The organism is Avibacterium volantium (assembly GCF_049366555.1).
GTDB lineage: Bacteria > Pseudomonadota > Gammaproteobacteria > Enterobacterales > Pasteurellaceae > Avibacterium > Avibacterium volantium_A.
In genome coordinates, this window is sequence record NZ_JBMMGT010000001.1 from 1 (window position 1) to 57,671 (window position 57,671).

General features: G+C 42.0%; 50 protein-coding genes, 3 tRNA genes and 1 riboswitch (1 of these 54 running past the window's edge). Of the genes, 20 read left to right on the plus strand and 33 right to left on the minus strand.

The genetic code is table 11. The features are described 5' to 3' along the window. Positions 1 to 39 precede the first annotated feature (39 nt). Positions 40 to 1,011 carry a calcium/sodium antiporter gene (locus ACLS0A_RS00005; protein ID WP_416081907.1) on the minus strand — a complete coding sequence of 324 codons (972 nt, stop codon included), beginning with the start codon at positions 1,009 to 1,011 and terminating at the stop codon, positions 40 to 42. Positions 1,012 to 1,174: 163 nt separating this feature from the next. Further along, a tRNA-Asn gene (locus ACLS0A_RS00010) sits at positions 1,175 to 1,250 on the minus strand. A gap of 392 nt (positions 1,251 to 1,642) precedes the next feature. Here ACLS0A_RS00010 and uvrB point away from each other — a divergent pair. Beyond that, positions 1,643 to 3,676 carry an excinuclease ABC subunit UvrB gene (uvrB, locus tag ACLS0A_RS00015; protein ID WP_416081908.1) on the plus strand — a complete coding sequence of 678 codons (2,034 nt, stop codon included), beginning with the start codon at positions 1,643 to 1,645 and terminating at the stop codon, positions 3,674 to 3,676. Positions 3,677 to 3,807: 131 nt separating this feature from the next. Here the strand turns inward: uvrB and ACLS0A_RS00020 are convergent, their stop codons facing one another. The 5 genes from ACLS0A_RS00020 to potA form a co-directional block, all read right to left on the minus strand. Further along, positions 3,808 to 4,212, minus strand: coding sequence for an OsmC family protein (locus tag ACLS0A_RS00020; protein ID WP_416081909.1), 405 nt, complete (start codon positions 4,210 to 4,212; stop codon positions 3,808 to 3,810). Positions 4,213 to 4,574: 362 nt separating this feature from the next. Next, complete coding sequence (locus ACLS0A_RS00025) at positions 4,575 to 5,651, minus strand: extracellular solute-binding protein (RefSeq protein WP_416081910.1); 1,077 nt, start codon at positions 5,649 to 5,651, stop codon at positions 4,575 to 4,577. Between the two features lie 137 nt (positions 5,652 to 5,788). After that, positions 5,789 to 6,556 carry a spermidine/putrescine ABC transporter permease PotC gene (gene potC, locus ACLS0A_RS00030; RefSeq protein WP_103852687.1) on the minus strand — a complete coding sequence of 256 codons (768 nt, stop codon included), beginning with the start codon at positions 6,554 to 6,556 and terminating at the stop codon, positions 5,789 to 5,791. After that, positions 6,556 to 7,416, minus strand: coding sequence for a spermidine/putrescine ABC transporter permease PotB (gene potB / locus ACLS0A_RS00035; protein ID WP_103855555.1), 861 nt, complete (start codon positions 7,414 to 7,416; stop codon positions 6,556 to 6,558). The genes potC and potB overlap by 1 nt, the downstream gene beginning before the upstream one ends. Then, entirely contained in the window at positions 7,403 to 8,518 is a 1,116-nt protein-coding gene (potA, locus tag ACLS0A_RS00040) for a spermidine/putrescine ABC transporter ATP-binding protein PotA (RefSeq protein WP_103852693.1), read from the minus strand. The genes potB and potA overlap by 14 nt, the downstream gene beginning before the upstream one ends. A 208-nt stretch (positions 8,519 to 8,726) precedes the next feature. Between potA and pepT the strand changes: the two genes are divergently transcribed. Continuing rightward, positions 8,727 to 9,977, plus strand: coding sequence for a peptidase T (gene pepT / locus ACLS0A_RS00045; RefSeq protein WP_416081911.1), 1,251 nt, complete (start codon positions 8,727 to 8,729; stop codon positions 9,975 to 9,977). On the opposite strand, the gene glnE is transcribed toward pepT, so the two are convergent. Further along, the gene (gene glnE, locus ACLS0A_RS00050) at positions 9,974 to 12,979 is read right to left on the minus strand and encodes a bifunctional [glutamate--ammonia ligase]-adenylyl-L-tyrosine phosphorylase/[glutamate--ammonia-ligase] adenylyltransferase (protein WP_416081912.1); all 3,006 of its coding nucleotides are present in this window, start codon (positions 12,977 to 12,979) and stop codon (positions 9,974 to 9,976) included. The two genes, pepT and glnE, sit on opposite strands and share 4 nt — an antisense overlap. A gap of 117 nt (positions 12,980 to 13,096) precedes the next feature. Then, positions 13,097 to 13,185: riboswitch (TPP riboswitch) on the plus strand. Between the two features lie 42 nt (positions 13,186 to 13,227). Here glnE and thiB point away from each other — a divergent pair. The 4 genes from thiB to bioB all read left to right on the plus strand — a co-directional run bounded on the left by thiB (position 13,228) and on the right by bioB (position 17,643). After that, on the plus strand, positions 13,228 to 14,232 hold the full coding sequence (thiB, locus tag ACLS0A_RS00055; protein ID WP_416081913.1) for a thiamine ABC transporter substrate binding subunit: 1,005 nt from the start codon (positions 13,228 to 13,230) through the stop codon (positions 14,230 to 14,232). 35 nt (positions 14,233 to 14,267) lie between these two features. Continuing rightward, positions 14,268 to 15,839 (plus strand): thiamine/thiamine pyrophosphate ABC transporter permease ThiP, encoded by a 1,572-nt coding sequence (thiP, locus tag ACLS0A_RS00060; protein ID WP_416081988.1) that lies wholly within the window; start codon positions 14,268 to 14,270, stop codon positions 15,837 to 15,839. A gap of 76 nt (positions 15,840 to 15,915) precedes the next feature. Next, on the plus strand, positions 15,916 to 16,569 hold the full coding sequence (thiQ, locus tag ACLS0A_RS00065) for a thiamine ABC transporter ATP-binding protein (RefSeq protein ID WP_416081914.1): 654 nt from the start codon (positions 15,916 to 15,918) through the stop codon (positions 16,567 to 16,569). A gap of 39 nt (positions 16,570 to 16,608) precedes the next feature. Then, positions 16,609 to 17,643: a biotin synthase BioB gene (bioB, locus tag ACLS0A_RS00070; RefSeq protein WP_416081915.1), complete on the plus strand. Its 1,035-nt coding sequence runs from the start codon at positions 16,609 to 16,611 to the stop codon at positions 17,641 to 17,643. Between the two features lie 54 nt (positions 17,644 to 17,697). Here the strand turns inward: bioB and ACLS0A_RS00075 are convergent, their stop codons facing one another. Continuing rightward, positions 17,698 to 18,252 (minus strand): Crp/Fnr family transcriptional regulator, encoded by a 555-nt coding sequence (locus ACLS0A_RS00075; protein ID WP_103852681.1) that lies wholly within the window; start codon positions 18,250 to 18,252, stop codon positions 17,698 to 17,700. 12 nt (positions 18,253 to 18,264) lie between these two features. Next, positions 18,265 to 19,068, minus strand: a complete 804-nt coding sequence (locus tag ACLS0A_RS00080; protein ID WP_416081916.1) for a sulfite exporter TauE/SafE family protein — start codon at positions 19,066 to 19,068, stop codon at positions 18,265 to 18,267. A 290-nt stretch (positions 19,069 to 19,358) separates the two neighbouring features. Here ACLS0A_RS00080 and ACLS0A_RS00085 point away from each other — a divergent pair, with 290 nt between their 5' ends. Further along, a complete protein-coding gene (locus ACLS0A_RS00085; protein ID WP_416081917.1) occupies positions 19,359 to 20,423 on the plus strand; it encodes a porin in 1,065 nt (354 codons plus the stop codon). Positions 20,424 to 20,433: 10 nt separating this feature from the next. Beyond that, a complete protein-coding gene (locus tag ACLS0A_RS00090) occupies positions 20,434 to 23,451 on the plus strand; it encodes a chondroitinase family polysaccharide lyase (RefSeq protein ID WP_416081918.1) in 3,018 nt (1,005 codons plus the stop codon). Positions 23,452 to 23,516: 65 nt separating this feature from the next. Here ACLS0A_RS00090 and ACLS0A_RS00095 read toward each other — a convergent pair whose 3' ends face one another. From ACLS0A_RS00095 to can, 3 genes are all read right to left on the minus strand, one after another. Continuing rightward, entirely contained in the window at positions 23,517 to 24,707 is a 1,191-nt protein-coding gene (locus ACLS0A_RS00095) for an amino acid aminotransferase (protein WP_115249833.1), read from the minus strand. A gap of 171 nt (positions 24,708 to 24,878) precedes the next feature. Next, entirely contained in the window at positions 24,879 to 25,976 is a 1,098-nt protein-coding gene (gene purK, locus ACLS0A_RS00100; protein WP_416081919.1) for a 5-(carboxyamino)imidazole ribonucleotide synthase, read from the minus strand. Positions 25,977 to 26,041: 65 nt separating this feature from the next. Then, a complete protein-coding gene (gene can / locus ACLS0A_RS00105) occupies positions 26,042 to 26,740 on the minus strand; it encodes a carbonate dehydratase (protein WP_416081920.1) in 699 nt (232 codons plus the stop codon). Between the two features lie 360 nt (positions 26,741 to 27,100). On the opposite strand from can, the gene ACLS0A_RS00110 reads away from it, so the two are divergent. After that, the gene (locus ACLS0A_RS00110; protein WP_416081921.1) at positions 27,101 to 27,238 is read left to right on the plus strand and encodes a type II toxin-antitoxin system RelE family toxin; all 138 of its coding nucleotides are present in this window, start codon (positions 27,101 to 27,103) and stop codon (positions 27,236 to 27,238) included. After that, entirely contained in the window at positions 27,222 to 27,569 is a 348-nt protein-coding gene (locus ACLS0A_RS00115) for a helix-turn-helix domain-containing protein (protein WP_416081922.1), read from the plus strand. The genes ACLS0A_RS00110 and ACLS0A_RS00115 overlap by 17 nt, the downstream gene beginning before the upstream one ends. An 83-nt stretch (positions 27,570 to 27,652) precedes the next feature. Here the strand turns inward: ACLS0A_RS00115 and trpA are convergent, their stop codons facing one another. From trpA to fumC, 8 genes are all read right to left on the minus strand, one after another. Continuing rightward, positions 27,653 to 28,459: a tryptophan synthase subunit alpha gene (trpA, locus tag ACLS0A_RS00120; RefSeq protein WP_416081923.1), complete on the minus strand. Its 807-nt coding sequence runs from the start codon at positions 28,457 to 28,459 to the stop codon at positions 27,653 to 27,655. Continuing rightward, positions 28,459 to 29,655 (minus strand): tryptophan synthase subunit beta, encoded by a 1,197-nt coding sequence (gene trpB, locus ACLS0A_RS00125; protein WP_416081924.1) that lies wholly within the window; start codon positions 29,653 to 29,655, stop codon positions 28,459 to 28,461. The genes trpA and trpB overlap by 1 nt, the downstream gene beginning before the upstream one ends. Positions 29,656 to 29,676: 21 nt before the next feature. After that, positions 29,677 to 31,086 carry a bifunctional indole-3-glycerol-phosphate synthase TrpC/phosphoribosylanthranilate isomerase TrpF gene (gene trpCF, locus ACLS0A_RS00130; RefSeq protein WP_416081925.1) on the minus strand — a complete coding sequence of 470 codons (1,410 nt, stop codon included), beginning with the start codon at positions 31,084 to 31,086 and terminating at the stop codon, positions 29,677 to 29,679. Positions 31,087 to 31,101: 15 nt separating this feature from the next. Further along, positions 31,102 to 32,106 (minus strand): anthranilate phosphoribosyltransferase, encoded by a 1,005-nt coding sequence (trpD, locus tag ACLS0A_RS00135; RefSeq protein ID WP_416081926.1) that lies wholly within the window; start codon positions 32,104 to 32,106, stop codon positions 31,102 to 31,104. A 54-nt stretch (positions 32,107 to 32,160) separates the two neighbouring features. Continuing rightward, on the minus strand, positions 32,161 to 32,547 hold the full coding sequence (locus ACLS0A_RS00140) for a tautomerase family protein (protein WP_194750121.1): 387 nt from the start codon (positions 32,545 to 32,547) through the stop codon (positions 32,161 to 32,163). 10 nt (positions 32,548 to 32,557) lie between these two features. Continuing rightward, positions 32,558 to 33,139 carry an aminodeoxychorismate/anthranilate synthase component II gene (locus tag ACLS0A_RS00145; protein WP_416081927.1) on the minus strand — a complete coding sequence of 194 codons (582 nt, stop codon included), beginning with the start codon at positions 33,137 to 33,139 and terminating at the stop codon, positions 32,558 to 32,560. A gap of 9 nt (positions 33,140 to 33,148) precedes the next feature. Further along, complete coding sequence (gene trpE, locus ACLS0A_RS00150) at positions 33,149 to 34,693, minus strand: anthranilate synthase component I (protein WP_416081928.1); 1,545 nt, start codon at positions 34,691 to 34,693, stop codon at positions 33,149 to 33,151. Between the two features lie 201 nt (positions 34,694 to 34,894). After that, the gene (fumC, locus tag ACLS0A_RS00155; RefSeq protein WP_416081929.1) at positions 34,895 to 36,289 is read right to left on the minus strand and encodes a class II fumarate hydratase; all 1,395 of its coding nucleotides are present in this window, start codon (positions 36,287 to 36,289) and stop codon (positions 34,895 to 34,897) included. Between the two features lie 242 nt (positions 36,290 to 36,531). Here fumC and ACLS0A_RS00160 point away from each other — a divergent pair, with 242 nt between their 5' ends. From ACLS0A_RS00160 to ACLS0A_RS00205, 10 genes are all read left to right on the plus strand, one after another. Continuing rightward, a complete protein-coding gene (locus tag ACLS0A_RS00160; protein ID WP_416081930.1) occupies positions 36,532 to 36,975 on the plus strand; it encodes a DNA polymerase III subunit chi in 444 nt (147 codons plus the stop codon). Further along, complete coding sequence (locus ACLS0A_RS00165) at positions 36,975 to 37,415, plus strand: GNAT family N-acetyltransferase (protein ID WP_416081080.1); 441 nt, start codon at positions 36,975 to 36,977, stop codon at positions 37,413 to 37,415. Before ACLS0A_RS00160 ends, ACLS0A_RS00165 begins: the two co-directional genes overlap by 1 nt. Continuing rightward, positions 37,415 to 37,597 carry a hypothetical protein gene (locus ACLS0A_RS00170; protein ID WP_416081110.1) on the plus strand — a complete coding sequence of 61 codons (183 nt, stop codon included), beginning with the start codon at positions 37,415 to 37,417 and terminating at the stop codon, positions 37,595 to 37,597. Before ACLS0A_RS00165 ends, ACLS0A_RS00170 begins: the two co-directional genes overlap by 1 nt. Then, positions 37,581 to 38,183, plus strand: a complete 603-nt coding sequence (locus ACLS0A_RS00175; protein WP_416081081.1) for a zeta toxin family protein — start codon at positions 37,581 to 37,583, stop codon at positions 38,181 to 38,183. Before ACLS0A_RS00170 ends, ACLS0A_RS00175 begins: the two co-directional genes overlap by 17 nt. A gap of 150 nt (positions 38,184 to 38,333) precedes the next feature. Next, on the plus strand, positions 38,334 to 38,975 hold the full coding sequence (locus ACLS0A_RS00180; RefSeq protein WP_416081082.1) for a hypothetical protein: 642 nt from the start codon (positions 38,334 to 38,336) through the stop codon (positions 38,973 to 38,975). Between the two features lie 19 nt (positions 38,976 to 38,994). Beyond that, the gene (locus ACLS0A_RS00185; protein ID WP_416081931.1) at positions 38,995 to 41,859 is read left to right on the plus strand and encodes a valine--tRNA ligase; all 2,865 of its coding nucleotides are present in this window, start codon (positions 38,995 to 38,997) and stop codon (positions 41,857 to 41,859) included. Between the two features lie 117 nt (positions 41,860 to 41,976). Next, the gene (gene pgsA, locus ACLS0A_RS00190; protein ID WP_103853160.1) at positions 41,977 to 42,525 is read left to right on the plus strand and encodes a CDP-diacylglycerol--glycerol-3-phosphate 3-phosphatidyltransferase; all 549 of its coding nucleotides are present in this window, start codon (positions 41,977 to 41,979) and stop codon (positions 42,523 to 42,525) included. Between the two features lie 263 nt (positions 42,526 to 42,788). Next, positions 42,789 to 42,864 (plus strand) — tRNA-Gly (locus ACLS0A_RS00195). A 2-nt stretch (positions 42,865 to 42,866) separates the two neighbouring features. Next, positions 42,867 to 42,953, plus strand: a tRNA-Leu gene (locus ACLS0A_RS00200). A gap of 83 nt (positions 42,954 to 43,036) precedes the next feature. Then, positions 43,037 to 44,200 carry a 3-phenylpropionate MFS transporter gene (locus ACLS0A_RS00205; protein WP_416081932.1) on the plus strand — a complete coding sequence of 388 codons (1,164 nt, stop codon included), beginning with the start codon at positions 43,037 to 43,039 and terminating at the stop codon, positions 44,198 to 44,200. A gap of 54 nt (positions 44,201 to 44,254) precedes the next feature. On the opposite strand, the gene ACLS0A_RS00210 is transcribed toward ACLS0A_RS00205, so the two are convergent. The 12 genes from ACLS0A_RS00210 to putA form a co-directional block, all read right to left on the minus strand. Next, positions 44,255 to 45,007 (minus strand): SDR family oxidoreductase, encoded by a 753-nt coding sequence (locus tag ACLS0A_RS00210; RefSeq protein ID WP_416081933.1) that lies wholly within the window; start codon positions 45,005 to 45,007, stop codon positions 44,255 to 44,257. A 12-nt stretch (positions 45,008 to 45,019) separates the two neighbouring features. Next, entirely contained in the window at positions 45,020 to 45,739 is a 720-nt protein-coding gene (mtgA, locus tag ACLS0A_RS00215; protein WP_103855536.1) for a monofunctional biosynthetic peptidoglycan transglycosylase, read from the minus strand. Next, a complete protein-coding gene (gene trpR / locus ACLS0A_RS00220; protein ID WP_103852641.1) occupies positions 45,723 to 46,025 on the minus strand; it encodes a trp operon repressor in 303 nt (100 codons plus the stop codon). The genes mtgA and trpR overlap by 17 nt, the downstream gene beginning before the upstream one ends. A 49-nt stretch (positions 46,026 to 46,074) precedes the next feature. After that, complete coding sequence (locus ACLS0A_RS00225) at positions 46,075 to 48,276, minus strand: transglycosylase SLT domain-containing protein (RefSeq protein WP_416081934.1); 2,202 nt, start codon at positions 48,274 to 48,276, stop codon at positions 46,075 to 46,077. A gap of 189 nt (positions 48,277 to 48,465) precedes the next feature. Then, positions 48,466 to 49,434, minus strand: coding sequence for a protein translocase subunit SecF (secF, locus tag ACLS0A_RS00230; RefSeq protein WP_115249361.1), 969 nt, complete (start codon positions 49,432 to 49,434; stop codon positions 48,466 to 48,468). Between the two features lie 10 nt (positions 49,435 to 49,444). Then, positions 49,445 to 51,295: a protein translocase subunit SecD gene (gene secD / locus ACLS0A_RS00235; protein WP_416081935.1), complete on the minus strand. Its 1,851-nt coding sequence runs from the start codon at positions 51,293 to 51,295 to the stop codon at positions 49,445 to 49,447. A 34-nt stretch (positions 51,296 to 51,329) separates the two neighbouring features. After that, entirely contained in the window at positions 51,330 to 51,629 is a 300-nt protein-coding gene (yajC, locus tag ACLS0A_RS00240; protein ID WP_103852637.1) for a preprotein translocase subunit YajC, read from the minus strand. Between the two features lie 201 nt (positions 51,630 to 51,830). After that, on the minus strand, positions 51,831 to 52,343 hold the full coding sequence (locus tag ACLS0A_RS00245) for a hemerythrin domain-containing protein (RefSeq protein ID WP_416081936.1): 513 nt from the start codon (positions 52,341 to 52,343) through the stop codon (positions 51,831 to 51,833). Beyond that, entirely contained in the window at positions 52,336 to 53,538 is a 1,203-nt protein-coding gene (tgt, locus tag ACLS0A_RS00250; RefSeq protein ID WP_416081989.1) for a tRNA guanosine(34) transglycosylase Tgt, read from the minus strand. Before tgt ends, ACLS0A_RS00245 begins: the two co-directional genes overlap by 8 nt. 59 nt (positions 53,539 to 53,597) lie before the next feature. Continuing rightward, positions 53,598 to 54,689: a tRNA preQ1(34) S-adenosylmethionine ribosyltransferase-isomerase QueA gene (gene queA, locus ACLS0A_RS00255; protein ID WP_416081937.1), complete on the minus strand. Its 1,092-nt coding sequence runs from the start codon at positions 54,687 to 54,689 to the stop codon at positions 53,598 to 53,600. A gap of 144 nt (positions 54,690 to 54,833) precedes the next feature. Continuing rightward, positions 54,834 to 56,333, minus strand: a complete 1,500-nt coding sequence (gene putP / locus ACLS0A_RS00260; RefSeq protein WP_416081938.1) for a sodium/proline symporter PutP — start codon at positions 56,331 to 56,333, stop codon at positions 54,834 to 54,836. Positions 56,334 to 56,350: 17 nt separating this feature from the next. Next, positions 56,351 to 57,671: the final stretch of a bifunctional proline dehydrogenase/L-glutamate gamma-semialdehyde dehydrogenase PutA gene (gene putA / locus ACLS0A_RS00265; RefSeq protein ID WP_416081939.1), read on the minus strand. The gene runs 2,120 nt beyond the window's last position; only the last 1,321 of its 3,441 coding nucleotides appear in the window; its start codon lies off the right edge, out of view; it ends in the stop codon at positions 56,351 to 56,353.

The window sequence follows — 57,671 nt, forward strand, 5'->3', positions numbered from 1 at the left end:
TCTCACCCCTTTTTCTTTTCATCGTATCACTCGTTCAGCTTAAAGTGCGGTGTAAATTAACAAAGAATTATAAGCTACATAGCACAGAAATAGCGCTAACCCTTCAACTCGGTTAATTCGCCCACTTTTTCTTTTGAAACCATAGCCAAATAAAAACAGCAAGCCTGTTAATGCAATCATAACAAGCATATCTCGGCTAAACACTTCGGGCGTAGCTTGAATTGGGCTGATTGCGCCAGCAATGCCGACCACAGCAAGGGCGTTAAACAGGTTCGAGCCAATAATATTGCCCACGGCGAGATCTAATTCATTTTTTCTTGCTGCTATAATGGAAGCAGCCAATTCTGGCAATGACGTGCCAATGGCAACAATGGTTAAACCGATAATTAAATCGCTCACGCCCAAATAAGTGGCGATATTCACCGCGCCCCACACTAATAATTGTGAACTAGCCATTAATAGCGCCAAGCCAATCACTAACCACAACACTGCAGTTTTCAACGGCATTTGTGATTTTTCTTTGAGTTCATCGCTAATGTCTTGTTCAAGGCTATCACCTGAATGTCTTGTGCCTTGCCAAATTGTCCAGCCCATATAGAGGGTGAACACTGCCAATAAAATCATCGCATCAAGGCGAGAAATGGTGGCGTCATAAATTAAAAAGGCAGAAAGGAGGGTAACTAGCATTAACACGGGCAATTCTTTTTTTAGCACCTGCGAATTGACCATAATCGGCTTAATCATTGCGGTTACCCCTAAAATCAAGGCAATATTGGTGATGTTTGAGCCATAAGCATTTCCCAGCGCAATCCCCGGACTGTGGTTTAATGCAGAAAGCGCTGAAACAATAATTTCAGGCGCTGAAGTACCAAAACCAATAATTACAATGCCGATCAACAAGGGCGACATACCTAAATAACTGGCGAGAGAAGCCGCACCGTCAATAAAACGATCTGCACTCCAGACTAAAATCGCCAATCCGACCAGTATAGCGAGAAAAGATAAAAACATTTGTGTGTCCTATAAATGATGAAAAGTAACGAATATTATCATTATTATGAAAGGCTGATGAGAAAAAAATAAAAGCCCATAAGGAGGATATGGGCTTTAAGCTCTTTTGGAACGAAATAGCTTTTATAAAAGGAGACAAATAAAAACTGCCAAAAGAGAAAATTGGCTCCTCCTGCTGGACTTGAACCAGCGACATACGGATTAACAGTCCGCCGTTCTACCGACTGAACTAAGGAGGAATAATTCTGTATCACAAGGAATTGGTCGCAGATGATAATGATCTGTCTTTCCTTTGTCAACAGTGAAATTAAAAAAATTTTGAAAAATTATGTTCTTTTTTTATATCCACAGCGCCTGTGGATAAGTCTGTGAGTTTTAATTTGAAAAAATCGCCGATCCCTTGAAAAAACTAGGGTTTTGCGAATTGGTAATAAAATTGATTGTAAAATAGCATTTCTTTATTTATCAATAAGTTAATAAAAATCTAGAAATTTTTTTAAAATTTTTTTTGATTTTGTGAGATTTCAATCTTGACAAATATAAGTCTGTGTAAAACTTAAAATTTTGCTCAAGCCGAATGTAAAAAATTATGCTAAAATTGACCGCACTTTTCGGATAGGCAGTTTTTTTTATGAGTAACAAAATTCACAGCAAACCTTTTATTCTTCATTCTGATTTTTCGCCTTCTGGCGACCAACCGCAGGCGATAGAAAAGCTGAGTGAAAATCTCAATGATGGTTTAGCGCACCAAACCCTACTTGGGGTAACGGGATCGGGCAAAACCTTTACCATTGCCAATGTGATTGCCAAGCTCAATCGCCCTGCAATGTTGCTTGCGCCAAATAAAACCCTTGCCGCTCAGCTTTATGCGGAAATGAAAGCCTTTTTCCCTGAAAATGCGGTGGAATATTTTGTTTCTTACTATGACTATTATCAGCCAGAAGCCTATGTGCCGAGCAGCGACACCTTTATTGAAAAAGATGCGTCTATTAACGATCAAATCGAACAAATGCGTTTGTCTGCCACTAAATCTTTTTTAGAGCGCCGCGACACCATCGTTGTAGCGTCTGTTTCTGCTATTTATGGTTTGGGTGATCCTGATAGCTATCTCAAAATGATGTTGCACTTGCAAACAGGGGCGATCATCAACCAGCGAGAAATTTTGACGAAATTGGCTGAGCTACAATATACACGCAACGATCAAGCATTTCAGCGCGGTACATTCAGAGTGCGGGGCGAAATTATTGATATTTTTCCTGCCGAATCCGATGATCAAGCCATTCGCATTGAATTATTTGATGACGAAATTGAACGCCTGAGCCTTTTTGATCCGCTGACCGGCACGAATTTTGGCGCGGTGCCGCGTTATACCATTTATCCGAAAACCCACTATGTTACGCCACGCGAACGGATTTTAGAAGCCATCGATCAAATCAAAACGGAATTGGCACAACGGCGAGAATACTTCATCAAAGAAAATAAATTGCTGGAAGAACAACGCATTACCCAACGCACACAGTTTGACATTGAAATGATGAATGAATTGGGCTATTGCTCGGGTATTGAAAATTATTCACGCTATTTATCGGGGCGTAAAGAAGGCGAGCCGCCACCGACATTATTTGATTATATTCCTGCAGACGGTTTGCTGATTATTGATGAATCTCACGTTACTGTGCCACAAATTGGTGGAATGTATCGCGGCGATCGCTCGCGCAAAGAAACCTTGGTGGAATATGGATTCCGCCTGCCTTCGGCGCTAGATAACCGTCCATTAAAATTTGAAGAATTTGAACGCCTCGCACCGCAAACCATTTATGTTTCCGCTACCCCAGGCCCTTACGAATTAGAAAAATCGGGCAATGAAATTATCGATCAAGTGGTGCGCCCAACGGGCTTGCTTGACCCAGAAATTGAAATTCGCCCTGTGGCAATTCAGGTGGACGATTTGCTTTCCGAAGCCCGCCAAAGAGCGGATAAAAATGAGCGTGTTTTAGTAACCACATTAACCAAACGAATGGCGGAAGATCTGACCGATTATTTAGAAGAACACGGCGTGCGCGTGCGTTATCTGCACTCCGACATTGACACCGTAGAACGGGTGGAAATTATCCGCGATCTCCGTTTAGGCGAGTTTGATGTGTTGGTGGGAATCAACTTATTGCGCGAAGGCTTGGATATTCCCGAAGTGTCTTTAGTCGCGATTTTAGATGCGGATAAAGAAGGCTTTTTGCGTTCCGAACGCTCATTGATCCAAACCATTGGACGAGCCGCACGAAACTTAAATGGTAAAGCCATTTTATACGCGGACAGCATCACCAAATCAATGGAAAAAGCCATCAACGAAACCAACCGCCGCCGTGAAAAACAAATGAAATACAACGAAGAACACGGCATTGTACCGCAGGCATTAAACAAAAAAGTGGGCGAATTGCTTGATATTGGCCAAGGCGCAACCAACAACAAAGCAAAAAGCAAACAAAAACAAAAATCCGTGGGAGAACCCACCGCACTTTATCAACCAACCAGCAGCAAAGAACTCCAGCAACAAATCAAAAAACTGGAACAGCAAATGTACAAACACGCCCAAGACTTGGAATTTGAAAAAGCCGCCGCTGTGCGTGATCAGTTGCATCAGTTACGGGAAAGGTTTTTGGAGAATTAAATCTTATTTTTTTACAGAAACTATTAATGAAATTTTTCCAGAATAGTTGTTGGAAGAATGGATTAAGAATAGATATATAAAATTCTGCTAAGGCCTTATTTCCATTAGGAAATAAGGCTTTTTGTGGATTATTAGTAATGAAAATGAAATTCTTGCACTAAATCTGCACTGAGGCTTTTGGCGACTGGGCAGGAGTGAGCAGCGGCTTCTAAGGTAGCTCGTGTGCGTTCATCGAGATCTTTGCTAAGATAAAAATCTAATACAACGCGAGCCACTCTGCGTGGGTTAAGTGCCATTTCTTTTTGAACTTCAATGCGTGTTCCTTGTAAATCTACGCCAAGATCTCTTGCTCGAATTCCCATAATTGTCATTGCACAAGCAGCGAGTGAGGCGGCAAGTAAATCTGTTGGTGAGAACGCTTCCCCTTTGCCGTTATTGTCCACAGGGGCATCGGTGGAAATTTTGTCGCCACTTTGTAAGTGAATTAAATCGTTGTGTAGATCTCCAGTGTAATGAATGGTTGAAATATGTGCCATAGGAACTCCTTGTTGAGGTTATTTGTAGTTTAGTTAGAGTAAAAGGAAAGCAGATTGACTGCAAGGTAAAATTATTTTTTTATTTGGAAAAATAATTATAGAAATTAAAGTGCGGTGTAAATTTTGCTATTTTTTATTTGTGTAAATGTCATTTTCTTTCGTCATAGGGTAACTTATTGATTTTTGACAACGTATTTTTATATTGTATGAACAATAGAGAGAATAAGTATTTGTTCTGAGAGAGAATTTCAACTTGCGTGAAAAATCAGATCGTAAAAAAGAGTAAGTGCGGTAGGATTTTGGTAAGTTTTTGGTAGCAGAAAAATAAACCTCGCATTTGCGAGGTTTATTTATACGAGAAATTATTTCGCTGCTTTTAATTTTTGGTAATACTCTTCATAGTATTGAACCGCATCGCCTACATCATCTTGCCAGTAGCTGTTTTGTAATACTTCAGCGGTTGGGTAGATAGCAGGATCTTTAGTGATTTCATCTGGAAGTAATTTTAATGCTTCAACATTCGATGTTGGGTAGCCAATTTCTTCCGTTAATTTTGCAGCGGTTTTTGCACCTAACATATAGTTGATAAGTTTATGCGCTCCATCTGGGTTTTTCGCGGTTGCTGGAATAGCAAGGGTATCAACCCAAAGCACCGGGCCTTCTTTCGGGAATACCATATCTAAAGGCGCATTTTCTTTTTTCGCAATACGCACAGAACCATTCCATAATTGACCCACATTCACTTCACCAGAGATGAATGAGTTAGCTGGGTTGTCTGAGTTGAAAGAAAGTACGTTTGGACGTAATTTTAATAACTCTTCGTAAGCTTGTTTAATTACTTCAGGATCTTGTGTATTTGGATCTTGACCTAGTTTTAACAATGCGATATTGAAAACTTCGCGTGCGTCATCAAGAAGTTGTACTTTACCCACAAATTCTGGTTTCCATAAATCGCCCCAAGAGGTGAAGTCAGAACCTTTGTAATCATTGGTGTTATAGGCAATGCCCGGCGCACCTAATAATTGTGGTAAAGAATATTTGTTGCCTTTATCGTAAGGTTTGTCTAACCAATCTGGGTTTAATTCTTTGATAACAGGTAATTTGCTGTGATCTAATGGCATTAACATACCTTCACGCGCCATTTTTGACACAAAGTAGTTTGAAGGTGCGATAACATCGTAACCGCCGGCTTCACCTTGTGTTTTTAATTTCGCGTACATTGTTTCGTTAGATTCAAGGCTTGAAACAATGACTTTGATGCCAGTTTCTTTGGTAAATTCGTCTAATAAACCATCTGGAACATATTCTGTCCAAGTGTAAAGATATACGGTATCGTTAGCTGGTGCTTTGGTGTCCGCATTCTTTGTGTCTTTATCATTACAAGCTGTTAAAGTAACTGCGATCATTCCGGCTGTGAAAAGACCTGCAAATTTTTTCATTTCTATCATTCTCCTGTTAAGAGGGTTAGGGGCATATTTTGTTTTGGCAAAATATGAATAAAAAAACGCCTTGACAGCGTCAAGGCGTATTCTATTTTGTCTATGCTTATTTGTGAAGTATTATTTTCCCATTTGGGCTATTTATCTTTTTTCGCCACAACTTGGCTTAATACCACTAAAGCAAGGGAGAAAATAATCATAATGGTGGCAAGGGCGTTCACTTCTGGCGTTACCCCTGTTTTCACCAATGAGAAAATTTTCAGTGGTAAGATTTCGTAGCTTACACCGCTCACGAAAGAAGATACCACCACATCATCAAGGGAAATGGTAAAGCTCAATAACCAGCCTGAAACAATGGCAGGAAGTGCCAGTGGCAAAATAATTTTACGTAAAATGGTTACTTCACTTGCGCCTAGATCTTTCGCCGCTTCAAGCATTTTTGCATCAAATCCTTTCAAGCGAGAGAACACGCTTACTACCACATAAGGCAGACAGAAAGTGATATGCGCTAAAAGCAATGACCAAAATCCGAGTGAGATACCAACGATCATAAATAAGGCAAGCAAAGACACTGCCATAACAATATCCGGCGACATCATTACGATAAACAACATTCCGCTCACCGCCTGTTTACCGCGGAAACGATAGCGATATAAGGCGATCGCCGTTAAGCCACCCAAAATCGTGGAAAAAGTGGCCGCAAAAAAGGCGATAGTTACAGAGTGAAATGCGGCTTGGATTAAGGTATCGTTGTTAAATAAACGCTCATACCAATTCCAGCTAAAGCCTTTCCAGCTTAATCCGTAACGATCCGCATTAAACGAATTGGTCACCAAAATGATAATTGGGATATACAAATAAGCGTACACCACCAACATAAAAACATTACGCAGTAAACGACTCATTATTCCAACTCCATTTTCTTATTCATTAATTTGCTTGCTTTGTAATAAACAAAGATGAGTAATGCCATTAAAATGGTCAAGCCGATACTAATTGCAGAACCAAATGGCCAGTTACGCGAAATTAAGAATTCACTCTTGATCACATTACCCACAAGCAATACTTTCGCACCACCGAGTAAGTCCGCCACATAGAACATTCCCATTGCCGGTAATAATACCAATAAACAGCCTGCAATAATGCCCGGCATTGTGAGTGGAATAATCACTTTAACAAAGCGTTGGAAACTGTTTGCGCCTAAATCTTTCGCTGCTTCTAACAAGCGATAATCCAATTTTTCGATGGCTGCATACAATGGCAAAATCATAAATGGCAACAACAGATAGACTAAACCAATAATCACCGCCGCTTCCGTATTAAGAATACGAATTGGCTCATTGATAATGCCAAGGGTAAGCAAGGTGCTGTTTAAAATCCCTTTTACACCAAGGAAAATTTTCATTCCATAAATACGAATTAAAGAGTTCGTCCAGAATGGCAATACCACTAAAAAAAGCAAAATCGGGCGGTATTTTTCCTTAATTTTGCTAATCATAAAGGCAAAAGGGTAGCCAATGATTAAACAAATAATGGTCGCAATACCCGACATATAAAGAGAATTCCACACCACTTGCGCATAAAGCGGTTCAAATAAACGCGTGTAGTTCTCAATGGTAAATGGTAAGGCATAAAAATCACTGCTATCACGGGTTAAAAAACTCACCGCAAGCACCAATAAGTTTGGCGCAAGCACAAAGAAAATTAACCACGCAAAAATGGTGGTAATGGTGATTTTTTGAAATCCAGAATTAGCTGTCTTCATCGTCTAACACAACCTCCCAGCCTTCGTGCCAAGTTAGGGCAACTTTTTGTCCTACGGAGTGATCAATGTGCGGATCATCTTCATTGAAGAATTCACTAACTAACACTTTCATATTGTTATGATCAAGAATAATGCTAGATTCCAAGGTCATACCTTTATAGTTACGATCAGAAACGTGTCCGATAATGGCTTTGGATTGTTCGTTTTCGTCTAATTCTTCAATCACAATATCTTCAGGGCGTAAAAGCACTTTCAAATGCTGATCAGGTTGAACCGGTAAATCAGTATAGATCTCACAAATACGGCCTTCCACGTTGGCTTTTACGGTTTTTTCGCTCACGCGCTCAATCACTTTAGCGTTGAAAACATTAATTTCGCCAATGAAACGCGCCACGAATAAATTCTTCGGCTCTTCGTAAATTTCGCGTGGTGTGCCATCTTGCTCAATGTTACCTTTGTTCATCACGATAATACGATCAGACATTGTTAAAGCTTCTTCTTGATCGTGAGTAACGAAAATAAAGGTAATGCCTAATTGACGTTGCAAGGCTTTCAGTTCATTTTGCATTTCTTTACGCAATTTATAATCCAATGCGGAAAGCGATTCGTCTAATAACAACACTTTTGGCTTATTTACCACCGCTCTTGCAATGGCAATACGTTGTTGCTGACCACCAGAAAGCTGATTAGGCTTGCGATCTGCCATTTCTTCCAAACGAACCATACGCAAGGCTTCCATTACGCGCGGTTTAATTTCCGCATTTGGCACTTTCTGCATACGCAAACCGAAAGCCACGTTTTCAAAAATCGTCATATGCGGGAATAGGGCATAACTTTGGAATACCGTATTCACAAAACGGCGTTCGGCTGGCACATCAGTAATATCCTGACCGTCCAGAATAATTTTACCGCCGTTAGGATCTTCTAATCCTGCAATCAAGCGTAACACTGTGGTTTTACCACAGCCTGAAGGCCCTAAAATTGTCAAAAATTCGCCATTGTTAATGGTAAGATTTAAACCATTAATAATCGTTTTGTCGCCATAAGATTTGGTTAAAGAACGAAGCTCAATAATCGGCTTGGTTTGAACTGAATTTTCCACTAGCTTTGGTTTTCTCCCTAAGAAAATTGGTTGAACAATCAATGTATAGAAACAAGTGCTAATGATATAGCGAACGCCCCATAATGAAAAGCAATTAATCATATTTTGACTAAAAAAATTGCGTTGAATTTTGTTATATATCAATACCTCAAGTTAAGCGTCTAGTTAGAATAAAACGCAACGATTTTTTGCAAACGAAAAGATGATTATGGAAAACAGTACACAATATCAAGAAGGATTATTAGAACGTTTTTTGAACTATGTGAGTTTTGACACGCAAGGGAAATTTAATGCCAAGCCTATTCCTAGCTCTACTGGGCAGGCAAAGTTGGCTAAATTTCTGCAACAAGAGCTTTCTGCACTGGGTTTGCAACAAATTGAATTAACGAAACAAGGTATTCTCACCGCATTTTTGCCTTCCAATGTTAGCTCAAAAATGCCGACCATTGGCTTTATTAGCCAGCTTGATACTTCACCACAATGTAGCAGCAAACACGCCTTGCCTGAAGTGATTGAAAATTATCGTGGCGGTGATATTTCTCTTGGCATAGGGGAAGAATTTATCAGCCCGGTATATCACCCATTTTTACAAAAATTGATTGGAAAAACCTTAGTGGTTGGTGACGGAAAAACTTTGTTAGGAGCAGATAACAAAGCAGGAATAGCAGAAATTCTGACCGCACTTCATATTTTGCAGCAAAATCATCTTTCCCATTGCAACATTCGCCTTGCCTTTGTGCCAGACAAAGAAACTGGGCAGGGAATGAAACATTTTCCTTTTGAGAAATTTACTTGTAATTGGGCATATTGCCTTGCTGGGGAGGGCGTGGGTAGTTTGGGGTATGAAAATATTAATGTTGCCACCGCCACCGTAACACTTTATGGACGCAATATTCAAGCTGGAGTAGGCAAAGACAAAATGCGTAATGCACTCACCTTAGCCTGTGAATTTCAAAAGGGGCTGCCAGCACAAGAAGTGCCAGAGAAAACAGAGCGTAAGCAGGGATTTTTCCATTTAGAAAGTCTAACGGGCGACATTGAGAAAGTGGAAATGCGCTATTTAATTTGTGATTTTGATGCGGTGAGTTTTGAGCAGCGTAAAGCATTTTTGGCAATGATGATTGTGGATTTTAATCGCAAAAAACGCTTAAGAAAAAAAGCACAGTTAAGCATTGAAGATCAATATGGCAATATGGGCGAAGTTATTAAACAGCAGCCAAAATCTATTCAACTTGCCGATTTAGCAATGAAGCAATGTGATATTGAGCCAATTCTCACGCCAATCCGTTCAGGCTATCTCGGTGCGAAATTGGCAGAAAAACAGATTCCTTGCCCAATGTTATTTACTGGCGGCTATAATTTCCATAGCAAGCAAGAATTGACCACCCTTGAAGGAATGTGGGACGCTACAAGGGTGATCGTGAAAATTGTTGAGTTAGCCAATAAAATGCGTAGCTAATCAAACAACGCCCGCCAAATTTCTTCAATGAATTGGCGTTCAGATTGAAATTCTACTTGGCTGACCACCGCAGGCAAGCCTAGTAAATTTAATTGATGAATGCGGTTGCGCAGGCTGGTGTAGGCATTTTTTAATTGCTCAGAAATTTCAAAATTTAGCACCGCACTTTTATTTTTCACGCTTTTATTTTCTTCAGTTTGGTTTTCCGTACTGTCGTTTTTCGCATTAGAAATTTCCGCCATTGACTCAAAAATCCGCACGTTATCCGACCAAGTGGTCAGGCTCGGGTATTGAGGTGCGTAAGCCAGCACTAAATATTGGGCGATAAATTCAATATCTGTAATGCCGCCTTTATCGGTTTTAATGTTAAATTCATCAGGATCGCTATTGGCAAGATGTTGATACATTTTCTCGCGCATTGCTTTCACATCTTCCTTGAGTTGTACAAGATCCCGTGGTGCAGCAAGCACCTTGTGGCGAATCTGCTCAAAGCGTTGGCGCAAGGCTGGCTCGCCATAAACCGCGCGGCTGCGCACCAAGGCTTGTTTTTCCCACGTCCAAGCTTCATTCAGCTGATAATTTTCAAAAGCACTTAGTGAACAGCCAAGCAAGCCTGCATCGCCAGAAGGGCGTAGGCGAATATCCACTTCATAAAGCACACCAGCGCTGGTATTCATACTAAAAATGCTGATGATTTTTTGTGCCAGTTTAAGATAAAACTGATTGCTATCAATCACTTTTCTGCCGCCTTGGGTTTGCCCTGTTTGGCTGCCGTCAAATAAGAACACCAAATCCAAATCAGATTTATAGCCCAGCTCAATGCCACCCAATTTGCCATAGCCAATCACCAAAAAGCCTTTTTCGTCAGGGGCAAGAAATTCAGGCACGCCAAAGCGCGCGCTGACTTGCTGCCAAGAGAGATTGACCACCGCATCAATAATGGCTTCCGCTAAGTAGGTGAGATGATCGCTGACTTTCATTACAGGTAACACACCTAGAATATCCGCCGCTGCCACGCGCAACAAGGTGCTTTGCTTAAATTGGCGCAGGGCATCAATGAATTGTTCTTCATCATCTTGCGGTAAACGGAGCAGATATTGCTTTAATTCGCTGCGATATTTGCGATAATGGGTGGGATTAAGCAACGCATTGCGATCTAACAATTCATCAAGCAAAATCGGGTGGCGTGCCACTTGTTGCGCAATCAATTGCGATTGCGAACACAGCTCAATAAGCTGATTTAGCACTTGTGGATTTTCCACCAATAATTCCAAATAGGTGGTGCGCGTGAGAATTTTGTCCACAATATCCAACATTCGTGGTAGCAAGGTTTCATAGGCTTGATGTTGGAAAATTTGTTCCAGCAACATTGGCATTAATTGCGCCAATACGCCACGCCCTCTTGTGCCGATAGGACGGCGCGCTAGCTCGGTGCGGAACTGAGCAAGACGTTGTAAGAGCGGTGCATTTTCTTCCAGTTTTATGCCATTTTGTTGCAACATCTGTTGAATGTCTTCATCATTGAGATCCGTTTCTAGAAAATCGTCCCATTGGCTATTTTCTGGCGTAGGCTTATCGTTTTCTTCGCCGATTAATTGAGAAAAAACCGACCGCACTTTGTGTTGGTGAGATTGCAATAACGCATAAAAATCTGCCCAGTTGGTGAGATGATTTTCCACAATGGTTGGTTGTTTTTCATCATTCCATTGAAGGTAATGTTGTGCTGCAAAAATCAGGCGCTGGCGATCCAGTTCTTTTTCTGGTAAAAGTTGCGTTTGCTTATCATTAATGGCTTGCAACACGTTTTCCACACGGCGTAAAAACACATAGGCTTGTTGCAAATCTTGTTTTTCGTTCGGGCTAAGCAGGCCTAATTTTTCTAATTCTGGTAAGAGATTAAGCAGAGAATGCTGCTGCAATTTGATTTCACGACCGCCACGAATCAGCTGGAAAACTTGCACGATAAATTCAATTTCACGAATCCCTCCTGCACCAAGTTTAATGTTATCCACTAAACCGCGGCGGCGCACTTCTCGCTCAATTTTACCTTTCATTTCGCGTAGCGCTTGAATCACACTGAAGTCAATATAACGGCGATAAACAAAAGGGCGGAGCAAATTTTGCAAGTTTTTCACATTTGGATCTTGCGGATCAGAGCCCAAAATTCGCCCTTTGATCATCGCATAGCGTTCCCAATCACGCCCTTGTTCTTGGTAATATTGTTCCATTGCGGTAAAGCTCAGCGCCAATGCACCGGCTTCCCCAAAAGGACGTAGGCGCATATCCGTGCGATATACAAAACCATCTGGCGTATATTGATCAAGGGCGTTGATCAGGCGCTGTCCAAGGCGAGTGAAAAACACGCTATTTTCAATGGAACGTCTTGCCCCTTGGGTTTCCCCATTGGCTGGGTAGGTGAAAATGAGATCAATATCAGAAGAAAAATTGAGTTCAAATCCGCCTAATTTTCCCATTCCTAAAATATAGAGCTGTTGTGGGTTGCCGTGCGCGTCCATTGGCGTTCCCATTTCTGCACAAGCGCGCTGATAAAGCCAATCGCGAGTGGCGATAATAATGGCTTCTGCCAGTTGAGAAAGGCGCACAAAAACCGCTTCTACGGTGGCGAGGTTTAGGCTCTGGCACAGGCTCAGTTTTGCCATTTCACGGTGGCGAAACAAACGCAGTTGGCGATACAGTTGAGCATCATCATTAACGCTTTCAAGCAAGTCCTGCAAGGCTTGGCGATAATAGTCCTTATTTTCTAAAGTAGGGATTTGCTGCCAACATTGGTGTAAAAAGTGCGGTTGTTTTTTTAAGGTTTCTGCCACAAAATCAGACATTGCAATACCTTGTGCCAGCTTGCCAATCGGGCTTGTGGGATCATTTTTCTGCGCAGCAAGTTGTGTGTAAATCTCTTCATTGTAGTGTTCGGGGAAGTGTTGAATTAAACTCGCTGCCAATGCTTGCAAGGTATCCTCAAGGTGGGGAACAGAAAATGCCATAGCCTATCCTTATGAATGATTAACTGATTGCTAACTATAAAGAAATTTTGAGAATTTTTAAACACATAGATTGCATTGGCAACAGAAAATTACTACACTGAAAGCCGAGCTAAAGGCTCATATTAGTCGGGGTGCTTGATAGCTGAGATCATACCCGTGAACCTGATACAGTTAATACTGACGTAGGAAACTAATTTCTTTGCTGTTTGCGTCAATATTGCTGGTCGTTTTTTATGGAAGGAAACACTATGCAATTTAAAAAATCTTTTTCTCTTACTTTTCTTACCGCACTTTTTAGTACCCACCTTATGGCGGCACAAAGCCCGGAAAATGTGCAAGTTTACACTTATGATAGTTTCAGTGCCGATTGGGGCGCAGGCCCGAAAGTGAAAGCCTTGTTTGAGCAAGCTTACCCGCAATGTCAGGTAAATTATGTGCCTTTTGATAGCACAGGCGTGATGTTTAATCGCATTCGTCTTGAAGGAAAAAAGAGCAAAGCAGATATTGTGCTAGGCTTAGATCAAACAATGCTTGAGGAAGCAAGAAAAACACAATTATTTGCCGAAAATAGCGTACCAACGGAACAACTTTCCTTGCCAGTGAAGTGGCAAGACAAGGTGTTCTTACCTTATGATTTTGGTGCTTATGCCTTTGTTTATCATAAAGAAAAATTACCAAATCCACCAAAAAGCCTAAAAGAATTAGTGGATAACCAACAACTTCGCGTCATTTACCAAGATCCGCGCACCAGTGGTGTGGGGCGTGGTTTAGTGATCTTAATGAATGAAGTTTATGGTGATGATGTGGGCGCTGCGTGGAAAAAACTCGCTAGCCATACCGTTACTGTGGGCAAAGGCTGGTCGGAAACTTATGGCGCATTTTTGAAAGGGGAATCGGATTTAGTGTTCAGCTATAATACTTCACCGCTTTATCATTTATTAAATGACAAAGATGCCAATTACGCCGCCACAGATTTTGCTGAAGGGCAAGTGTTACAAATTGAAACCGCGGCACGAATGGCAAATCACCCGAATGCTTGTGCAGATGCCTTTATGCAATTTTTGATCTCACCGCAGGCACAAAGCCAAATTTCACAAAAAAATGTGATGTTTGCCGTAATTGATGAAAAAATTGAACCGCACTTTGATGCCTTGAAACAAGCGCAGCAGAACAAAACCACCTTGGATAGTGGCGTCAATGCAGAACAATTAAAACAATGGACGAACACTTGGCAAGCCAGCTTAACACAATAGTTCGCCGTAACTTGCAAAAATTCCCCCTGTCTTCAATGGCAGGGGGAATAGGTGTAATTTTGCTGTTGGGCGCATTTTATCTGTTTGCCTTAAGTGCGGTGTTAAATCTTGGCAATGAGCATCAATGGATGACATTTTGGCAAGATAGTTATGTGCGCCACGTTATCGCCTTTAGTTTTGGACAAGCCTTTTTATCGGCGTTTTTATCTGTACTGGTTGGTCTGTTTTTTGCGCGCGCGTTTTTTTACCAAGATTTCCGTGGCAAACCACTGATTTTAAAATTATTTTCTCTCACCTTCGTGTTGCCTGCCTTGGTGGCAGTGCTAGGCTTACTTGGAATTTACGGACATTCAGGCTGGTTGGCAAGCTTACTTTCCACCCTTGAGATTGATTGGAAACCTAATATTTACGGCTTGAGTGGCATTTTAATCGCCCATTTATTTTTTAATATCCCTCTTGCCAGCCGTTTATTTTTGCAAGCGCTCTCAAGTATTCCCAATCAGCAACGGCAGCTCAGTTCACAATTAAATATCCGTGGTTGGCAATTTATCCGTTTGATCGAATTACCTTACTTACGCCAACAGTTTTTGCCGGCGTTTACTTTAATTTTTATGCTGTGCTTTACCAGCTTTGCCATTGTGCTAACCCTTGGCGGTGGGCCGGCTTACACCACCTTAGAAGTGGCGATTTATCAAGCCATTTTGTTTGAGTTTGATTTGCCGAAAGCCGCAATGCTCGCGTTATTGCAATGCGGGTTTTGCGTACTGCTGCTTGCGCTCAGCAGTTTGTTTAACAACAAAGATCCGAGCCAGCTTAATTTGCGTCATTTTTGGCGAGAAAAACAAACAAGTGCGGTGCAAATTTGGCAAGTTTTTTGTGTGAGCAGTGTACTGATTTTTCTCTTTTCCCCACTGCTTTATATGGTGGTGGCTGGCTTAGATTGGCAGGCGTGGCAAAAAGTAGCAGCCAATCCCCAGTTATGGCGCGCCTTGGGGTATTCTTTAAGTATCGCCCTATGTTCTGCGCTATTTGCGATTTTACTTTCAATGGCATTGCTTTTTTTGGCTCGCCGTTTAGCTTGGCAACATCACCGCTATTGCGCCAATTTAATTAGCAATATGGGAATGATCGTGCTTGCGATCCCCACCTTGGTGGTGGCTCTAGGGTTGTTTATTCGCTTGCAAGCAATGGATTTTCAGCCATGGCATTTATTGCTGATTGTGGCATTTTGTAGTGGCATTTTGGCGATGCCTTTTGTGATCCGTACGCTTTCTGTGCCAATGTATCAAAATATGCAATATGATCGCCTTTGCCAATCTCTTGGCGTGCAAGGTTGGCAACGCTGGAAATGGGTGGAATGGCAAGCTCTCAACGCCCCAATGCGATATGCTTTCGCCTTGGCTTGTGCTTTATCTTTGGGGGATTTCACCGCCATTGCTTTATTCGGCAATCAAGATTTTATCTCTCTGCCGTATTTGCTTTATCAGCAATTAGGCTCATATCGTATGCAAGAAGCGAGTGTTACCGCCTTGATTTTATTATTGTTATGTGGCGCATTATTTGTGCTGATTGAGCGTTCACAAAAGCAGGGCAAAGATAAAATCTGAAAAAATTGCACCGCACTTTATCTTTGCATTTTGGTATGTTTACCACATTCTTTCGTTTTATGATTTAGGCAACACGATGATTAAACTGGATACTTATTTTCATTACCCCAATCAACCAATGCACTTTAAGCTGCATATCCCCACAGGACAACGGGCAGCCATTGTGGGGGCGAGTGGGGCAGGTAAAAGCACCTTGCTCAACCTAATTGCAGGATTTGAATTGGCAGACAAAGGGGAAATTTGGCTTAATGAGCAAAATCACACCTTTAGCGCACCTCATCAACGCCCTGTTTCAATGTTGTTCCAAGAGAATAATTTGTTCACCCATTTGACGGTGGAGCAGAACATTGCTTTAGGGCTAAAGCCAAGCCTAAATCTTAGCGAGTTAGAAAAAGCTAAAGTAGCGGAAGTGGCAAGTGCGGTGGGATTAGGGGATTTTTTAGATCGCTTGCCCAACGCTCTTTCAGGCGGACAAAAACAACGTGTCGCCTTGGCGCGTTGTCTGTTGCGTGATAAACCCATTTTATTGCTTGATGAACCCTTTTCCGCCCTTGATCCCCATTTACGCCAAGAAATGCTGCATTTATTGGACAAGTTATGCCAGCAGAAAAGCTTGACTTTGCTTATTGTAACGCATCAACCTGATGAATTAACAGGAAAAATTGATCGCCTTTTGATAGTTGAAAATGGTAGGATTAGTGATAAACCATTACCCGAATTAAAAATTTAAGTCTAAAATAGACCGCACTTTTTACAACAAGGATAATTTATGACAACCACAAACATTCAAATTCCCTCTTTAACACCGCACCCAACGCTAGAATACTGGTCAGTGTGTAAAGTGGAAGCTTTATTTGAAACGCCTTTTTTAGATCTTGTGTTCCGTGCTGCACAGGTTCATCGTGAGAATTTCAATCCGCGCACGATCCAGCTTTCCACCTTAATGTCGATTAAAACCGGTGGCTGCCCAGAGGATTGTGGGTATTGTCCGCAATCGGCGCGTTATCAAACTGGCGTGCAAAATCAGCAACTGATTGATGTTGATGAAATTGTGGAAAAGGCGAAAGTGGCAAAATCTCGTGGCGCAAGCCGTTTCTGTATGGGCGCGGCGTGGCGTGGGCCAAAGCCAAAAGACATTGAAAAAATCACCACAATTATCAAAGCGGTGAAAGCGCTTGGCTTAGAAACCTGCGGCACATTTGGCTTATTGCAAGATGGAATGGCGGAAGATCTGAAAAAAGCTGGGCTAGATTATTACAATCATAATATCGACACTGCGCCAGAACATTACGAAAAAATCATCGGCACACGCCAATTTGATGATCGCATTAACACCCTTGGCAAAGTGCGTAAAGCTGGCTTAAAAGTCTGCTGTGGTGGGATTGTTGGAATGGACGAAACTCGCAAAGAGCGTGCGGCCTTTATCGCTAGCCTTGCCAACCTTGATCCACAACCAGAATCTGTGCCAATCAACCAATTAGTGAAAGTGGAAGGCACGCCATTGGCAGAAGCGGCAGAATTAGATTGGACAGAATTTGTTCGCACCATCGCTGTGGCACGTATCGTAATGCCAAAAAGCTATGTGCGTTTATCCGCAGGTCGTCAGGGAATGTCGGAAGAAATGCAAGCAATGTGCTTTATGGCGGGTGCAAATTCCATTTTCTACGGCGATAAATTACTGGTTACCGAAAACCCAGAAGAAGACGGCGATCAACTGCTTATGGCAAAACTCGATCTTGAGCCAGAAACGGAAGAAAATCGCGGGTTGAAAGAAGAACCCTCCTTGTTTAAAGAAGTGATGTAATAATAAACTAAAATAGGAAAATCAATGGCAGCATAAACTGCCATTTTTTATGCCTTATAACAACCCTTTCTTACGCAAATCGCGACTAATACGAATAGCGGTTTCTGTTTCGCAGCCAGCGTATTCACCAATTTCACGGTGTGTCCAGCGGTATTCAGGGAAGTTTTCTTTTAAGAAATAAATGCTATCAATCACTCGATCAAGGCTTTTTAAATAAGCACTTTTGGCAAGGCGATCTTCCGCATCTCGTAACTCATTGGATAAAATTTGGAATAATAAACGAATGGTTTCAGGGTTATCTAAAAAGAATAAATCAACATCTTGCGGCGTGATTTTAATAATTTCAGCTTCCATCAACACTTTGGCAGTGCAGTGATATTTTTTATCGCCAAAAAGCGTGCGAAAACCAAAATAATCCTCCGCTTTATAAATTCTGACCAAGCTTTCTTTGCCATTTTCAAGGGTATGATACAACCCAATTAGCCCATTTTTGACAAAATAAAAAGACTGCGCGGTATCCCCTTGGCGATAGATTTGCGTGCCTTTCTCAAGGGCAACTAAATGATTATATTGACAATTTTTTAAGTTCATCTGTTCAAGCATTTTCATATCCTATGAGATTTATCCTTGTATCACGCGCAATATTAGCATATAGAAAGCAATAAACAGTAAGATCATACCAAGCAATTTGCGCGCCGTGTCTTCTTTGATAATGCCACGAATTTTCATACTGGCAAAACTCATAAAAAAAGAACTTAGCACCACAATCAACACAATAGAGAAGCTCACATAACCAACTTGCAAGGAATGGGGAATTACCACTTCGGGCGTTTTGGCTAAATAGCCATACAGGTTGCCAATGCCCCCAATTACCATCATATAGTTAGTGTAAACCGCCACACTTTTAATGTTGACACTTGGCAACTGGCTAATTAATGGCGACATAATCGAACCGCCGCCGATCCCCGTAATTCCAGCAATTCCCCCTCCGAAAAAGCAGAAAAGGCTACCACGCAGACTATCATTTTTCTGTGTTTGTTGCTTTTTCTCATTGCGCTGATGTAAAAATGTCTTCAATGCCAGCACCGTTAGCGTAATCACAAACACCCCAATAATCACATTGTCGGAAACTTCAAAACTGAGATGAAAGCCAAGCTGCACGCCAACGATCATACTTAACGACCAAAGCAGCAATTTGGTCTTATCAATCTTAATGCTAAGTCTATGAAAGTAAAATAAATTGATTAACGCTGATCCCATCACGATAGTCAGTGATGTGGCGGAAATCATTTGGATTGGCATATGGGGAAAAAGCGTGTGCAAAATTGGCACCATCAACACCCCGCCACCAATACCAAAAATAGCTGACATCAGATTAGTCAATATGCCGCATAAAATAAGAATAATGATCAAAGAAAATGTCATAGGCGATCCTTATGATTTTTTCTTTATTATGAATAATCAAGCCAAGAATCCTTATGATCGGTATCATAAAAATAAACACCAAAACATTGTTTCAATATTTTTGTGATCTTGATCTTGTTTTTGAAATATTATGCTTTTCTCCATTGAAATATTTGCCTATCATAATAACGAATGATCAGTTTTAGTTACTTTTGTGTTGTATTTAACCAGCTTGAACATCGCAGTGGCTCAGATTAATCGTATTTAATTTGAGGTGTCTTTTCACAATGAATAATAAGGATTATTGCTATATGAAAAAATCACTTTCTCTTCTTGCCCTTTCACTTCTCGCAGCAACAAGCACAGCAAGTGCGGTAGAAATTTATAAAAAAGATGGCACGAGCGTGCAGATCAACGGGCAATTTAGACCAATGCTTGCACATACGGAAGGAGAGCGCTCAGATTTGCGAGACAGAGGCTCGCGAGTGGATTTTATCTTTGCACAAGAAATGACAGAAGATCTACGATTGATTGGTAAAACCAGAATTGTTTTTAATGGGAAAGATGCTAGCGGTAGCAATCATTCAGGCTTTGGCGATCCGCGTACTGCACAACTGTATCTTGGTGTAGAACACAAATCCGTAGGGCGTTTATATTTAGGTCGCCTACCAACCAATGGTGATGCCATTATGTTAGGAGACTGGCAATTAGGGGGAAGTGGACGTAACCCACTTACCGCTTCCACTGAGAAAGGGGCGCGTTTCAGAACCGTGGAATTTGCTGGTTTCCAGTTTGGTGCTGATTATTTATTTGGTTCATCTGAAAAAGGAGTGGATAACTCACCGAAGCATTTAAAAAATGGTTATGGGCTTGCGTTATATTATACGAATAAATTAAATGATGACTGGCGTGTCCGTTTTAGAGCAGGTTACACTCGTGATAACTACGATAGCCACCAATTCTCAGCACCAGACAGCACTGGAGCAAATAAATCTTGGATTGAAAAAGATGTAAACCGCTCTGCGTGGCGTGTGTCTGGTGAAGTGAAATATCGTAATTTGGAAGTTGCTTATAACTATGGTGAATTAAAAGATCTACAACGCGCAAACTATCTTGATACCAATGCAGTAAAAGAAAAAAGACATTTCCTCGCAGCAAAATATTTCATCACGCCAAAATTTGCAGGTTATAGCCAATTCCGTTATGAAAAACGTGGTGAAAATGTAAATCACGGTTACACCTTAGGGCTGGATTATCGTCCAATCAAAAACTTGATCACCTTTATCGAATTTGGGCGTGATCGCAATATCAGCAACGTAAATGTACATAATAAATATGTAAACCAATACTACACGGGTTTCCGTTTCTTATTCTAAGGGAGAACCTATGAAAACGAGCTTATTTCCAAAGCTGAGCCTATTAACTGCCTGCGTTATTGCAGGCAGTGTTAATGCGGCGAATTATGCGTGGGATTTTTTTGAAAATGCACAGCCACCAGCTTATTTAACGGTAACCAATGGGCAAGTTGCGCCGAGTACGTTGCATTACAAGGATGGTAAGCAGGCGTTGCATTGGCAATTCGAGCCAAAAGGGCGGTTGGTTTTTGCGCAAAATTTAGATTTTTCGCAAAATGACGATATTTTACCGCAAACCTTTATGCTATGGCTTTATAACGATAAAGCCTTAAAGCAGCCTTTGCAATTTGCCTTTGAACAAAATGGTCAGGTGAAAAAATCCTTTAAAATTAATTTGGATTTTGTCGGCTGGCGTGGTATTGCCGTGCCGTTTCGTGATATGCAAGGCGAAAAGGTAACAAGCCTCGATAAATTGGTGATCCAAGCGCCTAATGAAGCGGGATCGCTTTATTTAGATCAGCTTTTATTCAACGTACCAGTAGATAATCGCTACCCGATTCCTGATTATCAAGCAGATTTTGTTAATCCAACGGCAAGTACCGCAGTAAATAAAAACTGGAATGCCTTATTAATGAATGATCAACGTTTGAGCCAAATTTACCCACATTTAGATTTTAATGCCAAACTTCATTCTGATCCAAAAATTGAAAGTATTTATCAGCGTTTTGAACAAGTACTCAATATTTCAGAAACGAAGAAAAGTGCGGTGGATTTTTCAGCGATTTTGAAAAAATACCAAGCTTTTAATATCAGTGAAAAAGATGGGGTAATTCAAGGTGCAATCTTAGATTTTCCTGCTCGTCAAAAATTTATGAAAAATGATCAGGTATTTAGTAAACAAGAGCAAGCTTTTTTACTGAATTCCATTTCAATGAGAGAGCTAGGAAAAGTGATGCTGGAAAGTGCAAAAGCGTTACGAATGGGCGAGCTTACACCAGAACAACGTCAGCAATTAGAAAATCAATTCTTACTTGCGACTCGTTATCTATTTGACCAAGGTTTTGTGCGAGGGAGCAGTATTCAAATTGTGAGCCATATGGGGTATCAGAATCGAGAAATTTTTGATGCTTGGTTCTTAATGAGGGATTTATTATCTCAGCAAGGACTGCTTGAGCAAGCACAGGGTGCAATGGCGTGGTTTAGTGGGGCTGGACGTATTTTTGAACCAGATAGCAGTATTGTAGAAGCGAATGTAGATATTCTTAATACGCAACTGCAATGGATGTTAAAAAGTATTTTATTATTACCTAATGAAAATCAACGTGCTGGGCTTTTAAAACAGTTTTCACATTGGTTGAGTACGACTGTTTTACAATCTCAAGGGGTTGCCGGTGGGTTTAAGCCTGATGGTTCAATGTTCCACCATTCACAGCATTATACAGCCTATGGAAAAGATGCGTTTACAGGGCTCTCTCCTGTTGTTTATGCAATTAGTGGAACACCTTATGCACTCACTCAAGAGGCGAAAAAACGTCTTGATGATGTGCTGTATAAAATGTGGGTTTACACTAAAAATGGCAATATCCCAATTGTCATAAGTGGGCGTCACCCAACAGGGAAATTCTCTATCGCCTCTTCACCATTTAAATGGTTTGCTTTGATCGGAGATGAAAAAACGGGCGAAAAAATTAACCGCACTTTTGCTTCTATTTATGCTGCCTTAGAACATAAAGAGGAATTTGAAGGCGTACCTGCAGCGGCAGAACCCACTGGGGCGTGGACGATGAATTATGCTTCAATGGTGGTGCAACGCCGTCATCAAGCCGATCCAAAACTGTCTTGGCTTGCCATTGCGCGCGGCTTTAGCCGTTATTTAGTCGGCAATGAATCCTACGAAAAAAACAATTTGTACGGACGTTATATGTCCTACGGTGCGTTAGAAATCATTCCTGAGCATTTCAATGATCGTGGCTATCGCTATGACGGTTGGGACTGGAATCGTTTCCCTGGCACCACAACCATTCATCTGCCATACCCTGAGTTAAGAGCCAAATTATCACAGCTCCCAGCCGCAGGATTGGAAGAAATGCTGCTTTCTACCGAAACCTACGCAGGTGGAACGGATCTGCATAATAATAGTATGTATGCAATGAAATTGCGCGGCCATAGCAAATATCAGCAAGAATCCTTGTTCGCGAAAAAATCCTACTTCCTTTTTGATAATCAAATTATCGCCTTAGGATCGGATATTCGTAATGATGACAAACAGCACGCAACGGAAACCACCTTGTTCCAGCATAATGTCGCGGATCTCAAGCCAATGTTTATCAATGGAAAACCATTGGTAACCTTAGGGACAGTGGAAGAATTATCCGGCCCTGTTACCTTGGCAGATCCTGCGGGCAACCGCTATTATGTGAGCGCAGGGCAAAAATTGACGGTGCGTTATCAAGAACAAGAATCTGTTGATGACCGCAACGATAAGCCAACCCAAGGCAAATTTGCTAGTGCAGTGTTAGATCACGGCAAAGCACCAGAAAATGGGCAATATGAATATGCTGTACTCATTGCACCAAACGCTGATGAAGGAGCGGATTACCAAAAATTATCCCACAGCAGCAAATTGCACGCGGTACGCGATAAACGTAGTGGTCAAGAAGGCTATGCCTATTTTGAAGCGGAGCAAAAAGACGTAGGCGGTGTATTGCTTGGGGCAAGCCAACCGCTAATGGCAATGGCTCAACAAGGCAACGAAGCAGGCAAGGATTATCTTGATCTGTCTATTGTGAACCCTGATTTCGCTTTTTATCAAGGCACGGAAGAAGATCAAGTGAAAGACGGAAAACAAGTGGAAGTGAGCATTTATTCCCGCACTTGGCGTAAAACCCCTTCCCAGCCACAGCATTCTAGTGTAACGGCAAAAGGCAAATGGCAACTCGTCCAAGCCAGCCAATGCGCCAAAGCTGAAGTGAAAGGGGAAAACACCTTAGTTTCCACCCAAACCACAGACGCAACCCCTTGTAAGGTGAGATTGATTGCCGTGAAATAACAGATAAAAATCCACGAAAAAAATACCGCACTTTATTAAGTGCGGTATTTTTTTCAAATTTTTAATTAAAGCACTTTTACAATGCTTTCGCAGAGATAACGGATGTTATCTTCGGTGATGCCGGCAACGTTGATACGGCCTGAGCGAACGGCGTAAATAGCGAATTCTTCTTTTAAGCGATCCACTTGTTCTGGGGTTAAGCCGCTGAAAGAGAACATACCATTTTGTTGTTCGATAAAGCTGAAGTCTTGCTGTGCGCCGTATTCTCTTAATAATTCCACGAATTTATGACGCATTTCTTTGATGCGGTTGCGCATTTCGGCAAGCTCGCCAGTCCATTCTTCTCTTAATGCAGGATCAGCCAACACGATGGCTACGGTGGAAGCACCGTGAGAAGCGGGGTTAGAGTAGAGTGTACGGATAATGGATTTCACTTGGGTTAGTGCAGTAGCGGCGATTTCTGCAGTTTCTGCCACTAAAGTGAATGCGCCGACACGTTCGTTATATAAACCGAAGTTTTTAGAATAAGAACTTGCGATCAGTAACTCTTTGTGATTTGCCGCAAAGGTGCGTAAGCCAAAGGCATCTTCTTCTAAGCCGTTAGCCAGTCCTTGATAAGCGAAGTCGAATAGCGGTAACCAACCATTTTTAGCAGACATTTCCGCCAGTTGTTGCCACTGTTCAGGGGTTGGATCGATCCCCGTAGGGTTGTGGCAGCAGCCGTGTAATAATACCACATCGCCTTCGCCTGCATTGCTTAAATCGGCAATTAGGTTATCCCAGTCTAAGGCTTTGCGTTCTGCATCATAATAGCGATATTCACGAATGGTGATCCCTACCGCATTAAAAATCGCATTGTGGTTTGGCCAAGTTGGTGTGCTGATCCACACGTTTTGTGCTTTAGTTTGGCGTTTGATAAATTCTGCGGCAATGCGTAATGCCCCTGTGCCACCAAGGCTTTGTACAGTTTTGGCACGCCCTTGTTTCACAATGTCAGAATGTTCACCGAACAACACGCCTTGCGTACGCGCATTGAAATCGGCAACGCCGTCAATAGAAAGATAATTTTTGGTGGTTTCTACATCAAACAAGCGTTGTTCGGCAGCTTTCACCGCTTTCATAATGGGGGTGTTGCCTTTGGCATCTTTATATACACCAATCCCTAAGTTGATTTTGTTAGCTCGATCATCTGCTTTAAACGCTTCACCTAAACCTAAAATTGGATCGGCAGGAGCCGCATTAATATGTTCAAACATAGTCATTATCCTTCTAATGTTGTGTTTTGTTGTTAATAATGCGATTTCCTTTTTGTAAAGAAAATCCTGTGCCAAGTTATACTTGAGAATTAACCCTTTTCGCAAGTATTTATTGATACTAAATAGGCTTTCTTCTTAAGAAAGCCAATATTTATTCAAAAATTACAATAATTATTTAGATAATTTCAATTTTTCTTTCGCCCAAGTTAAACCAGATTGATAATCTTGTGGCAGTTGTTGCGCAAATTGATCTAATAAACGCATTAATTCCTGGCGATTTGGGTGAGCTAAATTAATATGCCCCACCTTGCGTCCTTCACGCACTTCTTTGCCATACCAATGTAGCTGGCTAAACGGTATATTGAGCCATTGGGGATTATGTGCCGTGCCAATCAAATTAATCATCACCGCAGGCATAGTGCTAACTAATTCTGGTGTAGGTAAATCCAGCAAGGCACGCAAATGTAATTCAAATTGGCTAATAGAACAGCCCAGTTGCGTCCAATGTCCGCTATTATGAACCCGTGGCGCAAGCTCGTTAATCAATAACTTATCGCCCACCACAAAACATTCCATTGCCATCACGCCGATATAATCCAACTTGTGCATTATTTTGGCTAGCATTGCCTCCGCTTGTTGTTGAAAAAGGGATTGTTTCCTAAGTGAAGGATCGACTACGCTATAACGTAGAATGCCGTTTTGTTGTAAATTGTGGGTAACAGGATAAAAACGGGTTGAGCCGTCTTTAAATCTTGCTCCCACGAGGGAAATTTCACCGTCAAAAGGAATAAATTTTTCCGCGATCACTTGCCCAAATAATTCATCGCCAATCAGATCTTGATTTTCTTGCGTGATGATCCACTGACCACGTCCGTCATAGCCGCCAGTACGGCGTTTCACCACCACTTTCTCACCAATTTGTTGCCAAATATCTTGCCATTGAGAAGCAGAATGAATGAGTGTCCAAGGAGAAGTGGGAAGATTGAGCTCATCAAGAAGCGATTTTTGTGAAAGGCGATCGGCAAGCAAGCCAAAAACGGAACGATTAATAAACTGCGGATGATTGGCTAATTTCTCTGTCAGCGGGGTGCTTTCCCAACGCTCAATTTCTGCAGTAATCAGGCCGTTCTCTTGCGGCTCAAACACAGGGGCATTGAAAGGCAAGGGCTCGACCTGAATATCTAAAGGCGCGCCAGCATAACGTAGCATTCGCCCAAGCTGCCCATTACCTAAGACATAAATGACGGGATATAAAGCACTTTTTTGCATTATAAATCCTTGATGATGTTGGTTAAAAGAATAATGTTGCACGCAAAGTGCGGTGTATTTTTTGCTTATTTTTCTGTATTTTCAGCGTTGCTTTCCGCTTCTTCTCGTTCATCTTCATTTTGTTTTAACAGACGAGAAATCGCACTTAAATAAGAAATTTCCAAGGTTTCACGGCTCGTTGCCATCACCCCTTGATCAATCAAATAGCCGTCATTCACATCATAAACCCAGCCGTGTAAGGAAAGTTTCTTTCCCCTTTTCCACGCAGATTGCACAATAGAAGAACGCCCAAGGTTATAAACTTGCTCCGCCACATTCAGCTTGGTCAGCATATCTGCCCGTTTTTCTGGCGGAAGTTTACCCAATAAATGGCTATGTTTAAACCAAATATCACGAATATGTAGCAACCAATTATTAATCAAGCCTAAATCTTGTTCCGACATCGCCGCCTTTATCCCACCGCAGTTGGTATGTCCACAAATGATAATATGCTCAATATCCAACACGTCCACCGCATATTGCACCACGGAAAGACAATTCAAATCCGTATGAATAACCTGATTGCCTACGTTGCGATGCACGAAAAGTTCACCCGGCCCTAGGTTAGTGAGTTTTTCTGCCGGTACACGGCTATCAGAGCAACCAATCCATAGATAACTCGGTTTTTGATGATCCGCCAGTTCACGAAAGTAGTCAGAGTTTTCCTCTTTCATCCGTGTTGCCCAACTGTAATTATTGGCGAAAAGTTGCTCAATCTTTTTCATTGAAATACTCCAAAATTAACGGGAACACAGTATAGCGAATTATCAAGAAAGGGTAAATTAATCAGTGAGGAATAAACAACAGGTATGAGCTGATAAAACAAGAGCGGTGAAAAATGTTGAAATTTTTCACCGCTCTTTTGGGGGGCTAAATAAAAGTTGCCTTGTAGTAAATAGCTATAAACCTTTCTTAATTTCTTATAAAATAACTTATAAGATAAGTCTAAATCACAAATGTTGAGCCAAAATGAAAACTTTAATTATCCAGCCTAAGGCTTTAAAACAACTGCGTCGCATTCCCGAGCGTTCTGTTATTATTGATAAATGTGAAGAATTAAAGCAATTTCCTTTGTGTGCTAATATGTGAAATCCTTAATTAATCATAAATACCCTTATCGCTTCCGTGTGGGGCGTTATCGGGTATTTTTCCAGTTGATTGGCGACGCATTAAGCGTGGTCTCCATTGAAGAGGTGAAAAAACGCGATGAACGCACTTACTAATATCCAATATATTAACGATGAGCAAGGCAACCCCGCTTTTGCCGTTGTGCCGCTTGCAACCTTAGAGTGGTTAAAAAGCAAAGCGGGTTTGAAAAATCCCCTTGATACCGGTGTCCCTTATGAGGTTGCAGCGCTTGCACTTAAACAGGATATTTCTGCCGTGCGGGCGTGGAGAGAATATTTAAATCTCACTCAAGCCGAGGTTGCAGATCGCCTTGGGGTATCGCAATCCGCGTATTGCCAGTATGAAAATGCCACTCGCCTGCGCAAAAGCACTAAACAGAAAATTGCTGATGAGTTAAATCTTCATCTTGAGCAATTGGATTTTTAATTCTCTTGGGAAAATTAAATGCAAAAGAGCGGTGAAAAATGTTGAATTTTCCACCGCTCTTTTATTTTAGCATTGACGCTGATTTACAACGTTGCACCTTTCATCGCTTTCACGAACTGAGCCAGTTCGCTTAAGCATTTTGCGTGGTTGTCTAAATTGCGTTCGATGATTTTGACTGTGGCAGAGCCAGAAATCGCACCGGCTGCGCCAAGTTGTAATGCTTCTTTCACTTGTTGCGGTTGGGCGATGCCGAAGCCTTGTAAAATTGGCGGGGCTTGGTGGGCTTTAAGCTGTTCTACTAGCGTATCTAAATTGGCGGCGTGGCTTTGGTTTTCGGCACTGGTTACGCCTGCACGGGAAACTAAATAGGTGTAGCCTTCACTGTGTTGGGCAACGCCTTTGATTGTGGCTTCATCTGCATTGGGTGGACAGATAAACACGGGTTGTATACCGTGTTTTTTTGCTGCACTAATGTAAGGCTTTGCAGCAAATAAGGGAATATCTGCCACAAGCACGGCATCTACGCCTACCTCTGCACAGCGTTGATAGAAATGATCTAGTCCTTGTGCATAAATCAAATTAGCACAGAGCAATAAGCTGATTGGAATTTCAGGATATTTCGACCGCACTTTAGCTAGCAAGGCAAAACTTTCCGCCGTGCTACAACCTGCGTTTAATGCACGGTTATTCGCTGCTTGGATCACGGGGCCGTCTAATAAGGGATCAGAAAAAGGGAAGCCTAATTCAAGTGCGTCTGCGCCGTTATCCACAAGGGTACAGATAATTTCAAATGAGCGATCGAAATCAGGATCGCAGAGGGTTACAAATGGCACGAATGCCCCTTGCTGTTTGGTGTTAAGTTGGGCGAATAAGGTTTCAAAACGGCTCATTAGATTTTCCCCTTTTCCGTTAAAATTTTGTCCACAGTGAAAATATCTTTATCACCGCGTCCCGATAAATTCACGACAATGAGTTGCTCTTTTTCTGGATTTTGTTGGATTAATTTCAACGCATAGGCTAAGGCGTGCGAGCTTTCCAACGCGGGGATAATGCCCTCGTGCTTCGCCAGTGCTTGGAATGCGTCAAGGGCTTCATCATCGGTAATGCTTTCATATTCCGCACGTCCGATAGCGTGCAAGTGAGCGTGTTGTGGCCCCACGGAAGGAAAATCTAAGCCCGCTGAAATGCTGTAAGACTCTTCAATTTGCCCATCTTCTGTTTGCATAATTGGCGATTTCATTCCGAAATAAATGCCTACTTTGCCGTGGCGAAGTGGCGCACCGTGCTGCCCTGTGGCAATGCCTTTGCCCGCTGGCTCAATGCCGATTAAACGTACATTCGCCTCATCAATAAAATCCGCAAACATTCCAATCGCATTTGAGCCACCGCCCACCGCCGCGATAATCACATCAGGCAAACGCCCTTCTTTTTCCAAAATTTGACGTTTGGTTTCTTCCCCGATCATCTTTTGGAACTCACGCACAATAGTTGGGAAAGGGTGAGGCCCTGCCGCCGTGCCAAGTAAATAGTGAGTGGTATCATAATTAGCCGACCAATCTCGCATCGCCTCGCAACAAGCATCTTTGAGCGAGCAAGATCCTTTCTCCACCGGCACGACTTCCGCCCCCATTAGACGCATACGGAACACGTTTGGCGATTGGCGTTCCACGTCTTTCGCCCCCATATAAATCCGACAAGGCATATCCAACATTGCACAAGCAAGTGCGGTGGCAACCCCGTGCTGACCAGCCCCTGTTTCGGCGATAATGCGCGTTTTGCCTATTCGTTTGGCGAGCAAAATTTGCCCTAATACTTGGTTGGTTTTGTGTGCACCGCCGTGCAATAAATCTTCCCGTTTTAGGTAAAGTTTGGTTTTTGTGCCTTTGGTAAGATTACGGCACAGGGTCAATGCTGTTGGACGACCCGCGTAGTTTTTGAGTAAATCTTGAAATTCGGCTTGAAATTCGGGATCGGATTGCGCATCCACGAAAGCCTGCTCCAGTTGTTTTAGCACTGGCACGAGGATTTCTGGCACGTACATTCCGCCAAATTCGCCGAAATAAGGATTAAGTTGCGTTTCTGACATAATCGTTATCGTTCCTTTTACTTAATAATCTAAAATTTGTTTAAATAATTGCGCCAATTTAGTGGCATCTTTCACGCCTGCGCTGCTTTCTGCCCCTGAATTAATATCCAACCCTAAGCAATGTTGTGATAGGGCAAGGGCTAAATTTTCCTGATTAATGCCACCAGCGAGCATTGCATTATCTTTGATTTCAGCAGGAATGAGCGACCAATCAAAGGCTTGCCCCGTGCCGCCTTGCTGGTTAGCGAGCTGGCTGTCTAACACATAGCGATCAACTTGAGAAATTGGCTCAATTTTCACCGCACTTTGTTTTTCTAATGGCACAGAAACAGCTTGCCAAATTTGACATTGGGAAGGTAGCCGTGAGCGAAGTTGCGTGATAAATTCCGCATTTTCACAACCGTGTAACTGCACCGCAAAGAGATTTAATTGTGAGGCGATTTTTACAATAAAATCAATCTCTTGATTTTGAAATACGCCGACAAAATGCAACGGTGCTTGCGTCACAAGTTCTTGCGCTTGGCGTAACGAAAGTTTGCGTTTTGAGCTTTCCGCAAAAATCAATCCGCCATATAACGCGCCTTGGTTGTACACCGCTTGCACATCTTGCGGACGAGTTAAACCGCACACTTTATTTTCGCCAAAAATCACCGCTCGCACCGCATTATTCAAATCAAGGCTTCCCATTAAGCTACTGCCGATTAAAAAGCCGTTCACATAAGGTTTTAATTGCTGAACTTGTTGATGATAATAAATGCCTGATTCACTAATCACAATGCGATCCGCAGGAATTTGGCGAGCGAGCGGTGGCGTGCGACCAAGATCCACAGAAAGATCGTGTAAATCACGGTTATTAATCCCGATCACTTTCGCATTCAAAGCAATGGCACGTTCTAATTCTTGCTGATTGGAGGTTTCCGTTAGCACGCCCATTCCTAATTCGTGGGCTAAATCTGCCAGTTGTACATAGGTGTCATCGTCCAACACGGAAAGCATTAGTAAAATCGCGTCCGCTTGATGATAGCGAGCCAAGTAAACCTGATAAGGGCTAATCATAAAATCTTTACACAACACGGGCTGGCTCACCTGATTACGCACTTGTTGAATGTAAGCAAAATCCCCTTGGAAATATTTTTCGTCCGTCAGCACGGAAATTGCCGTTGCATAATGTTTATACACTTGGGCGATTTCATCAAGGTTAAAATCCGCACGAATCAAACCTTTAGAGGGCGAGGCTTTTTTACATTCCAAAATATAAGCGGGGCGTTGGTGTGTGCCTTGTGCCAATGCCTGATAAAAAGAGCGGTCGGATTTTTCAATGTTTTTTTCAAAATCCTGCAATGGGAAGGATTGGGATTTCTCCGCCACCCATTGCATTTTATCTTGCACGATTTTCTGTAAAATCGTTGGAGTTTGGTTGTTGATATTCATTGTTTTTTCTCGTTTTTATTCTACCGCACGCAATGCGACTAAGGTTTCAAAGGCTTTGCCCGTGGCAAGCACATCAAGCACTTTCTCGGCGTTATTTTTGAGATCTTCATAGCCGAATAATTTCATTAATAGCGCTGTGTTCATTGCTACGGCTTGGGCGTGTTCTGCCTTGCCTTTGCCTTGTAAAAGTGCGGTCAAAATTTTTGCATTTTCTTCAGGTTCGCCACCACGCAGGCTTTCTAATGGTTGTGGCTCAAAGCCGAAATCATAAGGGCTTAGGCTGTAACGTTCAATTTTACCATCACGAATTTCCGCTACTTCTGTTTTGCCGTGAATGGCCACTTCGTCTAACCCCGCCCCGTGTACCACAATGCTATGTTTATGCCCCAATCGCACAGCGGTTTCCGCATAAGGCTGAATGAGATCAGGTGAATAGACCCCTAATAATTGATGTTTTGGGCGAGCGGGGTTACACAATGGCCCTAAAATATTGAAAATGGTGCGTGTTTTTAGCGCTTGGCGAACTGGTACGGCGTGCTTAAAGCCGGGGTGATATTGCTGCGCGAATAGAAAGCAAATGCCAATTTCATCAAGGGCTTGGCGTGCTTGTTCGGCACTGATATTGATATTTACCCCTAAGGCACTTAGTACATCGCTTGCGCCTGTTTTGCTCGATACACTACGGTTGCCGTGTTTCGCTACTTTTAAGCCACAAGCTGCGCCAACAATGGCGGAAGCGGTGGAAATATTAATGGTGTTTGCGCCATCGCCGCCTGTACCAACAATATCCGCAAAGGCATAATCAGGCGTAGGGAAGCTATTGGCATTGGCGAGTACGGCATTCACCGCACCGCTGATTTCTTCCGCCGTTTCGCCACGCAATTTTAATGCGATTAAGGCAGCAGCTAATTGTTTATTGCTCAATTCCCCTTGCAACACCGCATTGAACAGGGTTTCCGCTTGGGTTTGAGTTAAAGGTTGTTTCTCAAAAAGTTGGTTAAGAAGTTGTTCTGTTTGCATAGGGTATTCCTTTTCTTTTTATTAAAGCATAAGTGCGGTGCTTTTTTCTTAAATTTAACGATAAATGCTGTAACTGAGATCTTTGGCTTCATCACCTGTCATTCCGCGAAATCCCCAGCAGTGGGCAGGTTGCTCTTTGATAGTGATTTCCACGTCAATCGGGGCGAGATTGAGTTTATTTTCGAGTTCGCAAAATAGCATTTTAATTAAACGTTTTTTGGTAAATTCTGTGCGCCCTTGCATTAAATTAATTTCAATGGCGGTGAAATCTTGGCTGCGTCCGCTTGGAAGATACAAATCGTCCGCGTCTGCGCCTTGGAAATAAATAAAATGTTTACCTGCTGGAATGTCCATTTCTAGGTTCAAACAATGATAAATAATTTCCGCAAGCTGGGCTTTGCGTGAATTAAGACGTTCTTTTAATCCATAAACAATAATCATCGGTTTATCCTTAATCGCGATTGAGCAACCAGTTTACTGAATTTTCCAACAATTTTCCCCCTTGCACGGTGAGAATGCTTTCAGGGTGGAATTGAAAACCGCAAATCGGCAGCGTTTTGTGGCGAATTGCCATAATAATGCCGTTATATTCTGCGTTTACGATAAACTCATCGGGCAAATTTTCGCCCATTAAGGAATGATAACGTGCCACAGGCATTGGGTTGCTTAAGCTTGCGAACATTGCTTGTTCATCGTGTTGAATATTAGACACCTTGCCGTGCAGCACTTCACCAGAATGTACCACATCGCCGCCAAAGGCTTCGATTAAGGCTTGATGCCCTAAACAGATGCCAATAATCGGCACTTTACCTTTAAGGCGTTGAATGAGTGGCAGCAAAATGCCCGCTTCTTGCGGATTGCCCGGCCCCGGTGAAAGCGCCAGAATGCTGTTTGGCTGCAATGCCATTTTTTCCACTAGCGCAATATCGCAATCATTACGGTAAATCTGCACTTGATGTCCCTGTGTGCGGAATTGATCCACCAAGTTATAGGTGAAAGAGTCAAAATTATCTAAAAAAACAATGTTAGCCATAATCTGTCCTTATTGAGCAAGCTGGTTGGTTTGCATAATTGCATTTATCACAGCACGGGCTTTGTGGCGCGTTTCGTCTGCTTCCATTTGCGGATCGGAATCCAGCACTTCACCGCAGCCAGCTTGGATATAAGCAATGTCGTTTTGCACAAAGGCAGAGCGGATCACAATACAGGTATCAAAATTGCCGTCAGATGAAAGATAGCCCACCGCACCGCCGTAGCTATGGCGTTTTTGTTGCTCCACTTGGTAGATTAATTGCATCGCTTTGATTTTTGGCGCCCCCGTGAGTGTGCCCATATTCATACAGGCTTGATAGGCGTGCAAGGCATCGAGTTCAGGGCGAAGTTTGCCCACCACGCGCGATACCAAGTGCATAATGTGCGAATAGCGATCCACCTGCATTAAATCTTTCACTTGGCGCGTGCCACTTTGGCAAACGCGAGCCACATCATTACGGGCTAAATCTACTAGCATTAAATGTTCCGCTAGCTCTTTTTTATCTAACCGTAATTCCAGTTCTAAACGCGCGTCTAATTCAGGATCGATATTGCCTTGGGCATCAAAGCCGCGTGGACGTGATCCTGCAATCGGATAGATTTCTAATTGGCGCGAATCTTGGCTATATTTCAACGCACTTTCAGGGGAAGCGCCAAATAAGGTGAAATCTTCGTCCTGCATATAAAACATATAAGGGCTTGGGTTGTTCACTTTTAATTGACGATAAGTGGCAAGGCTGTTTGGACAAGCCAAAGAAAAACGGCGCGAAGGCACGATTTGGAACACATCACCAATATTGATATGGTGTTTTAAGCGGCGAATAATTTCTTTGAATGACTCATCTTCAATGTTTACACTCACTTCCGTGGAAGCTGGTTGAATCATTAAGTGCGGTTCAATTTTTTGTAATTTTTGCCTAATTTGCACCGCACTTTGTTCTGTGGCGGAAAGCGTATTTTGATTAAAACAGAAAGTTTGTAGCTGAGCCTGCTGGCGTTGGTGATCAAGAATCAATAAATTTTCTGCTAAATAGAAAACGTAATCAGGACAGCTTAAGCCATCATTGTGCAGCACAATATTTTCCATTGGGATAAAATTCGCCACTAAATCATAGGCAAATAATCCACCAAGAAAAATCGGCGTTTCACTTGTTTTGTAAAGATCCGTTAAACAACGCAAACCGTCAAAAATTGTCGGCGCTTGTAATTTGCTGTCTTCATCTAAATTTGGGTTAAGCGGCGCAAATTCTGCGATCATTTGATTACCTTGGTGGGAAAGGTGCAGAGCAATCGGCTGCAATTTTTCTTGCACCAAAGGCAGCAGTGCCGCACCGTTTTCATTTAATGCAGTAAAGGTAACGCATTGCCCTAAGCAGCTGATTTTTAATGCAGCGTTAATTAATAACAGGCTTTTTAAGCTATTTTTGCTGCTGATTTCTGCTGATTCAAGTAACAGCGTATTTTTTTGATCTTGGCACAAGGTAGCAAATACCGCAGTGGGATCGCTGTGATAAGCCACTTCTTGTGAAAAAATGTGGAGAAAAGGCGTTGTCATTGGAATTCCTTTTTTGCATAAAATAATTTCGCACTATTAAACTAGTACAGAAGTGTTTTGTCAAGGATTGTTTTTTCTCAAAAAGGAAATTTTAGCCAGAATGGCTTGTTTCATTGATTTCGCCGATAAAAATAGAAAAAAATGTTGGTAAAGAATATTCCCCACCAACATTTTACATTTAGATGAATGCTAAAATTAGCCTTATTTCAAACTGCCCACCATATCTTCAGGGCGAACCCATTCGTCAAATTGCTCTGGGGTAACCAAGCCAAGATTAATGGCTTCTTCTTTTAATGTTGTACCATTTTTATGCGCAGTTTTTGCGATTTTTGCCGCATTTTCATAACCAATATGGGTATTTAACGCCGTTACCAACATTAAGGAGTTCTCAAGTTGTTGCTTAATGCGTGGGTGATTTGGTTCAATACCGCTTGCACAATGCTCATCGAACGATACACAAGCATCAGCCAATAACTGGGCAGATTGTAAGAAGTTATACGCCATTACAGGTTTGAATACGTTAAGTTGGAAATGCCCTTGTGAACCAGCAAAGGAAATGGTGGTGTCGTTACCTAACACTTGTGCGCAAACCATTGTGAGTGCTTCGCACTGCGTTGGGTTTACTTTGCCCGGCATAATGGAAGATCCTGGTTCATTTTCAGGAATTAAGATTTCACCAATGCCTGAGCGCGGGCCAGATGCCAATAAGCGAATATCGTTAGCAATTTTAAATAAGGATACCGCAAGCTGTTTTAATGCACCGTGGGTTTCCACAATGGCATCGTGGGTGGCGAGGGCTTCAAATTTGTTTTCTGCGGTGATAAACGGCAAGCCAGTGAATTTCGCAATGTATTCAGCCACTTTCACATCATAGCCTTTTGGCGTATTTAACCCTGTTCCTACCGCAGTTCCACCTAAAGCAAGTTGCGCAAGGTGTGGTAGGGTGTTTTTCAATGCACGCAAGCCGAAATCTAGTTGTGCGGCATAGGCAGAAAATTCTTGCCCAAGAGTGAGTGGTGTGGCGTCCATTAAGTGAGTACGCCCGATTTTCACCACGTCTTTAAAGGCTTCTGCTTTTGCTGCGAAGGTTTTTTGTAAGCGTTCAATGCAAGGAATCGTTACTTCTACCACTTTTTTATAGGCGGCAATGTGCATTGCAGTTGGATAAGTATCATTAGAAGATTGTGATTTATTCACATCATCATTTGGGTGAATAATGGATTTTTCCCCTAATTTTCCACCATTGATAACGTGCGCACGGTTAGCAATCACTTCATTTAGGTTCATATTGGATTGCGTACCTGAACCTGTTTGCCAAATCACCAAAGGGAATTGATCGTCAAGTTTATGGGCTAAAATTTCATCGCAGGCTTGCGCGATTAAATCGCGTTTTTCCACTGGCAATACGCCTAGCTCATTGTTTGCGTACGCAGCGGCTTTTTTCAAATAACCAAACGCCTCGATAATTTCGTGGGGCATTGATGCCGCAGGGCCAATTTTGAAATTGTTACGCGAACGTTCTGTTTGTGCCGCCCAGTATTTATCCGCTGGTACTTTCACTTCGCCCATAGTGTCTTTTTCAATACGAAATTCCATTCTAGTTACCTCAAATGATTGAATTAATAATAAGAAAACGCCTTGAGTTTAACACTTTGGGAGTAGGAATGGAACGTAAAGGGCAGGGCGAATTTTTTGTTTTGTGATATAGATCATAAAGAGCGGTAAGATTTTTTTGAATTTTTTGCTAGCGCAAAAATTAATGTTTTCTATTTCGCGGATTTTTCGTTAAAATTATGCGTTTAAAAATTTGATTTCATACAGGTAAAAGACGCATTTTTATGGCAAAGCAAGCACAGTTTTATATTTTACAAAAAACACAACCCAAAACACCATTGTCCGCAATGGAAACCTTGGCTTGTGATTTGGCTGCGCAAGCTTGGCGATTAGGCAAAAAAGTGCTGATTAGCTGCGAAAGTGAAGAGCAGGCTTTTCGCCTTGACGAAGCCCTATGGGCAAGAGAGCCAGAAGAATTTGTGCCGCATAATTTATCGGGCGAAATCACCCAATATGCCACGCCCATTGAAATTAGCTGGGCGGGAAAGCGTAACGCACAACGCCGTGAGCTGTTAATTAACTTACAAGCTCAAGTGCCTGATTTTGTTGCAAGTTTTACCCAAGTGATCGATTTTGTTCCGAGCGATGAAACGCAAAAAACCATTGCCCGTGAACGTTATAAACAATACCGCCAATTAGGCTGGCAGCTTAGCACGGAACAAGCCTGATGACGTGGAATGTGAAAACCTTTGCTGAACTCAGCACGGCAGAATTATTTGCCATTTACCAAGTTCGCACCGCCGTGTTTGTGGTGGAGCAACAATGTGCTTATCAAGAAGTGGATCATTGGGATCAAAGTGCGGTGCATTTTTGGCAAGAATTTGACAGTAAAATCTGTGCTTATTGTCGAATAATTCCACAGGATGACGGCATTCACATTGGCAGAGTGCTAATAGCAGAACAGGCCCGAGGCAAAGGCTTAGCCAAAGAATTAATGCAACAAGCCTTGGTTTATTGCCAACAGCATTGGGCAACAGAACCTGTGCTAATTCAAGCGCAAACTTATTTGCAAAATTTCTACCGTACTTTTGGTTTCCAGCCCACTTCGGCAGAATATTTAGAAGACGGCATACCGCATTTGGATATGAAGTTGGAGAAGAATAGATAATGAAACCAATGACAAAAGAAGAAATTATTGAGCAGCAACGGCAATTACACATTCTCTTTAAAGCGTGGATGGACGATAAAAAGACACGTGAAGTGCTAACATTTCAACGCCCTAATGGGGATATTGTCGATCATTATCCTGATGGGACGGAAGTTGTTATTGAGTATGCAAAAGCAAAATAATTTAGCCATTTTTTACTGTGGTACAAATGGGGCTGGTAAAACAACTTTGCGTGGATTTAACAAAGATTTCGTACAGATTGTGATTGATTCTGATCATATTGCAATGCGACTTAACCCTGATAATCCTCGTTTGGTAGATAGTCCAGCAGGTAGAGAAGCGATTGAGTTATTTAAGTTTGCGATTAACCAACAAATTTCGTTTTCTATGGAATCTACCTTATCGGGTAATTCCATTTTGCAACGTATTAAAGCAGCAAAAGAAAATGGCTTTTTTGTGCGATTAAATTATATTGGTGTTGATGGGGTTTCAATTAACATCAAGCGAGTAAAAGCCAGAGTAGCAAGCGGTGGACATTTTATTGATGAAGCAACTATCCGTAACCGTTACGACATCAGTTTGCAAAATTTAACGAAAATATTACCTCTTTGTGATGAAGTATTTATCTACGATAATTCAAGCGAAGCCCCAAATTTGGTTTTTCACATTAGCGACAATAAATTAACTCAATGGGTTGATGAGTTACCGAAGTGGTGTGAGGAAGTGAAAAAAACACTAGAAATTCCTAGCATAGCAAAGCCGTACTAGGTTACGCATAGTTCTGCCCCGCTAGGGCTGGATGTTAGAAAAGACAAAGAGCTACAGATGTAGTTCACTCAGTCAAAGGCTATACATAACTATGTATAGTCTGCTGTATGTGGGAAAACCTTCAGTCAATATTCTCATAGGAATATTTATATGGATTTAAAGAAAATATTTAAGGAATACCTTCCAATTGTTATCATGGCAGTTGGGACAACTTATACTGTTACACTAGCTATGATAAGCGATCAAAATGCAAGCTTGAAGGAAATAAATGGGAATTTAAAAGAGAAAAACACAGAGTTAGAGAAATCTCTGGAAAAATTAAAAGTAGATTTTAAGTCTATCAGTGATAAGAAAGAGTTTTTGGAAAAGAGCACAGATAAAGTAAAATCTGATCTTTCTGATAAAGATAAAATAAATAAAGAACTTGAAGAAAAAATTAAAAGTTTTAAATCTCAGTTAAGCTCTGAGAAGAATAAAACATTGAATCTATTAGAAATAAAAAGCAAATATGAAATAGTTCTTAGAGAGAAAAATGAACTATTAAAGTCAAATGATACTTTGAAAGAGGAATATACTAAACTTAACAACAACTATAAATTATTATTGGATAATTTTGATAAGCTGACCAATATAAGTAGAGAAATCGAGAAATTAGAATATAAAGAACAAGAGTATAGAGAATGTAATTATTTTATGCATCCTAAACCTAAGGAAATCATAGAACAATGTAAAGAAAATTTAAAATATACACAATCAGAGTTATCAAAACTTAGACAGAAACTACCATACTAATTTTATTAAGAGAAAACCAATGACTACAAACTTCCAAATGGCAGACCGTTTCGATGCGTCTGCAGTAGAACAAGCACTTTATAAACACTGGGAAGCGCAAGGCTATTTTAAACCAACAGAGAATCCGAATGTTCCAAGTTACTGCATTGCAATTCCTCCACCGAATGTAACAGGGAGTTTGCATATGGGACACGCTTTCCAGCAAACTTTGATGGATACGCTGATCCGTTTTCATCGTATGGAGGGGGATAACACCCTTTGGCAGGCGGGGACTGACCACGCAGGGATCGCTACGCAAATGGTGGTGGAACGTAAAATCGCAGCGGAAGAGGGCAAAACTCGCCACGATTACGGACGCGAAGCTTTTATCGAAAAAATTTGGGATTGGAAAGCCTATTCAGGTGGCACGATCAGCCAGCAAATGCGACGTTTGGGCAATTCCATTGATTGGGAACGTGAGCGTTTCACAATGGACGATGGTCTTTCTGATGCGGTGAAAGAAGTCTTTGTGCGTTTGCACGAAGAGGGCTTGATTTATCGTGGGAAACGCCTTGTAAACTGGGATCCTAAATTGCACACCGCCATTTCTGATCTAGAAGTAGAAAATAAAGAGAGCAAAGGCTCGCTCTGGCATTTCCGCTATCCATTGGCGAACGGTGAAAAAACGGCAGATGGCAAAGATTATTTAGTGGTTGCTACTACTCGTCCTGAAACAATGCTGGGCGATACCGCGGTGGCAGTTCACCCAGAAGATGAGCGTTATCAATCTCTTATCGGAAAAACCGTGATTTTACCGTTAGCAAACCGTGAAATTCCGATTATCGCTGATGATTATGTGGATCGTGAATTCGGTACAGGTGTGGTAAAAATCACCCCAGCACACGATTTCAACGACTACGAAGTGGGTAAGCGTCATCAGTTGCCAATGGTGAACGTGATGACTTTGAATGCGGATATTCGTGATGAAGCGGAAATTATCGGCGTAGATAATAAGCCGTTAGCGAATTATGTGGCGGAAATTCCTGAGAAATATCGTGGAATGGAGCGTTTTGCCGCACGTAAACAAATCGTGGCGGATTTCGAGGCTTTAGGCTTGTTGGAAGAAATCAAACCACACGATCTCAAAGTGCCCTATGGTGATCGGGGTGGCGTGCCGATTGAACCAATGCTGACCGATCAATGGTATGTGAGCGTGAAGCCATTGGCAGAGGTGGCAACCAAAGCGGTGGAAGAGGGCGAGATCCAATTCGTGCCGAAACAATATGAAAACCTTTATTTCTCGTGGATGCGTGATATTCAAGACTGGTGTATTTCTCGCCAACTTTGGTGGGGACACCGCATTCCTGCTTGGTATGATGAAGAAGGCAATATTTATGTGGCTCGCAGTGAAGAAGAAGTACGGTCAAAATATCACTTAAATTCTGATGTGAAACTCAAACAAGATGAAGATGTGCTAGACACTTGGTTCTCATCGGCGTTATGGACATTCTCTACACTTGGTTGGCCGCAGCAAACAAAAGAACTGAAAATGTTCCACCCAACAGATGTGTTAATCACCGGATTTGACATCATTTTCTTCTGGGTGGCACGAATGATTATGTTCACTATGCACTTCATCAAAGATGAAAATGGCAAACCGCAAGTGCCATTTAAAACCGTGTATGTAACAGGCTTAATTCGTGATGAAAACGGACAGAAGATGTCAAAATCAAAAGGTAACGTGCTTGATCCGATTGATATGATTGACGGCATTAGCCTTGATGATTTGTTAGAAAAACGCACCGGCAATATGATGCAGCCGCAGTTAGCGGAAAAAATCGCCAAAGCCACCCGCAAAGAGTTTGCCGACGGCATTGCGGCTCACGGTACTGATGCCTTGCGTTTCACCCTTGCCGCCCTTGCCAGCAATGGACGTGATATTAACTGGGATATGAAACGTTTGGAAGGCTACCGCAATTTCTGTAACAAGTTATGGAATGCAAGCCGCTTTGTTCTCACCAATGACAAATTGGATCTTTTAGAGGGTGAAGTGGAGTATAGCCTAGCGGATCGTTGGATCAATTCTGAGTTTAATCGTGCGGTGGAAGCGGTGCGCTCTGCATTCGCACAATATCGTTTTGACTTGGCGGCGAATGCTATTTATGAGTTCACTTGGGATCAGTTCTGCGACTGGTATTTGGAGCTGACTAAACCGGTATTTGCACAAGGCAGTGCTGCACAAAAACGTGGTGCAAGCCGTACCTTAGTGCGTGTATTGGAAAAATTATTGCGTTTAGCGCACCCAATTATTCCATTTATTACCGAAGAAATTTGGCAAAAAGTGAAAGGTTTTGCGGGTGTAAGTGGCGATACCATTATGCTACAACCTTATCCGCAGTATGAGCCGAGCCAAATTGATGAGCAAGCTGAACAGCAAATTGATTGGTTGAAAGAAATCATTATTGCTGTGCGTAATATCCGTGCAGAATGTAATATTGCACCAAGTAAAGGCTTAGACGCATTATTACGCCATTTAACGCCAGAACAGCAACAAATTCTTGCCGATAACTGCACATTATTAGCAAGTATGGCGAAATTAGACAGCGTTGAAGTGTTAAATGATGGGGTAGAAGCGCCATTCTCAGTAACCAAATTAGTTGGCAACACGGAACTTCTTATTCCAATGGCTGGCTTTATTGATAAAGCAACCGAGCTAGCACGCTTAACCAAAGAGCTAGAAAAACTCAACGGTGAAATTGCGCGTATTGAAAACAAATTGAGCAATGAAGCCTTTGTAGCGAAAGCCCCTGAGCAAGTGATTGCGAAAGAACGTGAAAAAATGCAAGGCTATCAAGAAGCGATTGCAAAAGTTCAAGCGCAATATCAGGCGATCGAAGCCCTTTAATTTCGAGCAAAAATATCCCTCTTTTCAGAGGGATATTTTTTAAATAGTGTTTTCTAATTAGAAAAATATGCTTTAAAATAGTCAATGATTATCTATTTTCTGTGATTGTTACGCTCTATGAAATTAAACTTCCCAACAATTCTGACCTTATTCCGTGTGGTGCTTATCCCATTTTTTGTCTTGGCGTTTTATCTCCCTTTTGCTTGGGCGCCATTTTTAACCACCGCGATCTTTTTTGTCGCTGCCGTTACAGACTGGTTTGATGGCTACTTAGCACGAAAATGGAATCAAAGCACGCCCTTTGGCGCATTTCTCGATCCCGTTGCGGACAAAGTGATGGTGGTTGCTGCACTGGTGTTAGTGGTGGAATATCAACACAGCTTTTGGGTAACCTTGCCTGCGATTGTAATGATCTCAAGGGAAATCATCGTTTCCGCCTTGCGCGAATGGATGGCGGAAATCGGCAGCCGTAGCAAAGTGGCCGTGTCTTGGCTTGGAAAAGTTAAAACCGCCTCACAAATGCTGGCATTAGGTGGATTGCTATGGCGTTATAATGTTTTAATGGAAATTGCAGGCATCGTATTCTTATATATCGCCGCGATTTTAACCGTGTGGTCAATGCTACAATATCTCAAAGCCGCAAAAGATAATTTATTAGAAGAATAAAATTCTCAAAAATTGCACCGCACTTGGGTTGAATAGATAATTAAGTGCGGTGTTTTTTTATGAGTTTTTTTGTGGAAGAGCCAAGCTAAAAATAATATCGAAGTGGAAATCATCAAGCTCTGCTTTCAAAATAAACGAATTTATAGAAAGTGAATTTTTTTTAGTCAATCAAATACAAAGTAAGAAATTTCTATTTGACTAATCATCGTAAATCCGTAAAATGCACCTCGTTGTTTAGCAAGACCGAATGGTTAGCTAAGTATGCGGGAATAGCTCAGTTGGTAGAGCACGACCTTGCCAAGGTCGGGGTCGCGAGTTCGAGCCTCGTTTCCCGCTCCAACGCCCGAGTGGTGAAATCGGTAGACACAAGGGATTTAAAATCCCTCGACTTTCGAGTCGTGGCGGTTCAAGTCCGCCCTCGGGCACCATTTGAAAAGTCAAATAAATCAATAAGATAGTCGCCAAGAGCGGCTTTTTTTATATCTGAAAATCAAAGTTGGGACTTTCCCCTATGTTGAAACTCACCCCTTTTCAATGGTCATCATTTAACTTTTTCGGTTTTTACTGTGCTTATGGCGTCATTGTGCCGTTTTTACCGATTTGGTTAGCACAGTATGGCTATGATGTGGAATTAATAGGCACATTGATTTCCCTTGGTTATCTGTGTCGTTTTGCCGGTGCTATTTTTTTTACTAAAAATGTTAGGCATCTTAATCAGTTGATTCCATTAAGTCGCCTTCTAACTTGGTTAAGTGTGTTGGTGCTGATAGCGGTGAGTTGGGCGGTACAATCATTGTGGTGGCTTATTCCTATTTTAGCGCTGTTTCATATGTTGAATGGCGGAATTATGCCTGTTTGCGATACCATTGCCACGAGTTGGCATCAGCAGTTAGGAATGGATTATGGCAAAAGCCGTTTATTTGGTTCATTAGCTTTTATTGTTGGCTCGATTACAGCGGGCTATTTGCTTGGTTGGCTAGGAAAAAGTGCAATTATCGGCATTATTATTGGTTATTTAGTTTTTTGGGGGCTGGGGATTAGTTTAAATCCTACACAAAGATTTAATCAGCAGGAAAAACAAGAGGCTGCGGTAACAGCAAGTTATCGTGAATTATTGCGAAATCCAACGACAATCAGAATGATTATTGCCACCGCCCTTATTCAGGGTTCACACGCGGCTTGTTATGCGTATGGCACGATTTATTGGTCTGCAAACGGTCTTAGCACTTCACAAATTAGTTGGCTGTGGAGTTTGGGTGTGGTTGCTGAAGTGGTATTTTTCTTCTTTTCTAAACATTTCTTTAGAACTTGGCAAATACATTATTTGACCTTGTTTTCAGCATTAGCTGCGATCATTCGCTGGACAACTATTGCTTACACAACAGATTTTACGCTGCTAATCTTCGTCCAAATGTTACACGCATTCACTTATGCAATGGGGCATTTTGCGATGATTCGTTATATCACTTCTCAGCCAAGCGAAACGATTCCAAAATTACAAGGGCTATATTTTGCAAGCTCTAGCTGTATTATGATGGCGCTTTTCACCTTTATTTCGGGATTGGTTTACCCAACTTCCGCACAAATGAGTTTTGTGCTGATGGCGATTTTTGTTCTACCTGCAATCTTCCTTGTACCGAAGAAATTTTCAAACCACCTAGAGGTGATTGAATAAAAAATAAGGCGATTTTCCATCGCCTTTAAAAATTCCTAAAATTTTCACCGCACTTTAGTTTTTATCTCTCACCACATTCAACGCCGAGAAACTTTGTGCTACGGGCATTATTTCAATGCGGTTGATATTAACGTGGGCGGGTTGTTGGTAGATCCATAGCACGGTGTTGGCGATGTCTATTGGCTCAATAGGGTGTACGTTGGCATAGACGCTGGCCGCTTTTCTGTCATCGCCTTTAAAACGTACATTAGAAAATTCAGTGCCGCCGCATAACCCTGGTTCTACATTGGTTACACGCACCTTAGTCCCAGCTAGATCAGCGCGTAAATTCAAGCTAAATTGTTCCACAAACGCCTTGGTTGCGCCGTAAACGTTGCCACCTGGGTAAGGATATGTGCCTGCGATTGAGCCTAAATTGATAATATGCCCTTGTTGGCGTTCCACCATTTGCGGTAGCACTTTGCGGGTGAGATAGGTTAAGCCCACAATGTTGGTGTTGATCATTGTTAGCCAATCGTCAAAATTAGCTTGGTGAGCTGGCTCTAAACCAAGCGCTAGCCCCGCATTATTTATCAATAAATCAATTTGTTGGAATGCTTCAGGAAGTTTGGAAAGTGCGCGATCAATTTCGCTTAAATTATTCATATCCATTTGTAATGGAAAGAAATTTTCGCCTAACTCTGCTTGCAACTTTTCCAGTTTTTCTAAACGGCGAGCCGCGCCAATCACTTTGTATCCTGCTTTAATAAACACTTCGCACATTGCTTTACCAAAGCCTGCCGATGCGCCTGTAATTAAAATCGCCATAATTCCCCCTATCTAGTTTAGTTGAGTTAAATATCCCTTACCTAAGGCATTCATTTGTCGCATAATCCAACGTTGTTTTTTCTGCACAAACGCGCTGGGTTTATTTGCTTTAAATATGATTGGATTAGGCAGCACCGCAGCTAATAACGCCGCTTCTTGCTGATTAAGCTGTTTCGCCGATTTTTTAAAATAGGCTTGGCTAGCGGCTTCAACGCCAAAAATGCCATTACCAAATTCAGCAATGTTTAAATAGACTTCTAAAATCCGTTTTTTTGACCAAAGCAGTTCTACCATTAAGGTGGTCGGTAATTCAATGCCCTTGCGTAGCCAGCTTTGTCCGTGCCATAGGTATAAATTTTTTATGGTTTGCTGTGAGATAGTCGAGCCGCCCCGCACTTTTGTCGATTTTTTATTGTATTTCAATGCCTTATCGATAGCGTCCCAATCAATCCCGTGATGCTGAGCAAATTTTTGATCTTCGGCGGCGATAACGGCTAATTGCATTTGCCACGAAATTTTATCTAAGCTGACCCATTGATATTTAATGGGGTAACTTTCACCGTTTAAAAGATGACTCACTTTCTGCTGTGCCATATAGGAAGAAAATGGCACAGGCACAACACGAAATAGCAAAGTTATGCCTAAAAAAGCCGCGAACGCATAGAAAGAATAACGCAAGATTCTTTGTTTTATGCGCTGCAACCATTTTGGCTTCTTATTCTTTCTGCCCATCAAGCTGTTCTTTTACCCATTGCATAAACTCAGGTGGCATTGTTTTGATCATATTTGATCCCCTTGTAATGGTTGCCGCGCTGGTGTTCAAATTTTGTTGAATTTCGCGTTGTGAGCAACGCTTATCTAATAACTGCGCCACAATTTGTAAACGTAAGCCCACCGCATCTCGTTCGTCTGCGGTGAGTAGCAGCGTGAGTAATTCTTGTTCTTTATTTTGTGCAAACGCAGTACGTAAAATCTCGATAAATGCCTGCCATTGATCCATATTTTTGCTCACATACATAGCTTTCTCCTAGGATTAAAACGTTTCACTGTGCTATTAAACTACTTCACTAGTATAATCTATTCTGTTCGGCTTGGGTAAATTTTTCTGCCTTTTCTCCTTGCAACAGTTGGTAATAATAATCGTACGCTAGCACATTTTGCACATATCCACGGGTTTCATAAAAGGGAATGGTGGCGATAAATTCTGCCATTGTGAGCTTACCATTGGATTTTGCCAGCCAGCTATCAACACGCCGTGCGCCTGCGTTGTAAGCCGCAGCAATTAAAATGCGATTATTGCCATATTTTTCTGCAAGCTGATTAAGATGGGTTGTGCCAAGCATAATATTATCAATAGGATCAAACAGTTGGCTCTCTTTTTTATAAGGGAGTTGATCTTGCTCTGCGGTGAGTTTCGCCGTGCTTGGCAACAGTTGCATCAATCCGCGTGCATTGGCAGAAGAGGTGACATTTGCGCGCCACGCACTTTCTTGACGGGCGATTGCCATAGCAAAAGAGCGGTGGATTTTTGCGTTATTTTTATTATTGATGAACAAATCAAACCACGTTTGGTAAGCGTTAGGTAAACGTAAGGCAATATAATCCCACGCTTTCGCTTGAATCGTGGCTTCCACTTGTAAATCAGCCCACTGATTTTGCTCAGCATATTGGGCTAAGGCAAGTTTTCCCGCAAAATCCGAGCTATCTAACAATGCCCGCCATTCACGCTGAATATTGGCACGATCATTGAGTGCCTGTAACTCATTAATGCGTGCAAATTGCTTAGCATAGCGCAGTAAAGGTTGTTCATTGGACGAGAAAGTTTTCATCGTAGGTTGATAATCCACGCCCAAACGCTGTGCTGCAAGCATTGGGTAAAATCCCCGTGCATTTTGCTGCATTTGCTGCCAAATCTGTGTGGCTTGCGCGGTTTTGCCTTGCTGGAATAACGCTTCACCTTGCCAATATCGCCATTCATCTTTCTGTTTACCCTGTTCCGAAAGTAAATTTATCCAAGGTTGAATATCCGCTTTTTCACGCAATGCCACACGAATGCGGCGTTCAGTTTGTTTATCTTCTTTTAAGGTTTGCAGGGTTGCATCACGCCATTGCTGAATAGACGGATTTTCACTATCAAAAAGTTGGCTCACCAAGGCGGATTGCCAGCCTTGAGTTTGCGCGGGCGATAAATTAAAGCGATCCGCCCATTGTTGTAATTGGGCAAAAGGGGCGCTGACATTGAGCTGATTTTCCGTAATGGTTTTTATAAAACGAGGCATCACGGCAAGCAAAATCTGTTTATTTTCATCATTGGCAGGCAAATTTTCTATATAAAAAGTGTTGCTTGGAGAAAGCAATAAACGCGGTGATTTCAATAAGTTAGCCAGATTTGTCAGCCAAGTTTTTAATTCGGCATCTCGCGTAAGCGCTGCCAATTCGCTAATTAAGGCACGATTATTTTTTTCTACGGCAAGCAAAGCGCGCTGTTTAATTAGCTCTTCCGTAATCACACCCTGATCGTAGGCTTGCTGGAAAATAGCTTGGCATTGCGTGGGTGAGTTATTTCCTGTGAGCCATAACTCTTTGGTTTTTATCGCAAGTGCGGTGTTTTTTTCTATAATTTTGTCCGCTGTCGCTTCAGGTTCTGTTTGCGATGAAGGTTGTTTTTCTTGCTGTTGTGCTGTCATCACAATGCAAGAGGCGCTGTTATCTTTGGGTAAATCTTTCACATTGGCTAAAATCCCCTGCCAATTTTGTGTATCGTATTGTTGTTGTAGCCAATAATTAGGCAAATTCTTGAGCGGAAAATCAGGATATTTCTTCGTAAAATCAATAACTTCATCAAAAGACAAGGCGGCTTTTTTCGCGGTTAGAAATTGATGTTCCGCATAAGATAAGAGCGGATAATCTTGCAGCTGAGCCAATAATCCTTTGGCGATACCTAGTGTGGTTTCACTTTCGGAAAGGGCTAAATATTGTTGCAGTTTGCGGTAAATTTCGCGTTCGAGCGCCAGTTTTTGTTGATTTACTAACAATGCTTTGCCAGCATCATTATTTTCAGGGCTAGCATTAGCTTTATTTACATTTTGCCCCTCTGTGATATTTTGCTTTTCCGTTACATTTTGCTCCTGCTTTGCATTTTCTGCCGCTTTTATTTCTGTATTTTGTGCGGTTGAATTCACTGCACGAGCTGGCGGCGCTGAATTTCCCCACACGAAAAGGGAAAGCGAAGATAAACTTAAGGCAAGCAAGGTTTGGGTAAATTTCATAATATTCCTTTTTATGGCACTTTTTAGATAGGATAAAAATTGGGTAAAAACCACCGCACTTTTGTGCTGTTGTAATGGCTATTTCATAACTACATTTATAAACAAAAGCCCGAATAAATCGGGCTTAAAATCCAACTGATTATTAGACCGCACTTGGCTAAAAAAGTGCGGTAAAATTTTTCAACCTTTTTACGGCAATTCGTCAATATCGTCTTTATTCACTTTTTGAATCACCATATGTTCACGTCTTAAGCCCAGATCATAGGCGATACTAATAGCAATATAAATGGTGGAATAAGTACCAAAGCCGATACCGATTAAAAGCGCCAATGAGAAACTATGGATCGTAGGCCCACCAAACACAAACAGTGCGATCACCACGAAAAGCGTTGTGATCGATGTCATCAAGGTTCTTGATAGGGTTTGGGTGAGTGAAATATCAATAATATCCACGGTGTCAATACGGCGAATTTTACGGAAGTTTTCACGCACACGGTCAAATACCACGATACTATCGTTCAGTGAGTATCCCACCACCGATAAAATGGCTGCCACAAAGGTGAGATCCATTTCGATTTGGAAATAAGAAAAGATCCCAAGAGTTACAATCACATCGTGCGCAAGGGCAACGATCCCCCCTGCTGCTAAACGCCATTCAAAGCGGAATGCAATGTAGGCAAGCAACATTAATAAGGTGATTAATGTCGCATAGATCGCGCCTTGGGTAAGTTCTTCACCCACATTTGGACCAACAAATTCCACGCTGCGAATTTGGATATCATTATCCAATTTGCTGAGCATTCCTTTGATTTGCGTGCCAATATCCGCGCCGCCAGCCGAAGCTGAAAGACGGATCATTACATCACGCACGCCACCTGTGGTTTGCACTAATGGGCTTTCGATACCATTTTCTTTTAAGGTGGCTCGGATTTTTTCTAAATCAGCGGGTTGGGAAAAATGCGTATCCACCACCGTACCGCCAGTGAAATCCAAGCCCCAGTTAAAGCCTTTGGTTACAATGCTTGTAATACAAAGTGCGGTAACAATTAATGAGAAAATATAACCCACAAGGCGGTAGCGCATAAATGGGATAAGCTTGAATGGCAAGATTACCCCTTTATATTCATTCACTTTTTTATCTTTTGCAAATAAGCTCATCGTAACCACCTTAAATAGATAATTTCTCAACGCGTTTGCCGCCGTAAAGTAAATTTACCAGCATTCGAGTTCCTGTAATCGCAGTAAACATTGAGATCGCAACCCCTAATGAAAGGGTGATCGCAAAGCCTTTAATTGGCCCTGTTCCCACCGCATAAAGCACGATAGAAGTTAAAATTGTGGTTAAGTTAGCATCAAAAATACTGCTAAATGCCCCGTTATAGCCTTCGTTAATGGCTTGTTGAATGGAGCGTCCGTTACGAATTTCTTCTTTAATCCGCTCAAAAATCAACACGTTCGCGTCCACAGACATTCCCACCGAAAGAATAATCCCTGCAATCCCCGGCATTGTGAGTGTTGCTCCCGGAATTAACGACATTAAACCAACGAGCAAAACCATATTGGCAAGCAACGCCATACTTGCAAATAAGCCGAACACTTTATAGTAAATCAGCATAAACACCACGGTAATGGCTAGGCCCCAAAGCCCCGCTTGCAAGCCTTGTTCCACATTTTGCGCACCAAGCGATGGCCCGACTGTACGTTCTTCCACAATTTGGATTGGTGCTGTTAATGCGCCAGAACGTAATAACACAGAAAGATTAAGCGCTTCATTTGGGCTATCAATCCCAGTAATTTGGAATTGGCTACCAAAACGCCCTTGAATGGTTGCAATATTGATCACTTCTTCGTGTTTAGCGAGAACGGTTTTGCCATTTTCATCTTTTTTGCCGCTGTCTTTATATTCAACATATAAAGTTGCCATTGGCTTTTTCAGATTCATTTTGGTGGTTTGCGACATCATATCGCCGCCTTCGCTATCCAAGGTTACACTTACTTGTGGCGTACCTGAATTTTGATCAACCCCTGATGACGCATTGACAATATGTTCCCCCCCTAATACCGCACGTTTGTACAACACCACAGGGCGACCATTACGATCAAATTTCACTTCAGAATCTGAAGGCACCATTCCACGCATTGCCGCATCAACATTGGCGTTTTGATTCACTAAACGAAACTCAAGAGTAGCTGTTGCACCTAAAATTTCTTTTGCACGCGCAGTATCTTGAACGCCCGGCAATTCCACCACAATACGCTCTGCGCCTTGGCGTTGAATCACAGGTTCAGAAACGCCTAATTCTTCCACACGGCGGCGTAAAATACTCAAGTTTTGCTCAATGGCGTGATCGCGCGCTTCATTTAACGCAGCATCAGATAAGGTTAAAGAAAGCGTGTTATTAGAAATTTCACGAATATCTAAATTGGGGTGCGCTTGACGCAATAAGCGCTGAACGGCTGAAAGCTGATCAGGATTTTTTAGGGTAACCACAGTGCTATGATTTTCCCCTGCGCGAATATTGGTATATTGATATTTCGCTTTACGCAATTCGCCCAATAAACTGTCTTGCAACTGCTCTTGACGTTTTGCCAGCGCAGTATTCATATCCACTTCCATTAAAAAGCGTACACCACCACGCAAGTCCAAGCCCCATTTCATTGGTGAACCACCAATATCAGAAAGCCATTTTGGCGTAGCTGGCGCAAGGTTAAGCGCCACCGAATAGCTATTGCCTAATTTTTCGCTGATTTTATCTTTGGCAAGCAGCTGATCATCTGTGTTATTAAAACGAGCAAGAATTGAACCGTTTTCTAATTTAATGGATTTGGTAGTGAGATGATTTTCGTTAAGAAGCGTTTGCACATTGCTAAGCGTTGTTGTGTTGGCTTCTTGTCCACGAGTTCCTGAAATTTGAACGGCAGGATCTTCACCGTAAAGATTTGGGAGAGAATATAAAACACCAATGGCGACCACAAGGGTCACCATTATATTCTTCCATAAAGGGTAACGATTTAACATAACTTTCCAGTTCCCTTGCGGAAATAGTTAATAATTAAAGGCTTTTTAATGAACCTTTTGGTAACACAGAAACAATGAAATCACGTTTAATGGTAATTTCTGTGCTGTCATTTAAGGCAAGAACAACGTAATCGCTTTCTGCCCCAATTTTGGTGATTTTACCAATAATACCACCTGAAGTAAGAACTTCCGTGCCTTTCGCTAACTCAGCCATTAATTGCTTATGCGCTTTATTGCGTTTTGCTTGTGGACGATAAATCATAAAATAGAAAATCAATCCGAACAGAACGAAAATAAATAACATTGACATTGGGCTACCTTGTTGAGCTTCCATCTTTAATCCTTTTTGTTAGTTAATGAAAATGTAGGACGTTAAAATAGCACAAAAACCCTTTATTGACAAAGCGCTTTTGCAAAAGAGCGGTGATTTATGTCAAGGTTTTTGCAACAAAAATTTGAGCAAAAAGCACCGCACTTTTTCTTTCTTAGAAAAGATAAAACCTGCAAAAATGCAGGTTTTATTTTATGCGTTAATTTAGTTTTTTCGGCGCGCTGCCATCACTTTTCCCATCACACTTAATTCTTCTTGTGGAATATGGGTTTTGCCAAGTTCAAATAAAGGTTCTTCAATGGCAATATGGCTGTCATAACCAGCAATAAATTGTGCAATAAGCGATGCGGGAATTTGTGTAATTTCGCCTTTTAGCAAGGCTTCCAACTGCACAGACAAAGCTGCCCAATTTTGATGCAAAGTTTCGTGTTGGCTTTCTAAGCGTTCCACATCAGCTTTGGCTTGAGGGCAGTATTTTAGCAATGCAGGAAAAAAATCTTTTTCCTCATCATCGTGGTGCAATGGCGCGGCAATATTAAAATAATTCAAAATTTGCTGCACATCTTTTTGCACCGCTTGAATATTGCCATTTTTCTCCAAATAGCTAGGCAAAATATTCAGCTGACGACAGAACATTTTCACTTTGCCGTGGCAGGCGTAAAGCATTTCAATCGGCTCATTCCAGCTGGCAAATTGTTGCGGTTGAAGATTAAGCATTTTGTTCACCTTGTGGATTAGAAGATTGTGCATTAGCGGCTTGTGCATTTTGTTGTACTTCACTTTGCAATGGTGGAACAGGCTTGCCAATGCGAGCGTAGAAATCCACCACGAATTGATCGAAACGGTCTTCATCAATAGCTTGGCGAATTTGTGCCATTAAACGTTGATAATAACGTAAATTATGAATAGTGTTTAATCTTGCGCCTAAAATTTCACCGCACTTATCTAAATGGTAAAGATAGGCTTTGGTGTAATTTTTACAGGTGTAACAATCACATTCTGGATCAAGCGGGCTTGTGTCATCACGGTATTTCGCATTACGAATTTTCACAATCCCGTCTGTAACAAATAAATGTCCGTTGCGTGCGTTGCGGGTTGGCATTACGCAGTCGAACATATCAATCCCACGGCGAACGCCCTCCACCAAATCTTCAGGTTTTCCCACGCCCATTAAGTAGCGAGGCTTATCCGCAGGCAGTTGCGGGCAAACATATTCTAAAATGCGGTGCATATCTTCTTTCGGCTCGCCCACTGCCAAACCGCCCACCGCATAACCGTCAAAGCCGATCTCTACCAAGCCTTCAACGGAAACTTTGCGTAATTCTTCATACACGCCACCTTGCACAATGCCGAATAAGGCGTTTTGATTGCCTAACTCATCGAAACGGTTACGGCTACGTTTTGCCCAACGGAGCGATATTTCCATTGATTTTTTCGCATAGTCAAAGGTGGCAGGATAAGGCGTACATTCATCAAAGATCATCACGATGTCAGAACCCAGATCATATTGAATTTCCATTGATTTTTCAGGGGAAAGGAAAATACGTTCGCCATTGATCGGATTTTGGAATTTCACGCCCTCTTCGGTGATTTTGCGTAATTTACCAAGGCTGAACACTTGGAAGCCGCCGCTATCGGTTAAAATCGGGCGATGCCAGTTCATAAAATCGTGCAAATCGCCGTGCTTACGCATAATTTCTTGCCCTGGGCGTAGCCATAAATGAAAGGTGTTGCCGAGCAAAATTTCCGCCCCCGTTTCATGCACTTCTTCTGGCGTCATTCCTTTTACCGTACCGTAAGTGCCGACAGGCATAAAGGCAGGGGTTTGCACTTCAAATTCCCCTTGTGGACGTTGGAAAGTCATTGTGCCACGGCGTGCCGTGCCATCGGTTTTATGAAGTTTAAATTTCATTGTCATTATGTTTCCTTTTCGAATAAACAGTTCGAGGGTTAATTAATAGGCATTAGCGATTAATCTAAGCCCGTTACATTAGGATTTTTCGTAATAAACATTGCATCGCCATAACTGAAAAAACGGTAGCCATTTTGCACCGCACTTTCATAGGCTTGCATCGTGTGCTTGTATCCTGCAAAGGCAGAAACCAGCATAATCAGCGTGCTTTCTGGCAAATGGAAATTTGTGATTAACGCGTCCACCACAAGGAATTTTTTGCCTGGGTAAAGGAAGATAGACGTATCGGAAAAATACGGTGCAAGCAGTTGGCTGCCGTGATTTTCTTGGCTAAATAACGCCGCACTTTCAATGGAACGCACAGAGGTTGTTCCCACGGCAATCACACGCTTGCCGTTGGCTTTGGTACGCAAAATGGCGTCCACCGTTTCCTGCGGCACTTCCACATATTCCGCGTGCATTTTGTGATCTTCAATATTTTCTACCCGCACAGGCTGGAATGTACCCGCGCCAACGTGCAAGGTTACAAAGGCAAAATTTACGCCTTTTGCTTTCAGCTTTTCTAATAATTCATTATCAAAATGCAAGCCTGCGGTAGGGGCAGCCACGGCACCCGGCACTTTGTTATAGACCGTTTGATAGCGCTCTTTATCGGCATCTTCATCGGGGCGATCAATATAAGGTGGCAGTGGCATATGGCCGATTTGTTGCAGCACGTCTAAAAGTGCGGTGCTTTTTTCTGCCATTTCTAGCTCAAATAAAGTATCGTGGCGGGCTTTCATAATCATTTTAATGCCCTTGCCTTCGCCTAATTTATCTTCGCCGAGAAACAACTCTGCCCCTTCTTTCGGGGCTTTGGAAGAACGAATATGCGCGAGAAAACGATCTTCCGACAAAATTCGTTCCACCAACACTTCAATCTTACCGCCACTGGCTTTGCGTCCGTACATTCTCGCTGGGATCACTCGGGTATTATTAAAAATCAATAAATCCCCTTCGTTGATCAAATCCACCACATCGGCAAAAGTGCGGTGAAAAAGTTCACCATTTTCACCGTTAAGCTGTAATAAACGGCTGGCGCTGCGATCCGCTTTGGGATAGCGCGCGATCAACGCATCGGGTAAATCAAAATAAAAATCTGAAACACGCATAATTCTTTTTATTAAAATAAAGGGTAAACAGGGATTAGTTGGCGTAGTCTATTGAGATTTTGTGGATTGTACAAGGAAAATGTGAGAGTAGGGCATTTTTAGAAAACCAAAGGACTGATTATTCAGCCCTTGGATTTAAATTTATTATCGTTGTTGATTGTAGCTTTTCTCCGCCTCATCAAATTTTTCAGCTACGTCTTTGGCAACTGGTGAGAAAATTGATGAGGTTAGGGTAACGAAAGAACAAGCTAAGAAGCCTGGGATAATTTCGTATAAGTTGGCGATGTCTTTCCAGTTTAGTGCGGTCATTAGCGGTTTCCACGCCACAACTGTTACTGCACCAGCTAACATTCCCCATAACGCGGCGTTGGAGGTGATGTTGCGGTTAAATAGGGAAAGGATCACCAATGGCCCAAATGATGCGCCAAAGCCAGCCCAAGCGTAGGATACCAAGCCCATTACTTTAGAATTCGGATCTTGTGCGATAGCAATGGCAACAATGGCGATAAGCAATACCATCACGCGGCCAACCCAAACTAATTCCGTGCTTGAGGCATTTTTGCGTAAGAAACCGTGGTAGAAATCTTCGGTAATGGCAGCAGAACACATTAAGAATTGTGCCGATAAGGTACTCATAATCGCCGCTAAAATGGCGGATAGCACAATACCCACAATCCAAGGATTAAAAATGGCTTTGGAAATTTCAATAAACACCGACTCGGCGGAATCCAAAGCAATGCCTTTTACTTCAAAATAAGCCAAGCCGAAATAGCCCACGGCACAAGCACCGCCTAAGCAGAGGATCATCCAAGTGATCCCGATTGTGCAGGCTTTATCTAAGGCTTGTACTGAACTGGCTGCCATAAAACGGGCTAAAATGTGCGGTTGTCCGAAGTAGCCTAATCCCCAAGAAAGAGCCGAAATCACGCCAATACCTGATACATTATAAAGCCAGTTGGAATAAGGAATTCCCGTTTGTTGTGATTTAGCTTCTAGGGCAAGGGTAATTTCTTCCCAGCTAATGTTGAGCAACACGATGACAGGGGCGAGCAATAAAGCGAAAATCATCAATGAGGCTTGAATGGTATCGCTCCAAGAAATCGCTAAATAGCCACCAATAAAGGTGTAAGCAATAGTTGCCATCGCACCAAAAATCAAGGCGGTGGTGTAATCAATGCCTAATAAACTTTGGAATAATTTTGCCCCAGCTACCACACCAGATGCACAATAAATAGTGAAGAAAAACAAGATCACTGAAGAAGAAAGAATTTTCAGTGATTTTGCTCGTTTTGGAAATCGCATTGCAAAATATTCAGGTAAGGTAAGTGCATTGCCATATTGCTCGGTGAAAACCCGTAAACGCCCTGCCACAATGCGGTAATTTAGATATGCCCCAACCGTTAGCCCCACGGCAATCCAGGCTTCTGACAAGCCAGTAAGGAAAATTGCACCGGGCAAGCCAAGTAGCAACCAACCAGACATATCTGATGCGCCCGCCGACATTGCGGTCACAAAGCTACCCATTTTGCGGCCGCCTAAAATGTAATCGTTAAAATTTTTGGTGGAAATATAGGCATAAATCCCAATCCCTAAAATAATAACAAGATACAGTCCAAAAGCTGTGTAGATTTGATAATTCTGCATACTTTCTCCCTATAAAATTATTGTTCTTCAATGGCCATTAGGGTGGCGTTGCCCCCTGCGGCAGAAATATTCTCACTGCGTGAAAATTCGTTATATAGCAAGGTCAAATCCTGATTGACTGTCCAATCGTATAAACAGAAAATCGCAGGATTATTCTGCGCAAAGCGCTGACGTGTTTGGGTATCGATCGGCGATACAAACACCGCTTTTTGCAAATGCTGTCCTTCTTTTAGGATTTGTAGATGTGGTAATTGATAGCTCAACAGCGGATTATCTTTTTCTACAACAACATTAAATCCTGCTTGTTGTAACCGCTGATAAGCCGCAGTTAAACGAGCGTGATCTTGACCGAGTAATAAAACAGAAGTGGTTTTATAATCAATGCTATTTAATTCCCCTGTAATACTAGGCAATACTTTGTTTTTTGCAAGTATAGATGAATAATATTGTGATGTTTTGGTTAAACGTTGAACATAAAGCTCGCCGCCCGCTTTCGGCCCTGTGCCTGATAAGCCGTGTCCGCCGAACGGTTGCACGCCAACTACCGCCCCCACAATATTACGGTTAATGTAGAAATTGCCACATTCTAAATACTGTTGCACAAAGGCAACATTTTTGCTGATGCGACTATGGCAGCCCCCTGTTAAGGCATAGCCTTTGGCGTTGATTTTTTGCAGATAATCACCCAATTCTGCTTTTTTATAGCGAACAAAGTGCAGAATTGGCCCGAATACTTCACGATTAATTTGATCCAAAGAATCCACTTCATAAATGGCTGGTGCGACAAAATGCCCTGAAGTCGGGGAATCCAATTCAAAATATCGGCGAGAAAACGACCGCACTTGTGTTTGGTAATTGATTAAGTTGGCTTTTGCTTCTTCATCGATCACCGGCCCAATATCAGTATTGAGTAGCTCTGGATTGCCAATCACCAATTCTTTCATTGCTTCGGTGAGCATTTGGTATAAACGATCCGCAATGTCTTCTTGCACTAATAAAATACGCAAGGCAGAACAGCGTTGGCCTGCGGAATCAAAGGCGGAACTTAGTACATCGGTAATCACTTGTTCTAATAAAGCTGAAGAATCTACCACCATTGTGTTTAAACCGCCGGTTTCAGCAATGAGCACAGGCTGATCTTCTCGTTGCACAAGCTGTTTATTGATTAAATGGGCTACTTCCGTTGAGCCTGTGAACATCACCGCATTAAAGGGTTGAGCCACTAACGCTGCACCTAAATCGCCAGCCCCTAAGGTCAGTTGCAATGCCTCTTGCGGTACACCAGCTTGATGTAATAATTTCACCGCATAATAAGCAATGAGCGAAGTTTGTTCGGCA

Excerpts from the sequence above, each read along its gene's own strand:
- queA (WP_416081937.1), bottom strand. The coding sequence starts at position 54,689 with ATGCGTGTTTCAGATTTTTATTTTGATTTACCCGATGCGTTGATCGCG.
- purK (WP_416081919.1), bottom strand. The coding sequence starts at position 25,976 with ATGCAAAAAAGTGCTTTATATCCCGTCATTTATGTCTTAGGTAATGGG.
- trpA (WP_416081923.1), bottom strand. The coding sequence starts at position 28,459 with ATGAGCCGTTTTGAAACCTTATTCGCCCAACTTAACACCAAACAGCAA.
- ACLS0A_RS00075 (WP_103852681.1), bottom strand. The coding sequence starts at position 18,252 with ATGAAAATGCTTGAACAGATGAACTTAAAAAATTGTCAATATAATCAT.
- ACLS0A_RS00020 (WP_416081909.1), bottom strand. The coding sequence starts at position 4,212 with ATGGCACATATTTCAACCATTCATTACACTGGAGATCTACACAACGAT.
- ACLS0A_RS00005 (WP_416081907.1), bottom strand. The coding sequence starts at position 1,011 with ATGTTTTTATCTTTTCTCGCTATACTGGTCGGATTGGCGATTTTAGTC.
- bioB (WP_416081915.1), top strand. The coding sequence starts at position 16,609 with ATGACAACCACAAACATTCAAATTCCCTCTTTAACACCGCACCCAACG.
- potC (WP_103852687.1), bottom strand. The coding sequence starts at position 6,556 with ATGAGTCGTTTACTGCGTAATGTTTTTATGTTGGTGGTGTACGCTTAT.
- trpB (WP_416081924.1), bottom strand. The coding sequence starts at position 29,655 with ATGTCAGAAACGCAACTTAATCCTTATTTCGGCGAATTTGGCGGAATG.
- potB (WP_103855555.1), bottom strand. The coding sequence starts at position 7,416 with ATGAAGACAGCTAATTCTGGATTTCAAAAAATCACCATTACCACCATT.
- ACLS0A_RS00145 (WP_416081927.1), bottom strand. The coding sequence starts at position 33,139 with ATGGCTAACATTGTTTTTTTAGATAATTTTGACTCTTTCACCTATAAC.
- ACLS0A_RS00090 (WP_416081918.1), top strand. The coding sequence starts at position 20,434 with ATGAAAACGAGCTTATTTCCAAAGCTGAGCCTATTAACTGCCTGCGTT.
- ACLS0A_RS00180 (WP_416081082.1), top strand. The coding sequence starts at position 38,334 with ATGGATTTAAAGAAAATATTTAAGGAATACCTTCCAATTGTTATCATG.
- yajC (WP_103852637.1), bottom strand. The coding sequence starts at position 51,629 with ATGGAAGCTCAACAAGGTAGCCCAATGTCAATGTTATTTATTTTCGTT.
- trpD (WP_416081926.1), bottom strand. The coding sequence starts at position 32,106 with ATGCAAACAGAACAACTTCTTAACCAACTTTTTGAGAAACAACCTTTA.
- ACLS0A_RS00170 (WP_416081110.1), top strand. The coding sequence starts at position 37,415 with ATGAAACCAATGACAAAAGAAGAAATTATTGAGCAGCAACGGCAATTA.
- ACLS0A_RS00225 (WP_416081934.1), bottom strand. The coding sequence starts at position 48,276 with ATGAAATTTACCCAAACCTTGCTTGCCTTAAGTTTATCTTCGCTTTCC.
- ACLS0A_RS00210 (WP_416081933.1), bottom strand. The coding sequence starts at position 45,007 with ATGGCGATTTTAATTACAGGCGCATCGGCAGGCTTTGGTAAAGCAATG.
- ACLS0A_RS00185 (WP_416081931.1), top strand. The coding sequence starts at position 38,995 with ATGACTACAAACTTCCAAATGGCAGACCGTTTCGATGCGTCTGCAGTA.
- ACLS0A_RS00095 (WP_115249833.1), bottom strand. The coding sequence starts at position 24,707 with ATGTTTGAACATATTAATGCGGCTCCTGCCGATCCAATTTTAGGTTTA.
- glnE (WP_416081912.1), bottom strand. The coding sequence starts at position 12,979 with ATGGCATTTTCTGTTCCCCACCTTGAGGATACCTTGCAAGCATTGGCA.
- thiQ (WP_416081914.1), top strand. The coding sequence starts at position 15,916 with ATGATTAAACTGGATACTTATTTTCATTACCCCAATCAACCAATGCAC.
- pgsA (WP_103853160.1), top strand. The coding sequence starts at position 41,977 with ATGAAATTAAACTTCCCAACAATTCTGACCTTATTCCGTGTGGTGCTT.
- secF (WP_115249361.1), bottom strand. The coding sequence starts at position 49,434 with ATGAGCTTATTTGCAAAAGATAAAAAAGTGAATGAATATAAAGGGGTA.
- ACLS0A_RS00025 (WP_416081910.1), bottom strand. The coding sequence starts at position 5,651 with ATGAAAAAATTTGCAGGTCTTTTCACAGCCGGAATGATCGCAGTTACT.
- uvrB (WP_416081908.1), top strand. The coding sequence starts at position 1,643 with ATGAGTAACAAAATTCACAGCAAACCTTTTATTCTTCATTCTGATTTT.
- ACLS0A_RS00175 (WP_416081081.1), top strand. The coding sequence starts at position 37,581 with ATGCAAAAGCAAAATAATTTAGCCATTTTTTACTGTGGTACAAATGGG.
- trpE (WP_416081928.1), bottom strand. The coding sequence starts at position 34,693 with ATGACAACGCCTTTTCTCCACATTTTTTCACAAGAAGTGGCTTATCAC.
- trpCF (WP_416081925.1), bottom strand. The coding sequence starts at position 31,086 with ATGAATATCAACAACCAAACTCCAACGATTTTACAGAAAATCGTGCAA.
- ACLS0A_RS00140 (WP_194750121.1), bottom strand. The coding sequence starts at position 32,547 with ATGATTATTGTTTATGGATTAAAAGAACGTCTTAATTCACGCAAAGCC.
- ACLS0A_RS00165 (WP_416081080.1), top strand. The coding sequence starts at position 36,975 with ATGACGTGGAATGTGAAAACCTTTGCTGAACTCAGCACGGCAGAATTA.
- mtgA (WP_103855536.1), bottom strand. The coding sequence starts at position 45,739 with ATGGGCAGAAAGAATAAGAAGCCAAAATGGTTGCAGCGCATAAAACAA.
- ACLS0A_RS00245 (WP_416081936.1), bottom strand. The coding sequence starts at position 52,343 with ATGCTTAATCTTCAACCGCAACAATTTGCCAGCTGGAATGAGCCGATT.
- fumC (WP_416081929.1), bottom strand. The coding sequence starts at position 36,289 with ATGGAATTTCGTATTGAAAAAGACACTATGGGCGAAGTGAAAGTACCA.
- tgt (WP_416081989.1), bottom strand. The coding sequence starts at position 53,538 with ATGAAATTTAAACTTCATAAAACCGATGGCACGGCACGCCGTGGCACA.
- trpR (WP_103852641.1), bottom strand. The coding sequence starts at position 46,025 with ATGTATGTGAGCAAAAATATGGATCAATGGCAGGCATTTATCGAGATT.
- ACLS0A_RS00205 (WP_416081932.1), top strand. The coding sequence starts at position 43,037 with ATGTTGAAACTCACCCCTTTTCAATGGTCATCATTTAACTTTTTCGGT.
- thiP (WP_416081988.1), top strand. The coding sequence starts at position 14,268 with ATGGCAGGGGGAATAGGTGTAATTTTGCTGTTGGGCGCATTTTATCTG.
- can (WP_416081920.1), bottom strand. The coding sequence starts at position 26,740 with ATGAAAAAGATTGAGCAACTTTTCGCCAATAATTACAGTTGGGCAACA.
- thiB (WP_416081913.1), top strand. The coding sequence starts at position 13,228 with ATGCAATTTAAAAAATCTTTTTCTCTTACTTTTCTTACCGCACTTTTT.
- ACLS0A_RS00160 (WP_416081930.1), top strand. The coding sequence starts at position 36,532 with ATGGCAAAGCAAGCACAGTTTTATATTTTACAAAAAACACAACCCAAA.
- putP (WP_416081938.1), bottom strand. The coding sequence starts at position 56,333 with ATGCAGAATTATCAAATCTACACAGCTTTTGGACTGTATCTTGTTATT.
- ACLS0A_RS00080 (WP_416081916.1), bottom strand. The coding sequence starts at position 19,068 with ATGACATTTTCTTTGATCATTATTCTTATTTTATGCGGCATATTGACT.
- ACLS0A_RS00085 (WP_416081917.1), top strand. The coding sequence starts at position 19,359 with ATGAAAAAATCACTTTCTCTTCTTGCCCTTTCACTTCTCGCAGCAACA.
- secD (WP_416081935.1), bottom strand. The coding sequence starts at position 51,295 with ATGTTAAATCGTTACCCTTTATGGAAGAATATAATGGTGACCCTTGTG.
- pepT (WP_416081911.1), top strand. The coding sequence starts at position 8,727 with ATGGAAAACAGTACACAATATCAAGAAGGATTATTAGAACGTTTTTTG.
- ACLS0A_RS00115 (WP_416081922.1), top strand. The coding sequence starts at position 27,222 with ATGAACGCACTTACTAATATCCAATATATTAACGATGAGCAAGGCAAC.